Origin of the sequence: Embleya sp. NPDC050154 (genome assembly GCF_044460165.1) — a bacterium.
In the GTDB taxonomy this organism is placed as follows: domain Bacteria; phylum Actinomycetota; class Actinomycetes; order Streptomycetales; family Streptomycetaceae; genus Embleya.
Genome location: NZ_JBITJP010000010.1, coordinates 280424 through 336608 on the forward strand (window position 1 = coordinate 280424; position 56185 = coordinate 336608).

Annotated in this window: 53 protein-coding genes and 1 pseudogene (2 of these 54 cut by a window edge); 26 read left to right on the forward strand and 28 right to left on the reverse strand. The window is 71.8% G+C overall.

Translation table 11 applies throughout. The features are described 5' to 3' along the window. The 4 genes from ACIBSV_RS22800 to ACIBSV_RS22815 all read right to left on the reverse strand — a co-directional run. Positions 1–590, reverse strand: the 5' portion of a protein-coding gene (locus ACIBSV_RS22800; RefSeq protein WP_395865772.1) for a hypothetical protein. 160 nt of this gene lie to the left of the window's left edge; the window shows 590 of its 750 coding nt (coding positions 1–590); it begins with the start codon at positions 588–590; the stop codon falls past the left edge of the window. Positions 591–825: 235 nt separating this feature from the next. Further along, positions 826–1179 carry an ATP-binding protein gene (locus ACIBSV_RS22805; RefSeq protein WP_395865774.1) on the reverse strand — a complete coding sequence of 118 codons (354 nt, stop codon included), beginning with the start codon at positions 1177–1179 and terminating at the stop codon, positions 826–828. A gap of 505 nt (positions 1180–1684) precedes the next feature. Continuing rightward, entirely contained in the window at positions 1685–2326 is a 642-nt protein-coding gene (locus ACIBSV_RS22810) for a hypothetical protein (RefSeq protein WP_395865776.1), read from the reverse strand. Continuing rightward, positions 2323–3117 carry a hypothetical protein gene (locus ACIBSV_RS22815; RefSeq protein ID WP_395865778.1) on the reverse strand — a complete coding sequence of 265 codons (795 nt, stop codon included), beginning with the start codon at positions 3115–3117 and terminating at the stop codon, positions 2323–2325. The genes ACIBSV_RS22810 and ACIBSV_RS22815 overlap by 4 nt, the downstream gene beginning before the upstream one ends. Positions 3118–3351: 234 nt before the next feature. Between ACIBSV_RS22815 and ACIBSV_RS22820 the strand changes: the two genes are divergently transcribed. Beyond that, complete coding sequence (locus ACIBSV_RS22820) at positions 3352–4143, forward strand: GNAT family N-acetyltransferase (RefSeq protein ID WP_395865780.1); 792 nt, start codon at positions 3352–3354, stop codon at positions 4141–4143. A 119-nt stretch (positions 4144–4262) separates the two neighbouring features. Here ACIBSV_RS22820 and ACIBSV_RS22825 read toward each other — a convergent pair whose 3' ends face one another. Together ACIBSV_RS22825 and ACIBSV_RS22830 are read right to left on the reverse strand one after the other, a co-directional pair. Next, positions 4263–5063 (reverse strand): family 1 encapsulin nanocompartment shell protein, encoded by an 801-nt coding sequence (locus ACIBSV_RS22825; RefSeq protein ID WP_395865782.1) that lies wholly within the window; start codon positions 5061–5063, stop codon positions 4263–4265. A gap of 89 nt (positions 5064–5152) precedes the next feature. After that, positions 5153–6319, reverse strand: a complete 1167-nt coding sequence (locus tag ACIBSV_RS22830) for a Dyp-type peroxidase (protein WP_395865784.1) — start codon at positions 6317–6319, stop codon at positions 5153–5155. Between the two features lie 452 nt (positions 6320–6771). Between ACIBSV_RS22830 and ACIBSV_RS22835 the strand changes: the two are divergent. Further along, positions 6772–6903, forward strand: a pseudogene (locus tag ACIBSV_RS22835) (DivIVA domain-containing protein); the annotation flags it as partial. 529 nt (positions 6904–7432) lie between these two features. Here ACIBSV_RS22835 and ACIBSV_RS22840 read toward each other — a convergent pair. The 7 genes from ACIBSV_RS22840 to ACIBSV_RS22870 all read right to left on the reverse strand — a co-directional run bounded on the left by ACIBSV_RS22840 (position 7433) and on the right by ACIBSV_RS22870 (position 16192). Beyond that, positions 7433–8563 carry a zinc-binding dehydrogenase gene (locus ACIBSV_RS22840; RefSeq protein ID WP_395865786.1) on the reverse strand — a complete coding sequence of 377 codons (1131 nt, stop codon included), beginning with the start codon at positions 8561–8563 and terminating at the stop codon, positions 7433–7435. Further along, positions 8560–8880, reverse strand: a complete 321-nt coding sequence (locus ACIBSV_RS22845) for a putative quinol monooxygenase (protein WP_395865789.1) — start codon at positions 8878–8880, stop codon at positions 8560–8562. The genes ACIBSV_RS22840 and ACIBSV_RS22845 overlap by 4 nt, the downstream gene beginning before the upstream one ends. Beyond that, entirely contained in the window at positions 8877–9566 is a 690-nt protein-coding gene (locus ACIBSV_RS22850; protein WP_395865791.1) for a glycerol-3-phosphate responsive antiterminator, read from the reverse strand. Before ACIBSV_RS22850 ends, ACIBSV_RS22845 begins: the two co-directional genes overlap by 4 nt. 28 nt (positions 9567–9594) lie before the next feature. Beyond that, positions 9595–11136 (reverse strand): FAD-binding oxidoreductase, encoded by a 1542-nt coding sequence (locus tag ACIBSV_RS22855; protein ID WP_395865793.1) that lies wholly within the window; start codon positions 11134–11136, stop codon positions 9595–9597. After that, a complete protein-coding gene (locus ACIBSV_RS22860; protein WP_395865795.1) occupies positions 11133–12863 on the reverse strand; it encodes an FAD-dependent oxidoreductase in 1731 nt (576 codons plus the stop codon). Before ACIBSV_RS22860 ends, ACIBSV_RS22855 begins: the two co-directional genes overlap by 4 nt. A gap of 246 nt (positions 12864–13109) precedes the next feature. Continuing rightward, complete coding sequence (locus ACIBSV_RS22865) at positions 13110–14642, reverse strand: FGGY family carbohydrate kinase (protein ID WP_395865797.1); 1533 nt, start codon at positions 14640–14642, stop codon at positions 13110–13112. A gap of 68 nt (positions 14643–14710) precedes the next feature. Next, positions 14711–16192, reverse strand: a complete 1482-nt coding sequence (locus tag ACIBSV_RS22870; protein ID WP_395865800.1) for an MFS transporter — start codon at positions 16190–16192, stop codon at positions 14711–14713. Between the two features lie 319 nt (positions 16193–16511). Between ACIBSV_RS22870 and ACIBSV_RS22875 the strand changes: the two genes are divergently transcribed. The 3 genes from ACIBSV_RS22875 (at position 16512) to ACIBSV_RS22885 (ending at position 18108) form a co-directional block, all read left to right on the forward strand. Next, complete coding sequence (locus ACIBSV_RS22875) at positions 16512–16787, forward strand: hypothetical protein (protein WP_395865802.1); 276 nt, start codon at positions 16512–16514, stop codon at positions 16785–16787. Continuing rightward, positions 16784–17026, forward strand: a complete 243-nt coding sequence (locus ACIBSV_RS22880; RefSeq protein WP_395865804.1) for a hypothetical protein — start codon at positions 16784–16786, stop codon at positions 17024–17026. Before ACIBSV_RS22875 ends, ACIBSV_RS22880 begins: the two co-directional genes overlap by 4 nt. Positions 17027–17115: 89 nt before the next feature. Then, a complete protein-coding gene (locus ACIBSV_RS22885) occupies positions 17116–18108 on the forward strand; it encodes an aldo/keto reductase (protein WP_395865931.1) in 993 nt (330 codons plus the stop codon). Positions 18109–18184: 76 nt separating this feature from the next. Here the strand turns inward: ACIBSV_RS22885 and ACIBSV_RS22890 are convergent, their stop codons facing one another. From ACIBSV_RS22890 to ACIBSV_RS22910, 5 genes are all read right to left on the reverse strand, one after another. Beyond that, positions 18185–18850, reverse strand: coding sequence for an HAD family hydrolase (locus ACIBSV_RS22890; RefSeq protein ID WP_395865805.1), 666 nt, complete (start codon positions 18848–18850; stop codon positions 18185–18187). A gap of 194 nt (positions 18851–19044) precedes the next feature. Beyond that, a complete protein-coding gene (locus ACIBSV_RS22895; protein ID WP_395865808.1) occupies positions 19045–20130 on the reverse strand; it encodes a WD40/YVTN/BNR-like repeat-containing protein in 1086 nt (361 codons plus the stop codon). Positions 20131–20274: 144 nt separating this feature from the next. Next, positions 20275–20637, reverse strand: a complete 363-nt coding sequence (locus ACIBSV_RS22900; RefSeq protein WP_395865809.1) for a DUF2203 domain-containing protein — start codon at positions 20635–20637, stop codon at positions 20275–20277. Between the two features lie 135 nt (positions 20638–20772). Further along, positions 20773–20964 carry a hypothetical protein gene (locus tag ACIBSV_RS22905; protein ID WP_395865811.1) on the reverse strand — a complete coding sequence of 64 codons (192 nt, stop codon included), beginning with the start codon at positions 20962–20964 and terminating at the stop codon, positions 20773–20775. 80 nt (positions 20965–21044) lie between these two features. Continuing rightward, the gene (locus tag ACIBSV_RS22910) at positions 21045–22247 is read right to left on the reverse strand and encodes a helix-turn-helix transcriptional regulator (protein WP_395865813.1); all 1203 of its coding nucleotides are present in this window, start codon (positions 22245–22247) and stop codon (positions 21045–21047) included. Positions 22248–22456: 209 nt separating this feature from the next. Between ACIBSV_RS22910 and ACIBSV_RS22915 the strand changes: the two genes are divergently transcribed. From ACIBSV_RS22915 to ACIBSV_RS22930, 4 genes are read left to right on the forward strand one after another with little or no spacing between them, the layout of a single operon-like run. Beyond that, a complete protein-coding gene (locus tag ACIBSV_RS22915) occupies positions 22457–25033 on the forward strand; it encodes a nitrate- and nitrite sensing domain-containing protein (protein ID WP_395865815.1) in 2577 nt (858 codons plus the stop codon). After that, positions 25030–25485: a roadblock/LC7 domain-containing protein gene (locus ACIBSV_RS22920; protein WP_395865817.1), complete on the forward strand. Its 456-nt coding sequence runs from the start codon at positions 25030–25032 to the stop codon at positions 25483–25485. Before ACIBSV_RS22915 ends, ACIBSV_RS22920 begins: the two co-directional genes overlap by 4 nt. Next, positions 25482–25916, forward strand: a complete 435-nt coding sequence (locus ACIBSV_RS22925) for a DUF742 domain-containing protein (RefSeq protein WP_395865819.1) — start codon at positions 25482–25484, stop codon at positions 25914–25916. The genes ACIBSV_RS22920 and ACIBSV_RS22925 overlap by 4 nt, the downstream gene beginning before the upstream one ends. Further along, positions 25897–26493: a GTP-binding protein gene (locus ACIBSV_RS22930; protein WP_395865821.1), complete on the forward strand. Its 597-nt coding sequence runs from the start codon at positions 25897–25899 to the stop codon at positions 26491–26493. Before ACIBSV_RS22925 ends, ACIBSV_RS22930 begins: the two co-directional genes overlap by 20 nt. A 221-nt stretch (positions 26494–26714) precedes the next feature. Here the strand turns inward: ACIBSV_RS22930 and ACIBSV_RS22935 are convergent, their stop codons facing one another. Then, positions 26715–29033 (reverse strand): germacradienol/geosmin synthase, encoded by a 2319-nt coding sequence (locus ACIBSV_RS22935; protein WP_395865823.1) that lies wholly within the window; start codon positions 29031–29033, stop codon positions 26715–26717. Between the two features lie 104 nt (positions 29034–29137). Further along, positions 29138–30037 (reverse strand): LysR family transcriptional regulator, encoded by a 900-nt coding sequence (locus ACIBSV_RS22940; RefSeq protein ID WP_395865826.1) that lies wholly within the window; start codon positions 30035–30037, stop codon positions 29138–29140. A gap of 108 nt (positions 30038–30145) precedes the next feature. Here ACIBSV_RS22940 and ACIBSV_RS22945 point away from each other — a divergent pair, with 108 nt between their 5' ends. The 4 genes from ACIBSV_RS22945 (at position 30146) to ACIBSV_RS22960 (ending at position 34187) form a co-directional block, all read left to right on the forward strand. Beyond that, positions 30146–30571, forward strand: coding sequence for a RidA family protein (locus ACIBSV_RS22945; protein WP_395865829.1), 426 nt, complete (start codon positions 30146–30148; stop codon positions 30569–30571). Next, positions 30568–31470: an NAD(P)-dependent oxidoreductase gene (locus ACIBSV_RS22950; protein ID WP_395865831.1), complete on the forward strand. Its 903-nt coding sequence runs from the start codon at positions 30568–30570 to the stop codon at positions 31468–31470. The genes ACIBSV_RS22945 and ACIBSV_RS22950 overlap by 4 nt, the downstream gene beginning before the upstream one ends. 606 nt (positions 31471–32076) lie before the next feature. Beyond that, complete coding sequence (locus tag ACIBSV_RS22955; RefSeq protein WP_395865833.1) at positions 32077–32439, forward strand: hypothetical protein; 363 nt, start codon at positions 32077–32079, stop codon at positions 32437–32439. Then, a complete protein-coding gene (locus ACIBSV_RS22960) occupies positions 32436–34187 on the forward strand; it encodes a caspase family protein (protein ID WP_395865835.1) in 1752 nt (583 codons plus the stop codon). The genes ACIBSV_RS22955 and ACIBSV_RS22960 overlap by 4 nt, the downstream gene beginning before the upstream one ends. Positions 34188–34266: 79 nt before the next feature. Here ACIBSV_RS22960 and ACIBSV_RS22965 read toward each other — a convergent pair whose 3' ends face one another. After that, entirely contained in the window at positions 34267–35652 is a 1386-nt protein-coding gene (locus tag ACIBSV_RS22965) for a VWA domain-containing protein (protein WP_395865837.1), read from the reverse strand. Between the two features lie 376 nt (positions 35653–36028). Then, positions 36029–36451, reverse strand: a complete 423-nt coding sequence (locus ACIBSV_RS22970; RefSeq protein WP_395865839.1) for a YjbQ family protein — start codon at positions 36449–36451, stop codon at positions 36029–36031. 153 nt (positions 36452–36604) lie between these two features. On the opposite strand from ACIBSV_RS22970, the gene ACIBSV_RS22975 reads away from it, so the two are divergent. From ACIBSV_RS22975 to ACIBSV_RS22985, 3 genes are all read left to right on the forward strand, one after another. Continuing rightward, on the forward strand, positions 36605–36973 hold the full coding sequence (locus ACIBSV_RS22975) for a winged helix-turn-helix transcriptional regulator (protein WP_395865841.1): 369 nt from the start codon (positions 36605–36607) through the stop codon (positions 36971–36973). A gap of 187 nt (positions 36974–37160) precedes the next feature. After that, positions 37161–38351, forward strand: a complete 1191-nt coding sequence (gene aroB / locus ACIBSV_RS22980; RefSeq protein WP_395865843.1) for a 3-dehydroquinate synthase — start codon at positions 37161–37163, stop codon at positions 38349–38351. Further along, entirely contained in the window at positions 38344–39237 is an 894-nt protein-coding gene (locus ACIBSV_RS22985; RefSeq protein ID WP_395865845.1) for a carbohydrate kinase family protein, read from the forward strand. Before aroB ends, ACIBSV_RS22985 begins: the two co-directional genes overlap by 8 nt. Here the strand turns inward: ACIBSV_RS22985 and ACIBSV_RS22990 are convergent. Genes ACIBSV_RS22990 through ACIBSV_RS23000 form a run of 3 tightly spaced genes read right to left on the reverse strand, consistent with a single transcriptional unit; the run spans position 39203 to position 42509 of the window. Continuing rightward, complete coding sequence (locus ACIBSV_RS22990) at positions 39203–40378, reverse strand: sugar phosphate nucleotidyltransferase (RefSeq protein ID WP_395865847.1); 1176 nt, start codon at positions 40376–40378, stop codon at positions 39203–39205. The two genes, ACIBSV_RS22985 and ACIBSV_RS22990, sit on opposite strands and share 35 nt — an antisense overlap. After that, positions 40375–41550 (reverse strand): sugar phosphate isomerase/epimerase family protein, encoded by a 1176-nt coding sequence (locus tag ACIBSV_RS22995; RefSeq protein WP_395865849.1) that lies wholly within the window; start codon positions 41548–41550, stop codon positions 40375–40377. Before ACIBSV_RS22995 ends, ACIBSV_RS22990 begins: the two co-directional genes overlap by 4 nt. Before the next feature lie 35 nt (positions 41551–41585). After that, positions 41586–42509, reverse strand: a complete 924-nt coding sequence (locus ACIBSV_RS23000; RefSeq protein WP_395865851.1) for a BadF/BadG/BcrA/BcrD ATPase family protein — start codon at positions 42507–42509, stop codon at positions 41586–41588. Between the two features lie 133 nt (positions 42510–42642). On the opposite strand from ACIBSV_RS23000, the gene ACIBSV_RS23005 reads away from it, so the two are divergent. The 8 genes from ACIBSV_RS23005 (at position 42643) to ACIBSV_RS23040 (ending at position 50352) form a co-directional block, all read left to right on the forward strand. Next, positions 42643–44019: an MFS transporter gene (locus ACIBSV_RS23005; RefSeq protein WP_395865853.1), complete on the forward strand. Its 1377-nt coding sequence runs from the start codon at positions 42643–42645 to the stop codon at positions 44017–44019. Continuing rightward, on the forward strand, positions 44016–45005 hold the full coding sequence (locus tag ACIBSV_RS23010) for an SDR family oxidoreductase (RefSeq protein ID WP_395865855.1): 990 nt from the start codon (positions 44016–44018) through the stop codon (positions 45003–45005). Before ACIBSV_RS23005 ends, ACIBSV_RS23010 begins: the two co-directional genes overlap by 4 nt. Then, positions 45005–46441 (forward strand): trehalose-6-phosphate synthase, encoded by a 1437-nt coding sequence (locus ACIBSV_RS23015; protein WP_395865857.1) that lies wholly within the window; start codon positions 45005–45007, stop codon positions 46439–46441. Before ACIBSV_RS23010 ends, ACIBSV_RS23015 begins: the two co-directional genes overlap by 1 nt. Next, on the forward strand, positions 46434–47822 hold the full coding sequence (locus tag ACIBSV_RS23020) for an aspartate aminotransferase family protein (protein WP_395865858.1): 1389 nt from the start codon (positions 46434–46436) through the stop codon (positions 47820–47822). The genes ACIBSV_RS23015 and ACIBSV_RS23020 overlap by 8 nt, the downstream gene beginning before the upstream one ends. A 71-nt stretch (positions 47823–47893) precedes the next feature. After that, a complete protein-coding gene (locus ACIBSV_RS23025) occupies positions 47894–48799 on the forward strand; it encodes an alcohol dehydrogenase catalytic domain-containing protein (protein ID WP_395865860.1) in 906 nt (301 codons plus the stop codon). A 64-nt stretch (positions 48800–48863) separates the two neighbouring features. Then, positions 48864–49274, forward strand: coding sequence for a PPOX class F420-dependent oxidoreductase (locus ACIBSV_RS23030; RefSeq protein WP_395865862.1), 411 nt, complete (start codon positions 48864–48866; stop codon positions 49272–49274). Between the two features lie 179 nt (positions 49275–49453). Further along, on the forward strand, positions 49454–49669 hold the full coding sequence (locus ACIBSV_RS23035) for a hypothetical protein (RefSeq protein ID WP_395865864.1): 216 nt from the start codon (positions 49454–49456) through the stop codon (positions 49667–49669). 188 nt (positions 49670–49857) lie between these two features. Then, positions 49858–50352, forward strand: a complete 495-nt coding sequence (locus tag ACIBSV_RS23040) for a hypothetical protein (RefSeq protein WP_395865866.1) — start codon at positions 49858–49860, stop codon at positions 50350–50352. A 134-nt stretch (positions 50353–50486) separates the two neighbouring features. On the opposite strand, the gene ACIBSV_RS23045 is transcribed toward ACIBSV_RS23040, so the two are convergent. The 3 genes from ACIBSV_RS23045 to ACIBSV_RS23055 form a co-directional block, all read right to left on the reverse strand. Further along, positions 50487–51020 (reverse strand): Lrp/AsnC family transcriptional regulator, encoded by a 534-nt coding sequence (locus tag ACIBSV_RS23045; RefSeq protein ID WP_395865868.1) that lies wholly within the window; start codon positions 51018–51020, stop codon positions 50487–50489. Between the two features lie 122 nt (positions 51021–51142). After that, the gene (locus ACIBSV_RS23050) at positions 51143–52540 is read right to left on the reverse strand and encodes an NAD(P)/FAD-dependent oxidoreductase (protein ID WP_395865870.1); all 1398 of its coding nucleotides are present in this window, start codon (positions 52538–52540) and stop codon (positions 51143–51145) included. A gap of 194 nt (positions 52541–52734) precedes the next feature. Next, on the reverse strand, positions 52735–54183 hold the full coding sequence (locus ACIBSV_RS23055) for an aldehyde dehydrogenase family protein (protein ID WP_395865872.1): 1449 nt from the start codon (positions 54181–54183) through the stop codon (positions 52735–52737). Between the two features lie 281 nt (positions 54184–54464). Here ACIBSV_RS23055 and ACIBSV_RS23060 point away from each other — a divergent pair, with 281 nt between their 5' ends. Both ACIBSV_RS23060 and ACIBSV_RS23065 read left to right on the forward strand, forming a co-directional pair. Then, a complete protein-coding gene (locus tag ACIBSV_RS23060; protein ID WP_395865873.1) occupies positions 54465–55931 on the forward strand; it encodes an APC family permease in 1467 nt (488 codons plus the stop codon). A 136-nt stretch (positions 55932–56067) separates the two neighbouring features. Continuing rightward, positions 56068–56185, forward strand: the beginning of a protein-coding gene (locus tag ACIBSV_RS23065; RefSeq protein ID WP_395865875.1) for a GNAT family N-acetyltransferase. The gene runs 455 nt beyond the window's last position; the window shows 118 of its 573 coding nt (coding positions 1–118); its start codon is at positions 56068–56070; its stop codon lies beyond the right edge, outside the window.

Genomic DNA, 56185 nt, shown 5'->3' on the forward strand with positions numbered 1-56185 from the left:
GGGCCGGAGAGCAGGGTGTCGAAGGTGAGGCTGAGCGCGGTGTCCGCCGTGTGCGCCGCCAGCCTGCGCGGATCGGTCGTGGCGAAGAGGTTGCGGCCGACGATCTCGGGGCGGCCGGGTTGGTCGATCCGCCACGTGTGCTTGAGCAGGCGACGAGCGGGCGGGATCCGGCGGATGGTGCCGACGAGTTCCCCGTCGGGGGCCCGGACCCGGTCGTGGCGTACGTCGTCGATCGTCTCGGCGGCGTCCAGCGTGCAGAGCAGACTGCCGTCCGGCAGGTACAGCGAGCGGCGGTCGTCACCGGCGAACGCGCAGGGGGTGTAGAAGGCGTCCGAACCGCCGCCCCGGAGGATCCGGATGCCGACGGTCGAACCGGGTGTGGGCGTGGCGGAGCGGGACTTCGCGGAGGCGAGCGAGCCGTACCTGAACGCGGTGACGCGCTGCCAGTCGGTCGGATCCTCGGAGGTCGGGGCGGCGTCCGCCTCGTGCACCGGCGTGCCGGACGCGTTCGACCCGGAATCGGCGGAGTCCGGCCTCGACTCCGGCCCCGACTCCAACCCCTGCCCCGGCTCCGGTTCCGGTATTTCCACCGATTCCGTCGCCGGCGAAGCCTCCGGCGCAGTTTCCGTCGGTCCCGTCTCCGGTTCCGTCTCGGTGCGCGCCCTGCGCCTGCCGAACACCATCCGAGCCCGCTCCTCCTCCGTCACGACACGTCGGTCCACGGGCGTGTGTGCGAAGGGGCGTCGTGCGCACGCTGTCCCCCGACCGCCCGACCGCCCGTACGCCTGCGCGCGCCGATGACGGGACCGACCGTATCGGGCGGGCTCAGTCGCCCTCGAACCCGGCACACACCGCCTTGCGTCCACTGGTGCGCAGCTCCACCTTGAAGCGGTGGCTGAGCGCCGCGACCACGAGCAGGCCGCGGCCGGCCTCGGCGTCCTCCAGTACCTCGACGGGGGACGGCAGCGAACACGGCAGACAGTCGAGTACCTCCACCCACAGGACTCGGCCGTGCAACGACGCGGACACCTCGTAGTCGCCGTAGTCCCCGGCGTGCTCGACAGCGTTCGAGGCCAGCTCGGAGGTGACGCGGACCGGGTCGTCGGACTCGAACCCGACCCGCTCGCAGAAGCGCCGCACATGCGCGCGGGCGGCGGAGACGGTTTGCGGTTTCGACACGAGCCGTACAGTCGAGCGCGTTCTGGACACGGTGGTGGCCACGTCTCCCCCTCCAGTCGGTCGGGCTCCTGAGAGCACCGTGATCGAATACACCCTGGAAACGGGCCCGAACTGCGATTATCGGTCGCCGATCGCCCGCGATCTGGTAGAAACCGCGGCAAGATCGGTGGACCACTTGGAAGTTACCGAATCCGAGCGCCTTCCGGGCGGATCGCTTGGCAAAGAAACCCGCGAGTCGCGCCGGACAACCCGCGCGTATGACCCCAACCAGCCATCCGAGCCCGCAAGTTCACCGAATCCGCAGGTCACACCCACCCTATCGGCGGCGCGACGGGAGCGGGCGACGAGCGTACGGCGGCGAATTCCCGGGGCGTGTCGGGCGCGCCGAGGGGAGTGAACGGGCGCGGGACGGCGCGCGATGCGCGAGCCGAACGGCGCGCAGGGGCGCGCGTTTTCGCGTCCCGTCGCCCGTCGCCCGTCGCCCGCCCTCCGCCCCCGCCCTCCGTCAGAACCGCACCGAGCGCTCGATCGACTCGATCTCGCGGAAGCGTTCGCCGGCGCTGCTCGGTGCCGAGGACAGCATGTAGATCGGTACCGTGCCGGTGTCGATCACGGTGACCCGCAGCCGGAACGGTGGCACGTTCTTGTCCTCGGGAGTGCACTCGATGTCCATCAGCCACGCGTTGCGGCCGTCGAGTCGTGCCGCCTCGCTGGAGCGGACCGTGTCCTGGGCCTTGGCCGGGTAGATCAGTTCGAGCTGGGCCCGGCCCACGGTCTCGGCCATCTCCGGCATCGAGCGCGACTTGGCCACGAACACCTCGGTGTCCACGACACCGACCATGAACGTCCCCAGCGGGTTGTTCGGGTCGGCCGTCGGCTTGGCCGTGGGGTTCACGGTCTTGGGGTCGACCGTGGAGGCGACGGAGGAGTACAGGCCGACCACCGTGTCCGGCGGCTTGGCGTACCAGCCCTGTGGCAACACGTAGGAGACGTGTGCCTTCTGGTCGCGGATCTCGCCGGGTCGGGCCGGGTGTGTGGTCGATGGCGTCGCGGACGGCTCGGCCTTGGCATCCTTGTCGTCGCCGGGGCCGCACGCGCCGACCCCGATCAACGCGGCCACCGTCACCGCGAGCGCCGCGCGCCTCATTCCTCGACCTCCACGTCGCCCGCCTCCACCGCGGCGCGGTAGGCCGCCTCGACCTCGCCGGTGTCCGCGCCCTCGCGGTCGAGCAGGTGGGCGTACAGCAGGCGCGAACCCTCGATGCCCGCGTCGAGCGCGCGCCGGATGTGCTCTCGTGCGGCCTCGATCCGGCCCGCGTCCAGCTCGGCGTCGCCGAGGTCGACCAGCGCGTCCTCCTGGCCGGCCTCGACCGCGCGGGTCAGCCACGCGATGCCGTCGTCGACCGCGTCGCCGTTGAGCAGCAGCCGGCCGAGGTTGGCCATCGCGAACTCGTCGCCGCCCTCCGCCGCCGGGCGCAGCAACGCCTCCGCCTCGGCGGCGCGGTCGAAGTCCTGGAGGAAGGCGGCGAAGTCGTTGGGAGCGTCGGGGTCGCCGGCTTCGAGCGCGCTGACGTACCAGCGCTCGGCCGCCTCCGGCTCGTCCAGCGCGTCGGCCAGCAGGTTGGCGATCGGCAGTGCCCACCGCGACTCGCCCAGCCGGTGCCGCTCGGTCAGCAGGTCGACGGCGGCGTCCGGTCGGCCGGTGACCTCCAACAACTCGCTGAGCGCGTCCACCGCCTCGGCGTCGCCCTCCGCCAGCGCCTCGCGCAGAATCGCCTCGGCGGTTTCGTCGCCGCCCGCGAACATCAGCTCGCCGGCCTTGCGACGGGCTTCGGGTACACCGGCGTCGGCTGCTTCCAGGTACAGCTTGACGGCGGCGTCCATCCGCCCCTCGCGCACTGCTTGATCGGCCTGGGCGATGTGGTTGGTGCCGGACATGGTCCTGCTTTCGATTCGCGGAGCGTAGACCCACGAGCCTGCCACATCCGGCACCGAACCCCATCCTTGGCGCAAGGCACACGGACGGTCGGCGTCGGCTCGTGGCGCCCGCCCGCCCGCTCGGAACGGATGCGGTGCGATCTCCCCATGTACGGTCACCCACCGCGTCTCGGTGAACGTGTGGGGGAGGAAATTACCCGTCCCGCGGACGGCCCGGTGTGGTGGGGTGGCCCGATGAACGTGACCTCGCTCGCCTACCGCACCGACCTGATGCTGCTCACCCTCCAGGGCAGCCACGTCGAGGAACGGGACGACCACCTGGTCGTCCGAACCCCGGCCAATCCCACCTTCCACTGGGGCAATTACCTCCTCCTGGCCGCGCCACCGGCCCCGGGCACGGCGGCCGGGTGGATCGACACCTTCCGCCGCGAATTCCCCGACGCCGCCCACGTCGCACTCGGCGTCGACGGCACGGCGGGTGCCGCCGGCGACCCGACCGAGCTGGCCGCCGCGCACCTGTCCGTCGAATGCAGCACGGTCCTGACCGCGACCTCGCTGCGCCCTCCCGCGCGCCCCAACACCACCGCGACGTTCCGCATGGCCGACTCCGACGACGACTGGGCCCAGGCCCTGGCGCTCAGCGAGGCCGGCAATCCCGGTTACGCCGCCGGCGAATACCGCGAGTTCGCCGCCCGCCGCCTGGCCGGCTTCCGCGACCTCCAGGCCCGCGGCCACGGGGCCTGGTTCGGCGCCTTCGAGGACGGCCGGCTCCGCGCCGGCCTGGGCCTGTTCACCGACGGCGGGGGCCTGGCCCGCTACCAAACCGTCACCACCCACCCGGACCACCGCAACCAGGGCCTGGCCACCACCTTGATCCACACCGCGGCCCGGCACGCCCGAACCCACTGGTCCGCCGACCACCTGGTCATCGTCGCCGACCCCGCCTACCTGGCCATCGACCTCTACCGCGCGCTCGGCTTCTCCGACACGGAATCCCAGATCCAACTGGACCTCGTCCCGGCCTGACCCGAGAGGGGAACGGTCCGCGACACCGGTCCGGCCGGCCGAGTGGATGCCCGCCCTCGCGCACCGCTCCCCCGCCGGCGAAGCCGAATCGCCTGCCGACGGCGGCCGGAAGCCCCCGCCTACGGCCGAGCGAACGCGATCGCCGCCTCACCCGCGTACATCAGGAAGGTCAGCGTCTCCTGGAAGTACAGCCGGATGTCGTCATCGTCGTGCGAGAGGTAGCCGATCGACAGATCCTGGCCCAACCGCAGCTCGTAGTCGCCGCCTCGGGTGGACAGGACGAACGCCCCGTCGATCGCGGGCGCCCAGATCGGCTCGCCGCCCAGGATCCGGGTCAGGTGCTGGCGGATCGGGTAGCCGTGGTCGGCCGCCTCGTTGACCGCCGTGTACGCCTCAGGACCCAACACGAGCTGATACCGGCCGTTGACACCCGCCAGCCGCAGTTCGGTGAGCGCGCGGCTGACCGCGTCGGGGTATTCGCGCACATCCATCGGCAACGTCACCGGTTCGTTGGTGGCCGCCGCCCGGATGCCCTCGATCGACGCGGCCGGGTAGCCCTCGAAGATCAGCCGGTCCTCGGTGAACGCCATCTTGCGCGCGGCGTCCTTGACCGGCTGCCAGTCCGCGTCCTTGGCGCCGCGCTCGACCGCGTCCACCGCACCGCGCGTCACCGTGAACGGCACCCGCAGTTCGATCAGCGGGCGGAAGTCCCGACTGCGCGCCCGGACTCCGTCGGCCGGCGGTGCGAGGTCGCTCAGGTGCCCGGTACCCACACCGGCCGTCTCGCCGCCGTCCGGCCCCTGTACGTCCACGACCCGGCGACCCGCGACGTGCCGCTTGAACGTACGCCTGGCCTCGTCCTCGAGGTCCGCCCACGCGGCGTCGGAGATGGGGGCGAGCTCCCGGTGGAGATTGTTCATGAGGTGTGGCTCCTGCTTCCGGATCGGTGCGGCGAAACGGACGAAATAAACGACATGAACCGAATGGATGGAACGAACGCACGGAACGGCTAGCCGGGACCCATCCCGGCCCCGGCCTCCGCGTCCACGCCCAGGCCACCGATCCCGAGTGAACCGTCGGCGGCGCCGACCGGCGCGGCACCGTCCGACGCGGGAACGGCCCCGGACGGATCCGCCGTCGGCGCGGGCAGCACCACCGGATCGACCTGCTCCGCCCCGGCGGACGCCGCACGCGGTTCGGCCGGCGCCGGCGGCCCGGGCGGATCCGCCAGGAAATCCGCGGTGGGCACGAAGAACAGCCCGCCCGTGATCGCCGTCGAGAAGTCCAGGATCCGGTCGTACGTGCCCACCGGCTTGCCGATGAACATGTTCCGCAACATCTGCTCGGTGACGCTCGGCGTGCTGGAGTAGCCGATGAAGTAGGTGCCGAACTCGCCGCTGCCCACCGTCCCGAACGGCATGTTGTCGCGCAGGATGTCGCGCTCGGTGCCGTCCGGGTCGGTGATCGTGTTCAGCGCGACGTGCGAGTCGATCGGCTTGACCGCGTCGGGCAGCTCGATGTCGGACAGCTTGGTCCGGCCGATCACCTTCTCCTGCGCCTCCACGGGCAGCGCGTTCCACGCCCGCATGTCGTGCAGGTACTTCTGCACGATCACATAGCTGGCGCCGGCGAAGTCCGGGTCGTCCTCGGCGGTGACCGTGATCGCCGCGAACGCGTCCTGCCCCTCCGGGTTTTCCGTACCGTCCACGAAGCCCATCAGGTCCCGCTGGTCGAAGTACTTGAACCCGTGCACCTCGTCGACGACCGTCGCCGCGCCGGCCAACCGGTCCATGATCACGGTGGCCAGTTCGAAGCACAGGTCCATCGTCCGCGCTCGCAGGTGCAGGAGCAGGTCGCCCGGCGTGGACACGGCCCGGTGCTTGGCACCCACCAACTCCCGGAACGGGTGCAACTCCGCCGGGCGCGGCCCCTCGAACAGCCGGTCCCACGCGTGCGAGCCGATCCCGACCACACACTGGAGGTCGCCGTCCGGAATCCGGAAACCGACCGATCGGCGCAGCCCGGCCAGGTCGGCCAGGAAGTCGCGGACGGTGTCCTCCGCCTCGGCGCCCGCGTCGACGGTCAGGACCATGAACATCGCCGACCTGGCCGGCAGGCCCAGGATCGGTTGCGGCTGGGGCAGGGTCGACGGCGCGGTCTCCCGAGGCTGGGTCATGGTGCGTGGCTCCTCGCCCGATGGTGACGCCGGTAACAGTGGTGCGGGTGATGCAGCTGGTACAGATGGTGTCGGCGCTGACGACAACCGCGGCGCGACGACTGCCCGGCAGGCCCGGCACGCTCGACGAACACCGCCGGGATCGGCAGCCGCGGACCCGCGCCGAGCGCGCCGGATTCCGGCCTCGCCGTCACTCGCCGCCACCCACAGCACATCGACGGATCGCCCGGCCGGCAAACCTGACCCGGGTCGGCGATGCGCCCGATTCGATCTTGTCCTTCGTCGTCCGCGTGGCGGCGGCGGCACGGTTGTAGCCTTCGCGAACGAGGTCGAGCGGGTGCGGCGGCGAGTGCTTGGGGGCACGGATGGAGTGGAGCTTCACTCGGACGCGGCTGCGTGAGGGGTACGCGATCGCCGACGTGGACGCGTTCCTGGCACTGGTGCGCAGCAGCCTGGACGGCACCGCCGCGGTCCCGCTGACGCCGACTCAGGTGCGCGAGCAACAGTTCACCACGGTGCGGCTGCGCGAGGGCTACGACGAGGACGAGGTGGACGCGGCGCTCGACGAGATCGAGGCCAGGTTGGCGGCGCGGGCGGGGGCCTGGGGCTTCGACGGCGGGCGCGGACCGGACGGGCTGTGGCGTTCGAACGGCACGGCGAACCCGGACCGGCCGGCCGGGACGGCGGACGCGGTCGGCACGCCGGGTCCGGTCGACCGCTTCGCCGAGGCGCGGGCCGAGGCCGACGTGAAGGCGGTGACGCTGCGCCCGGCCGGGGAACGCTTCGACCTGGTCCGGCGCGGTTACGGCCGGGACGAGGTCGACGCGCTGGTGAACCGCGTCGGCGAGACGCTCCGGAACCGCGTTCGCCTGGCCGCCGAGGAGGTCCTCGCCGACCGCTTCGAGATCGCCCGGCGCGGCTACGACCGCGCCCAGGTGGACGCCTGGCGCGATCGAGCCGCCGACCTGCTGATCCGCCGCCGCCTCGACGACGCGACACCGGACTGAGCACACCGCACCGAAGATGACACCGGACCGGGTGGTGGGACCAAGCGAGGACACACCCGAAACCGGACACCGGGCCCGGCGGGGACACCGGCGCTCACCCCACCCCTTACGCCCCCGTCCGGATCACCTGCCGGATCGCCTCGCCGCTCGCCAGCGCCTCCATCGCCTCGTTGAGGTCGGTCAGCGCCACCGTCCCGGTGTGCAACTGCTCGACCGGCATCAGGCCGGCCCGCCACAGGGCCAGGTACCGCGGGATGTCGCGGCGCGGCACCGCGTCGCCCATGTAGGAGCCGATCAGCGATTTGCCCTCGCCCGCGAAGGCCAGGGCCGGCACCGCGTCCAGTCTGCGGCCGGGCCCGGGCAGGCCGACCGAGACCACCCGGCCGCCGCGGTCCACCGCGGCCAGGCAGTCCGCGACCACGGCCGCGCTGCCGACCGCCTCGATCGCGACGTCCGGGCCGCCGTCGGTGAGGTCGCGGATCGCGGTGACCGCGTCGGCCGGGTCGTACGCGTGCGAGGCGCCCAGGCGCAGCGCGAGTTCGCGCTTGGCCGGCACCGGGTCGACCGCGACGATCGGGTACGCGCCGGCCGCCCGCGCGCCGAGCACCGCGGACAGCCCGACCCCGCCGAGGCCGAACACCGCGACCGACTGGCCGGGACGTACCTGCGCCGTGTTGATCACCGCGCCCGCGCCGGTGAGCACCGCGCAGCCGAACATCGAGGCCACCTCGAAAGGCACGTCGCGCGGGATCGGTACCACCGACTCCTGGGCCACCACCGCGAATTCGGCGAACGCGGACACCCCGAGCTGGTGGTGCACCACCTCGCCCGCGGCATCCCGCAGCAGCGCGGGTCCGTGCAGCAGCCCGCCCGAGCCGTTCGCCGTCGCGGCGGCCGAGCACAGCGCCGGCCGGCCCTCGTCGCAGCGCCTGCAGTGGCCGCAGCTGGGCACGAACACGAGTGCGACGTGCTCGCCCGTCGCGCCCCGGTCCACGCCGGGCCCGATCGCCTCGACCACGCCGACCGCCTCGTGCCCGAGCGCCATCGGCAGCGGCCGGACCCGATCGCCGTTGACCACGGACAGGTCGGAGTGGCACAGGCTCGCCGCGGCGATCCGGACCAGCACCTCGCCCTCGCGCGGGTCGCCGAGTTCGAGTTCCTCGATCACGACGGGTCGGCTCGCCTGATACGGACGTTCCCGCGATATCCCGCGCAGGACGGCTGCCCTGGTCCTCACCGGGCGGCCTCGTCGACGCTCACCGCGGCGGCCCGGGGGTTGAGCCGGACGACGTCCCGGCTCTCCAACAGCGGCACCACCTGCCCGAGCACGATGTCGCGGAAGTGCTCGGAGGCGCAGTGCGCGGTGAAGTCGGCCTCGGCGTCGTACTCCTCGTACAACACGATCGTCCGCGGGTCCTCGACGCCCTGGTGCACGCGGTAGCCGCGGCAACCGGGCTCGGTCAGCGAGCACCGGGTCATCTCGTCGAGCAGCGTCAGGACCCGCTCGTACGTGTCGGGGTTCGTGCGGTAGCGGGCGACGACGACGTAACTCACGATGTGTTTCTCCTACTTGCCTGGATTGCACTTGCCTGGGATGCGCTTGGGCGGGTCGCGGACCCGAGCGCCGCGAGCGTGTCGCGGCGCAGGTCCCACAACCGGGGGTCGGACGTGGCCACCGCGACCGCGCCGAGCGCGAGCGCGGCGGCCGCGTCCTCGGCGGTCTCCACGAAGCCGGCGGCGACGAACGGCGACATCGCGCGCTTGGCCTCGGGGGTCATCCGGGCCACGATCACCGACGGCATGATCTCGACCAGATCGGGTCCGCCGCGGGCGATCGCGTCGGTGCTGCGGCGCATGTTGGAGCGGTCGGTCACGAACACTTTCTGCATGGTCAGCAGCCCGAGCGGGCGGCCCTTCTCCATCAGCGAGAGCCGGGTGCTGACCATGCCGTGCGCGCCCATCGCCTTGAGGAACTCCAGGGCGCCCTTGTCCTGGGCCAGGCCCGGGCAACTGTCCACGTTGACGAACACCGTCTTGCCCGCCTTGCCGAGCAGCTGCACGATGTTCGGCAACTGCCCGACCGGGATGGACGCGAGGATGCACACCTTCGCCGGCGCGCCGAGGAAGTTCTGCAATCGCTGGGGTCCGATGATCGACGCGATGACCGGGACCTCGGCGAAGGCGGAGGACAGCACGGAGGACATTCGGGGCCCGCTCGCGGGGCGTTGACTGGCGTTCATGACCTACCTGCGTCGGGTCTGGTCCGCCTCACGCGTCGAAGCGGTCGGGAAGGCCCAGTTTGCCAGGATTGAGTATTCCGACCGGGTCCAGGGTGTCCTTGACCTTGGCGAACGTGTCGAAGCCGGCGCCGAGCGCGGCCGGCAGGTACGGACCGCGCAGCAGGCCGCAGCCGTGGTGGTGGCTCAGCGCCGCGCCTTGGCGGATCAGCACCTCGTTGGCCGCGTCCCACACGGCGCGGTACCACTCGCGCCGCCTGGGCCGGTCCACGTCGCCGCGCAGCGAGAAGTACACACACGCGCCGTCGGTGTACGCGTGCGACTGATGCGCGGACGCGGCCAGCGTGCCCGGCACCGACTGGATCGCCGCGACCACCTCGTCGTACACCTCGGCCAGCGCGGTCCACGACCCGGCGATCTCCAGCGTGTCGGCGACGAAGCCGGGGCCGGGGGTGAAGCCGTCGGAGGACTTGCCGACCAGCATCCGGTCCTTGAGCCAGCGCTCGAACACCGCGTCGCTGTCCAGTTCCGGACCGTAGGCGAGGCAGACCTCCTCGCTGACCTTCAGCATCGCGTCGACCAGGATCGGGTCGCCCTCGTCCGCGATCAGCAGCAGGTTGGTCTCGGGGTGGTCGAAGTGCACCCCGCTCTCCAGCTTGTCGTACAGGCGCAGCACGGCAGGGGTGGCGCCGCGCTGCATGATCTTGCGGCACGCGTCCAGGCCCTCGGCGAAGGTCTCGAAGCCGAACGCGAGCGCCTTGGCGTAGGTGGGCAGCGGGTGCACCCGGATCCGGGCGGAGGTGATCACGCCGAGCGTGCCCTCCGAGCCGATGAAGATCTGCCGCAGGTCGGGGCCGGTGGCGGCGCGCGGGTAGTCGCCGTAGGTGGCCCGGGTGCCGTCGGCGTGCACGACGTCGATGCCGACGACCATGTCCTCGATCTTGCCGTAGCGCGTGGAGAGTTGGCCGGCGCCGCGGCAGGCGATCCAGCCCCCGACGGTGGAGACGGCGAACGCGGACGGCCAGTGGCCGGTGGTGGCGCCGTAGGTCTCCTGGAGTTCCTTTTCGAACAGGTCGCCGAACATGCCGGCTTCCACGTCGACGACGAGCGACTCGGCGTCGAACGACACGATCCGGTTCAGTGCGCACAGGTCGAGCACGACGCCGCCGTGCACGGGCAGGGCCGCGCCGGTGACGTTGCTGCGGCCGGCGGAGGCGGTGACCGGGATGCCGGCCGCGTTGCAGATCCGCAGGACGGCGGCGACCTGGTCGGCGTCGACCACCTCGACCACGACCGCGTCCGGGGTGGCCGGGCGGCCGTCGGTCTCGCCGATCATGGTGCCCGCCCACCAGTCGCGGGTGCGGGCGACCACGTCGGCGCGGTCGGTGTACACGGCCTTGGCGACGCCGCGCAGGTCCTCGATCACCGACTCGGGGACCTCGACGACGGCGCCCTGGAGCGAGGCGTCGCCGTCGCCGACCGGGGTGTTGCGGGCCCATTTGGGCGGTGTGGGCGCGCCGACGATGTAGTCGCCGCGGTTGAACGGGTTGGTGATGGTCTGCCTGCTGATCACTTCACTGCTCCTTGGGGTGCGTCGAGCGTTGCGGGTACTGCGGGTGCCGTCGGTCCCTCGGACTCGCCGAGCAGGACCGCCTTCTCGTGCCGGACGGCCGCGAGGTAGTCCGCGACCTGCCGCTCGATCTGCGCCGCGGACAGGCCCAGTTCGGCGCCGAGCAGGCGGCCGACCTCGGGCGCGGCGGCGGCCGAGGCGTCGCGCGCGAACAGGCGCGAGCGGGTACGGCGGGAGAGCACGTCGTCCACCGAACGGGCCATCTCCGAGCGGGCCGCGTAGACCACCTCGGCCCGGATGTACGGCATGCCCGCGACCACCGGCTCGGCCAGCGTGGCGTCCTCGGCGAGCAGGTCGGAGACGAAGCGCGCCTCGGTGCCGTAGCGCTCGCCCAGGTGCGCGGCCAGGCCGCCGGATGCGGCGACCGCCTCGGCGTCGTAGCCGGCGCCGCCGATCAGCGGCAGGTTGGCGGTGCGGCTGCGGCCCTTGCGGCCGAGTACCTCCATCACCTTGTCGATCACCAGTTCGCCCATGTGCCGGCTGGTGGTGAGCTTGCCGCCGGTGACGGTGACCATGCCGCCGCGTCCGACGTCGATGTGGTGGTCGCGGCTCATGTCGAGGGTGGCGCCCTCCTTCTTGCCCACCAGCGGACGCAGGCCGCCGATGCTGCCGACCACGTCGTCCGGGGTGAGCTTGCCCTCGAACGCGGTGTTCGCGCCCTCCAGCAGGAACTCCATCTCCGGGCGGGTGCAATGCACGTCGTCGACGGAACCCTGGTAGTCCTCGTCGGTGGTGCCCAGCACGACCGAGTCGCCCCACCGGGTGCAGGTGGCGCGCCGGGCCCGGCCCGGGATCGGCACGGTGACCGTGCAGTCGATCCGGACCTTGCTCCACGGCACCACGATGTGTACGCCCTTGGCGGGCCGTACCCGCGGGTCGTGTCCGGGGTCGGCCATCGCGTCGACCGCGTCGCTCCACACGCCGGTCGCGTTGACCACCGCGGCGGCGCGCACGTCGAACCGCTCGCCGTCCACCTCGATCCGGGCACCCGCCGCGCGACCGCGCTCGTCCAGCACCCGGTCCACCTTGGCGCCGTTGAGCACGGTGGCGCCGAGCGCGGCGGCGGTACGCACGATGGTGAGGACCAGTCGCGCGTCGTCGGCGCGCCCGTCGAAGTACATCAGGCCACCCCGGAGGTGGTCCGCGCGCAGCGTGGGGGCGTGTGCGAGCACCTCGTCGACGGTCAGCCGCTGGTGCAGCTTGCCGATCCGCCAGCCGCCGACCAGGTCGTAGGTCCACAGCAGACCCTCGAAGCCCTTGGCCAGTCGGGCGTCGAAGACGCCCTCCTTCTCCAGGATCGGGAACAGGAACGGCAGCCGGTGCACCAGGTGCGGCGCGTTCTTGCGAAAGCGGTGCCGCTCCAGGAGCGAGTGCCGGACCAGGTTGACGTTGCCCTGCTCGATGTAGCGCAGGCCGCCGTGCACCATCTTGGACGACTTGGAGGAGGTACCCGAGGCGAAGTCGTCCTTCTCCACCAGGGCCACGTCCAGACCGCGCGAGGCCGCGTCGAGGGCGGCGTAGGCGCCGGTGACGCCGCCGCCGATCACGAGCACGTCGAACACGTGGTCCGCCAGTCGGCGCTTGGCCCGGCTGCGGTCGAGAAGCAGCGGCTTCCCTCTCGTGGCCGCCGCCGGCGCACGCCGAGGCTTGCGGGCGGGCAAGGTGATCACAACATCAACTCCTGGAATCTGTCCGACGGTTCGATGACCGGACCGTCGGGTGGTACGTGGTGCGGGTGGCCTCGCGGCCGGCCGGGGGTGGATGGCTTGGGGTGGATGGCCGGGGGTGGCCGGCCTGGGCCGGGCCGCCCGGGTCTCGGGTGGCCTCGGGCGGGTGGTCTCGGGCGGGTGGTCTCGGGCCGAACCGCGCTGCGGGTGGTCGCACGGCCGGCCCGGTGGGTGGCGCGGGCCCGCGCCTCAGTCGAGGTGCGGCGCGAGCACGGTCCGCCACGCGGCCCGTTGCTCCGCGCGTTGTTCGGGGGTGGTGGTGGGTTCGAAGATTCGGCCGCGCGGCTGCGCCTCGACCACCTCTTCGAGCGAGGACCACAGGCCCTCGCGGACGCCGGCCAGATAGGCGGTGCCGCGCAGGCTCGCGGTCGCCGAGTCCGCGGCGCGCTCCAGCGGCAGGCCGACGAGGTCCGCCTGGAGCCGCATCAGCGTGTCGCTGCCGGCCACGCCGCCGCCCACGCGCAGTCGCCCGAACGGCGCGCGCATGGTCTCGGCGACGCCGTCGATCAGATCGCACACCGAGTGCGCGATCCCGTCCAGCACGGCGCGGGCCACGTCGGCCCGCGTGGTGGCCAGGGTCAGGCCGCTGAGCGCCGCCCGCGCCTCGGGCCGCCACGCGGGGGTGCGGATGCCGGCGAGCGCGGGCACAAACCACTCGCGCCGACTCGATCCACCCTGTTCCCGTGCCTGGGCGGCGAGTTCGCCGATCTCCGCGGGCGAGGCGAAGAAGCCGAGGTCGTCGCACAACCAGCGCAGCGCGGACCCGGTGGTCGAGCAGTACGCCTCCAGGCTGAAGTGCGTCTTCTCGCCCTGCCGCCAGCCGGGTTGAGCCAGCACGCCGGTCACGCCGGGGATCGGCAACGCGGGAGTGTCCCCGGTGGCCGCGTCCACGAACGTGCCGGTGCCGTACACGCACATGCCCTGCCCGGCCGCCAGTCCGCCGAGCGCGATCAGCGCGGCGTGCTGGTCACCCATGACGGCGGCCAACGGCAGTTCAACGCCCAGGAGTTCGGGGTCGGTGCGACCGTAGCCCTGGTCGTCGTCGGCGAACAGGTCGGGCAACAGGTCGAGCGGGTAGCCCAGTTGCTCGATCCACTCGCGGTCCCAGGCGTGTTCGCGAAGCAGGTAGGCGCCGGCCGAACCGGCGTTGCTCGCCGAGACGGCGTGCGCCGCGCCGGCGGTGAACTTCCAGGCCAGCCAGGTGTCCACGGTGCCGAACAACAGCGTCCCGGCCGCGTACGAGGCGGCCACGTCGGGCACTTCGGCGATCTGCCGGGCGGCCCACAGGAACGGCGCCCTGCTGCCCACCGGCCGGCCGAGCCGCGCGGTCAGCGGCTCGTCCCATGCGGCCTCGTAGGCGAGCAGGTCCCGGGCGTAGCGCCGGTCCTGCCACACACAGGCCGGCACCAGCGGCCGGCCGGTGCGCGAATCCCACAACATCGCGGTGGCCCGCTGGGTGGACAGCGCGAGTGCGACGATCTCGACATCGTTCGCCCGCCCCCAGGCCAGCGCCTCGCGGCAGGCGGTCAGGGTGGCGGTCCAGATCTCCACCGGGTCCTGTTCGACCGAGTGTTCGTCGGGATGCCGCACCGCGATCTGCCGGTACGCCACGTGGCCCACCGTCCCGGAGTCCAGCACGACTCCGGCCCGGGTCCCCGTGGTGCCCTCGTCCACGGACAGGATGCCGAGGCGCCGTCCGGGAGCGTGCAACGTCTTCGTCATCACAGCCCTTTCGGTCCGAAATATCCGATTGCGATCTCCGCGTGCGAGTCTTTCGCGGGAGGTCTCCGTCAGCGGGTGACCAACGCGGGATTCGCGGGATTCGCGGGGGCCGCCGGATGCCCGGGCTGCCCGGTCAGGGTCGGCACGTCCGGGTCCTCGTCGGGCGAGATCGCCCGGGTCGGGTCCCACTTGATCGCCAGGCACGTGAGCAGGCCCAGCAGCGGCACGATCGCCAGGACCAGGAACGTCTTGTCCAGCCCGATGCCGTCCTTGATCTGCGGGAACAGGTACAGCCCCGCCACGCTGCCGAAGCTGCCGATCATCCCGGTGACGCCGGTGCCCAGCGTGCGCACCTCACTGCGGTAGGACAGCGCGGCGATCGACTTGCCGTTGGCGCCGGGACCGGCCGAGTGACAGAAGATGAACATCGCCGGGAGGATGAACGCGATCCAGGTCGGCACCCGGTCGAAGGTCAGGCCCATCCCGACCAGCATCACGAACACGCCGCCGAAGCCGATCGCCGAGCTGACCCGCAGGCCGAGCTTGCGGGCGAACCACGCGGACAGGATGCCGCCGACGATGCCGAAGGCGTTGAACACCATCGAGCCGATCGTGGCCTTCTCGAAGCTGTTGCCGAAGATCGCCAGGCTGATCACCGGCAGGTACCAGCCGACCGCGAAGTACTGCATGGACTGGCCGAGCGAGATGGCCGAGGAGAGCAGCGTGCGCGGCAGGTACTTGCCGCGGAACAGGATCCCGGCCTGCTTCATGCTCACGTTCGGCGGCACCTCGTCCGCGTCCGCGTCGTCGTGCACGGCTCCCGCGGCGGCAGGCTTCGCGGCGACGGCCTCGATCCCGTAGATCCGGCGCAGGTTGCGCACCGCGTCCTCCAGGCGACCCTTGGTGGCCAGCCAGGTGGGGCTCTCCACGAGGAAGGCCCACTGGAGGAGGAACAGGGACAGCGCGATCACCCCGGCCGAGCCGACCGACCAGCGCCAGATGTCCGCACCGACGTCGAACTTGAAGCAGATCAGGGTGAGCAGCAGGTTGCCGGTGGTGGCGATGTACCAGATGCCCTGCCACAGGTTGAGCCGGCCGCGCAGCGACTTGGGCGTGTACTCCGCGAGCAGCGCCATCGCCACCGCGAAGTCGACCCCGTAGGCGACACCGACCAGGACCCGGCCGATCCACACCACGGTGAAGTCGTCGGCGGTGGCCGCGATCACCGCTCCGGCCAGCGCGAACAGCTTGGCCATCAGCAGTGGGGGCACCCGCCCGATCCGGGTGGCCAACCACCCGCCGATCGGATTGAACAAGATGGCGAGAGCCGGCGCGGTGGCGGTGAGGATGGAGACCTGAGTACTGCTCAGCTCCATCTGCTTCGTCATCGGGGCGAGCCCGGCGCCGAGCGCGGCGTTGGAGTACGCGTCGAGGAAGAGGCCCCCGAACACGAGGAACCAGATGACCTTGGCCCGACCGGAGATTCTTCCCAGTCGGTCGATGAGCGCGACGACGTCCTTGACGCCTCTGACGCTCTGCTGCTGTGCCATGAACCCGTCCTCGGAAAAAAGGACCAGTCGGCGACACGCGAGCGCTAACGCGTAGGAGGGCACAGCGAAGCCACCGACAGGTGGTCTTCGTCTGTTCCTGCCAAAGAATGATCTGGACCTTATGAGCGAGATTTGGGGGTGTCAAGGGTCCATAAGCGAACGAACGCGATCCCTGATCCGTCGAGCACTGCTGATGCCGTACGGCACATACCCGATCGCATGCGCCGCCCGATGTGCGCCGGGGCGCATTGCCAGGCGGGTACGCCGCCGGTGTGCGCCGGCTGTCGGTCACGGGCGGCCTCGTGCCACGCTGGTACGCATGAGTGACCGACCCGTCATCCGCACCCACCACAACGGCCGCGTGGTCGAGCTGCCCGGCACCCTCGCGGACATCCGCGCCGCCCTCCCCGAGAGCGATCGGGCCGCGTTCGACCACGACATCGACCACGCCGCCATCGACAACCTTCCGGCCGTCGCCTCCGCTTGGGCCAAGACCCCCGAGATGCGCGCCCACGACGACGCCATCACGACCCAGGTGGCGACCGGCGACCACAGCGGCCTCTACAACCCCGACGGCACACCGGTCGAAATGTGAGCAAATACCGAGTCCAGTACACAGACAACGCGCTCGCCGGGTATAACGCCCTGTCCTCCTCGAAGCGTCGGGAATTCGACCGCGCGGTGGACTCCATGTCGTACTCGCCGCGTACGTACGGTGACGCGATTCGCGGCAACCCGGACCGGCGCACTGCGGTACTGGCCGGGGTGATCACCGAGTACGAGGTCAGCTCCGGCGTCCTGGTCGTCACCATGCTTCACGTGCGTGGCCTCTGACCGGCACCCGCCCGACGCGCACCGTGCCCACGGATGTCGGCGTGAAAATCGCGCACCGAACGGGGCTCGCACAGGCGAAGATGGTCGGCATGATCCACTCTGCTGCTGATGACCGTTACGAATCGATGCGCTATCGCCGGGCCGGGCGTAGTGGGGTCGAGTTGCCCGCGGTGTCGCTCGGGTTGTGGCACAACTTCGGGGACACCCAGCCCATGGAGGTGCAACGCGCGGTACTGCGCCGGGCCTTCGACCTCGGCGTGACGCACTTCGACCTGGCGAACAACTACGGGCCGCCGTACGGGTCGGCGGAGGCGAACTTCGGGGTGCACTACCGGGCCGACTTCCGGCCCTATCGCGACGAGATGTTCATCGCCTCCAAGGCCGGCTGGGACATGTGGCCGGGGCCGTACGGCGACGGTGGGTCGCGCAAGTACCTGCTGGCGAGTCTGGATCAGTCGCTCGCCCGGATGAGCCTCGACTACGTCGACGTCTTCTACTCGCACCGCTACGACCCGAAGACGCCGCTCGAGGAGACGATGGGCGCGCTGGACACGGCCGTTCGGTCCGGGCGCGCGCTGTACGCCGGCATCTCCAACTACGGCCCGCAGGAGCACCGCCAAGCGGTGGCGATCCTGCGGGACCTCGGCACTCCCGTGCTGCTCAACCAGTCGGCGTACTCGATCCTGGACCGCGAGCCGGAGCGTGGCGTGCTGGACGCGGTCGGCGAGACCGGTACCGCGCTGATCGCCTATTCACCGCTGGCCCAGGGCCTGTTGACCGATCGCTACCTCGACGGTGTGCCCGAGAATTCGCGGATGGCGGTGGGCCACTTCCTCAAGCAGGACGCGCTCACCGAGGAGCGGCTGACCCTGCTGCGCGCGCTGAACAAGCTTGCCCAGGGTCGGGGCCAGACCCTCGCCCAGCTCGCGCTGACCTGGATCCTGCGCGACGAGCGGGTCGTGTCGGTGATCGTCGGGGCAAGCAGCGTACGGCAGTTGGAGCAGAACCTGTCCGCCGTCGGGCAACCGGACCTGACCGCGGCCGAGATCGACGAGATCGACCGGCTCTGCGCCGAACTCTGAACCGAGCCGGCGCCGGCGCGATCCGAAGGCCGCGCTCGGAAGGCCGCACCCCGAAGGCCGCGACCGGGAAGCGGCCCTACGCCCGCGCCGCCGAGGACGCGTGCAGGTCCCCGGCCTCGATCGAGGCCAGGGACGCGACCACTCGGCGGCCCGGTGCGGGCGTGATCGCAGTGGTCGAGGACACCGCGAGGACGGCGCACCCGGCGGCTTCCGCCGAGGTGACGCCGACCATGGTGTCCTCGACCGCGACGCACGCGCTCGGCTCGACCCCGAGCGCGGTCGCCGCGGCCAGATAAGGGGCGGGGTCGGGCTTGGTCCGCGCCACGTCCTCGGCCGCGACGGTCACCGCGAACCGGGCCGACCCCAACACGTCCCGTACCAGGTCCACGACCCGGCGCGGCGACGCCGACACGATCGCCAGCGGCACCTCGGCGGCGGCCAAGGCGTCGAGCAGCGCGACGACTCCCGGCAGCGGCTCGATGCGATCCGCGACCCTGGTCGTGAACGCCGCGTCCAGCGCGTCCGTCAGCTCGTGCACACACGGTGCCTCGGCCACCACCGTGTGCAGGTACACCGCGGTGTGCCCGATCGCGTGCCCGACCACGTCCGCCGCGTCCGTCTCCCCGAGCACGTAGCCGACCCGCCCGGCCACGTCCGCGACCGCTTCCCACCACAACTGCTCGGTGTCGACAAGGGTCCCGTCCATGTCGAACAACACGGCGGCAGGCAGATCGACGGACACGCTGACTCGTTTCGATGGCGTGAGGCGAGGACGTCACGACCCTCTCAGCCCGACGTGAGCACAGTGCCACCACCGGGTTGCGGTCGCGTGAACGTGTGTGAACCCCGCCGCCACGGGACCGTCCCCCCGTCGCATGCGGCCCGTCCGAGCCCGTGGCCGGCGGGCGAGCTCCGTGGTCCGCGCGCCCTCCCGCCTCAGATCACCGCCGCCCGCAGGGACAGGACGTCGGGGAGGTGTTGGGCGATGCGTTCCCAGCGGTCGCCGCCGTGTCGGCCCCGGTAGATCTCGCCGCTGCGGGAACCGAAATACAGGCTCGCGTCCTCGGCGTCGTCGGTGCACATCGCGTCGCGCATCACGGCCGTCCAGAAGTCGTCCGGGAGGCCGTCGCCCAGGGCCGTCCAGGACTTGCCCGCGTCGTCGCTGCGGTAGACGCGGCACAGGCCGTCGACCGGGAAGCGCATCGCGTCGGCGATGAGCGGGACCACATAGACGGTGTCCGGGCGGTGCGGGTGGACCACGATGGTGAAGCCGAAGTCGGCGGGCAGGCCGTCGGCGATCGACTCCCACCTGGCTCCCGCGTCGTCGCTGCGGTAGACGCCGTGGTGGTTTTGCAGGAACAGCCGGTCGGGACGGTCCGGGTGCCGGGCCACCTTGTGTACACACTGCCCGTACTCGGGGTACTCGTCGGGCAGGAACGTCACATGGATGCCGGTGTTGGACGGGTTCCAACTCGCGCCGCCGTCCTCGGTGACGTACACCCCGCCGGTGGACATCGCGACGGTGATCCGGCGCGGGTCGGTGGGGTGCGGCAACACCGTGTGGATCGCCTGGCCGCCGAAGCCGGCCTCCCAGTGCGGCCGGTGCGGGTGGTCCCACAGCGCGCGGACGAGTTCGAAGGAACGGCCGCCGTCCTGGGAGCGGAACAGCGCGGACGGCTCGACGCCGGCGTAGAGCACGTCGGGTTCGGCGCGGGAGCCCGGTACCAGTTGCCAGATCCGCTCGACCGAGGCGCCCGCGTCCGCCGGGAAGCCGACCCGGCCCAGGTCCGGTTCGCGCCAGGTCGCGCCGAGGTCGTCGCTGGTGACCACGACCGGGCCGAAGTGCTCGTGGACGACGCCCGCCATCACCCGGGGCGTGTCCCCCCGGGTGTCGATCGCGACCGAGTAGACGCCGGTCATCGGGTGGTGCGGCCCGGTGTACGCCCAGGACCCGTCGTCGCGCGAGCGACCGATCCACAGGCCCTTGCGGGTGCCGATGGCGAGCAGGACGGACTTCGTCATGGGTGACCTCCAGGCAGCGTTCCGTTCCACGGGGAACGCTACGCGGCCGAAGTGACATTCGCCCGATTCGACGCGATCCGATGGGATCCGGCGAGGTCCGGTGAGGTCTGGTGGGATCTGTCGTAATCCGAATGAACGTCGGCCCTACGGCAACGGACGTCGCCCCGCGAAGCCCAGGTCGGCACGGTGATACCAGCCCAGCCGACGATCGCCCTCCAGCCAGCACAGCAACACCGGTACGCCGTCCAGGTCGGCCGGGAAGTCCACGAGGAGCGGCGCGAAGCCCTTGAGCTCCGCGCCGGTCTGCTGGATCTGCGTCATCAGTTCGTCGAGCCGGGCCTGCATGCCCTTGAGTTCGGGCAGTCCGCCGAGTTCGGACCGGGCCCCGCCGCGCTCCAGCGCCGCGGTCAACTCCGCCGCGTCCGCTCGTACGGTGATCAGCTCGTCGAGCACCGGCATCAGCCGGGCCAACTCCGCGTGTGCCTCGTCGACCGTGAACAGACCCATGTGCACAGCCTCCCACGTCGGGCGAACGTGCCACCGCCCGGCTGTACGACGCACCATCGGACGCACCCCCGGCACACCGCGCGGAGACCGCGCGTCGAGCGGCCGAGGGGTCACCCGAACTACCCGGCCGTGCCCCTACACCCCGGGGAAGGTCCCGTGGTTGGTGTGCACCCCGAGGACGCCACCGGCGGATTCGGCCCGACCGGTCAGGTCCCGCTCGATGTCCAGACCGTCGTGACTCATGGTGGGCCCGCGCCTGCCGACCGCGACCGCGATCAGGGCCACGACCACGAGCAAGCCGACGGCGAAGAAGAGGATCGTGATCACGGCGGCTCCTTGGGAATGCGCGGTGTACGTGGCCCGACGGTGCTGTCGGGTCCTACCCGACCCGACGGCGGCGCCGGGTTCTACATGATCCATGCCCGTTCCGGGCCCCACGACCCATTTCCCGCGCATCGGGCGGCCAGCGCACGCAGCCGGGACTCGTCGCCGTCCGCCGGCGAGTCCAGACGCAGGATCTCCTGGACGAAGCGGCGATTCGGCGGCCGACAGCGGATCTCCTGGGCCGCGGCGGCCTCCGCCTCCAGGAGCGCGCCGACCGCCTCACCGCGCCGGCCGAGCGCGGCGAGCGCGCGGGCGAGGTCGATCAGGTGCCGGGCCTGACGACCGCGCGGCAGGACGGCCAGCGCGTCCGGGGAGAACCGACCGGCGACGGCCCGCGCGTACTCGCCCAGCAGTACGTGTGCGGTCACCCGGTACAGCGGCACCTGGATCGCGCCGGGGTCGGCCCGCTCGGCCCCCTCCAGCAGATCGCGGGTGGCGGGGCGATCGCCGAGTCGGGCCGTGGCCAGTGCCGCGCCCAACCGCAGGGTACGCAGCGCCGCTCGGCCCGCCCGGCCGCGCAGGTCCAGCGCCGAAGCCAGGTCCGCCTCCGCCCCGAGGGCGAACTCGACGGCGGCCCCCGCGCCTTCGTGCCAGGCCATGGCACCGGTCAGCCGATGGGCCGCACGCGCCAGGACCACCGCGTCGCCGCTGTGCCCGGCCGCGGTGATCGCCCGATCGGCCGCGCGCCAGGCCAGGTCGGCGTCGCCGAACACCTGGGCGGCGGCGGAGGCCAGGCCCAGCGCGGCGGACCGGACGGCGGCCCGCGCGCACGCGTCGGACCCGACCGCCCCCGCGATCGGCACCGTCGCCGCCAGGACCGGCGGCACCACCCGATCCAGGCACCCGTAGTCCGCGGCCGTGTACGCGGTCCACCCGTAGCTCAACTCTCGGCGCGGCATCGCGAGATCGATCCGCCGGACGGATCCCGGGCCGGCGGCCGGCGCGATGTCCACCCGGCGCAGCGCGGCCCGCACCGCGCCCAGCGGATCGTGCTCGTGCTGTTCCCGGTTCGGTTCCTCGGGCAGCAGTCGGTCGATCCCGATGTGCAGCACCCGCGCGGCCCTGGTGAGCAACGACAGGCGCGGATCCGCCTGCCGGTGGCCCGCCTCCACGTCCTCGACCCAGCGCACGGATCGGCCCATCAGGCGCGCGAATTCGGCCTGGGTCAAGCCTCGACGTACCCGCCAGTACGCGATCCGCCGGCCGATGCCGGTCGCGGTGTGCATGCCGGGCCGCTCCTTGGGGTATCGCCGAGTGTGCGCCCGATCACGTGTCGCCTCGGCGCGGCGCGTGATCGTCTTTGTGCACGGTATGTGCCGCACGGGCGGGAAGTTCCCCACGCGGACTGCGTGGATTCTGTCGGGTGCCCCGCCGGTACCTTCGGCCGGGTCGCGGCAACCGCATTTCGGGCCGGGTTGCCCTTGCGGGAGAGTCGATGAGAAAACTGATGCGCGTCCCCGGGACCGGCCGGACCCGAGCGGGCCGCTCGCGGTCGCGTCGTACGCCGTCGATCCGGACCCTGCTGGTCATGCTGACCGTGGTGCCCTCGGTCGCGATGGTCGCCCTGTGGGGCATCGCCACCTACCGACTGGCCGACCACGCGAGTGGCCTGGACCACCAGGTCTCGGTGGCCGAACGGGCCGGTACGCCCGCCTACAACACGATGGTCGGCCTGCAACTCGAACGGCGGCTGACCGCGGCGTGGATGGCCAAGCCGTCGCCGGCCGCGACCGAGGCGCTGCGCGCGCAGCGGGCCAAGACCGACGAGGCGGTACGGTCGTTCGTCGCGTTCGCGAACAGCGACGCCGCGGAAACGCCGGGCAATGTGATGTACCGGGCCGGTCGAGTGGCCCCGGAGTTGGCCGAACTCCCCGACGTCCGACGTCAGGTGGACGCGACCGGCGCGACCGGCCGGGATCGCTGGTTGGGCTACTACACGAAGCAGGTCGCCAACCAGATCTCCATCGTGCAGGCGTTGGCCGAGACGTCGGATGTCGATGTCACCTTCGAGGGCCAGTTCCTGGTGATCCAGTTCCGCGCCGGCGAGGCGATGGCGCAGGAGGACATGACGGTCTCGTTCGCGCAGCCCGGCGGGCGGTTGAGCCAGCCGGACTTCGCCGGTTTCGTGCAGAACGTGGGGGTGCGGCGGCATACGCTCGAGGACGAGATCGAGCCGTTCCTGCCCGACCGGCTGCGTCCGCTGTACATGGCGCTCACCCAGAGCCCGGCCTGGCGCGAGTTGGCCGCGATGGAGGACGCGATCATCGCCGCGGTGGACACCCCCAGGGACCAGCGCGGCGCCGCGTCCGGCATCGCACTGCCCGCCGAGCTGGCGAAGTGGCGCGAGACGTTCGATCAACTCGCGCTGCCGAACACGGCCTTCGACTTCGCCCGGGTGGACTTGGTGTTCGAGGCGGGCGACCAGGCCACCGAGGACACTTGGAACCAGGTGTACCTGCTCAGCGCGATCGGCCTCGGCTTCGTGCTGATCGGCGCCCTGTTGTGTTGGCGGGTGACCCGCGCGGTGCGCCGGCGGTTGTCCCGGCTGCGCGACGCGACGGTCGAACTTGGCTCTCATCGGCTGCCGGTGGTCATCGAGCGGTTGCAGCGCGGTGAGCGGGTCGACCTCGCGGTCGAGGCGCCGGACGTGCCGGCGAGCGGGGACGAGATCGGCCAGGTGGCCTCGGCGTTCAACGCCGCGCAGCGGGCCGCGCTGGACGGCGCGGTACAACTGGCTCGACAGCGCGAGGGTTTCGCCAAGGTGTTCGTCAACACCGCGCTGCGCACCCAGTCCCTGGTGAACCGTCAGATCGGTGAGCTGGACGCGATGGAGCGCCGCCACCAGGATCCGGAACTGCTGCGCGAGCTGTTCACGATCGACCATCTGGCCACCCGCCTGCGCCGGTACGAGGAGAACCTCGTGGTGCTCACCGGCAACCGGCCGGGCCGGCGCTGGAGTCGCCCGGTGCGGATCGTCGACGTGGTGCGCGGCGCGGTGGGCGAGGTGGAGGACTATCACCGGGTCGAGGTCTACTCCGACCGTGATCTGCAACTGTCCGGTCCGGCGGTGGGCGGGGTGATCCACCTGCTGGCCGAACTCGTCGAGAACGCGGCGATGTTCTCGCCGCCGGACACGCCCGTGCACGTGCGGGCGGTGTCGGTCGCCAAGGGTCTGGCGATCGAGATCGAGGACCGCGGGCTGGGCATGTCGGCGGACGAGTACGCGGCGGCCAACCGGCAGTTGGCGGTGCCGGTCAGCTTCGACGTGATCGCCCTCGCCGAGGACGTGCGGATGGGCCTGTTCGTGGTCGCGCAACTCGCCGACCGGCTCGGGGTCGACGTGACGCTGCGGCCCTCGCCGTACGGCGGCACGCTGGCGATCGTGTTCCTGCCCGAGGAGTTGATCTCCCGGGAGTCGGGTACGCCCGGCGATCAGCCGGTAAGTGTTGGACCGTTCGAGCACGCGCTCGCGGCGACGGCGGACGCCGAGCCCACGGGCGAACCGGCGGCCGAGGCGGGCGAGGCGTCCGAATCGGTGCACGAGTCCGAGGACGAGGACGTCTCCCGGACGCGCCCGCCCGCTCGGCAGCACCCCGATCCGGTGGTCCGCTCGCTGGAGCGCGTACCGGCGGTTCCCGCGTCCGAGGCCGGGGCCGAGCCGACTCCCGCATCCTCGGCGGCCGGCTCGGCCGCCGAGGAGACCACCGCCGACGGCCGCCGCGCGCTGCCGCGCCGGGTTCGGCAGCGCAATCTGCCGATGCCGTTGCGCGGCGAATCGGGCATCGCGAGCGAGCCGGACCCGCGAACCGGGTCGAAGCCCTCCTCACCTCGCGAAGCTGCGGCTACCTTGTCCTCGTTCCGATTCGCGAGCCAACGCGCGCGCGAGGCGTCCGAACCGAACGCGGCCGGCGACGAGTCCGCGATCGAGACCGAACCCGGAACCGGGACCGAGCCCGTACCGGGCCCGAACCCCGTCGCCGGAAGCACCACGCACCCTGGGGAACCGTCATGACGAACACGCACGATCTCGCCGGCGGCACGGCCACCACCGCAACCGACAGTCGCCTGGACTGGTTGTTGACCGATCTGGTCAAGCGCGTGCATCAGACCCGGCACGCGATCGTGTTGTCCGAGGACGGACTGCTGATGAGTCGGTCCGAGAGCATCCCGCGCGATGACGCCGAGCAGTTGGCCGCCGCGGCGGCCGGGCTGCAGAGCCTGGCCCGCAGCATCGGCCGGGGCTTCGCGGGCGGTTCGGTGCGCCAGACGCTGGTCGAGATGGACGACGCGTTCCTCTTCCTGACGGCCGCGGGGAAGGGCGCGCATCTGGCCGTACTGTCCGAACAGAGCGCGGATGTAGGGGTGGTGGCGTTCGAGATGAACATGTTGGTGAAGAAGGTCGGCGAGTACCTCGGCACCCGACCACGCGCCGAGGCCGACGATCCGGCGGGTGGCCGGGCGTGACGTCCCGCTGGGAGCAGCCCTGGGACGAGGACGCCGGTCCGCTGGTGCGCCCGTACACGCTCACGCGCGGCCGGACCAAGGCCGTGCGCGACGCGGACCTGACTCTGATCACGCTGGTCACCACGGTCGCGCCGGACGAGCCGGCAGGCCGGGCCGCGGCCGCCGAGGAGCAGTCCTCGGGTGGGCGTCGCAAGGTTCGCGACAGTCGCGGCCGGCAGCCCGAGCATCAGCACATCCTGGAACTGTGTCGGGAGCCGCAGGCGGTCGCCGAGGTGGCCGCGCTGATCGACCTCCCGGTGAGCATCACCAAGGTGCTCGTCGACGACCTGCTGCGCGACGGCCTGGTGACCGTACGCGCCCCGCTGGCCCTGGCCCGCACTCCCGATCCCGCTTTGTTGAAGAAGGTACGTGATGGTCTCCTTCGGCTCTGACCGGCTGCCCGAGGACGCGGCGGCGGTCAAGATCCTGATCGCGGGCGGGTTCGGGGTCGGCAAGACCACCCTGGTCGGCACGGTCAGCGAGGTGCCGCCGCTGCACACCGAGGAGGTGATGACCGAGGTCGGTGTGGGCGTGGACGATCTCGCGGGCGTCGAGGCCAAGTCGCGCACCACGGTCGCGCTCGACTTCGGTCGCATCACGCTGTCCGAGGATCTGGTCCTGTACCTGTTCGGCGCGCCCGGCCAGGAGCGGTTCTGGTCGCTCTGGGACGACCTGGCGATCGGCGCGCTGGGCGCGATCGTGCTGGTCGACACCCGGCGCCTGGACGCCGGCTTCGGCAGCATCGACTTCTTCGAGCGTCGCGGCATCCCGTTCGTGGTCGCGATCAACCGCTTCGACGCGGCCGTGGAGTACACGGTCGCGGAGGTCCGCGACGCGCTCGACCTCGGTCCGGACGTCCCGATCCTGCCGTGCGACGTGCGGGTGCGGTCCTCGGGCCGGGACGTGTTGTTGGCACTGGTCGACCATCTGCTGGGCTCGTCGCTCGCGCTGGTCGCGCCACACGCCTAGCCGTACACCCGGCCGCTCGCGGACCCGCCGCGACGCGCGGCAGGGCGCCCGCTCGCGCACCTCGCGTCCCGCCTGTCACGACACGTCTCTCGGTCGCGTCGCGTCGGGTCGCGCGCACGGCCCGGCCGCGACCGGAAGCCTTCGCCTGCCGGACGGGCCGCTTTTCGGCCCGTCCGGCATGAGTGCGGGCGGCCTGCGGACCGCCCGCACTCGCGTACACGTCACCGCACCGCGACGCCCGCTCGCATGCCGGCCACGCGGGCGGCCGAGGTGCCCAGCCCACGCGGCCCGTACCGCACCCGGGGAACCGCCGACGGCTCGACCGGCACGCGGGCCGCGGCCGAGCCTGCCAGGCCTGCGGGGCCCGCCGAGCTCCGGGCCACCTGCCACGGAAACGGCACCAGCGGCTCGGGATCCGCGTAGCGCCGGCAGTCCTGATGCCATTTCAGGATCGCCGCGTTCCAGTCGCCGAGCGCCACCGCGTACGCGTCCAGTGCCTCCCGGGCCGCCGGGGTCAGCTCCAGGTCCTCGTACATCGCCGGGAGTTCCACGGCCACGACCCGCTCGAACTCACGCATCCGGGAGGTCATCAGGTCGTTCACGATCACCAGCGCCTGGTCGAAGTCGCAGCCGAAGAAGTTGCGCACCACCAGGAGCAGGTTGTGCAACTCCCCCTCGACCTCGATCTCCTTGCGGTAGGAGAACACGTCGTTGATCATCCAGCCGAAATCGGCCGCCGAGTTCTCCATCGCCTGTACCGCGCGCGAGCGGTACGCCTGGTCCGGCACCACCTCGCCGTGCGAGAGCCGGGACAGGCTCTTGGTCAGATCGGAGCCGAACGTGCGGCGGCGCATCTCGATGTAGTCGACCGGATCCGGGATCCGGTTCAGCGCCATGTTGGCCAGCTCCCACAGCCAACTGTCCATCATTTCCTCGATGGTGCGCCGGAACCTGAGCCGCGAGGCGGGCGGCATCGGCCCGGCGGTGCGCGACCACAGGTCGGCCAGCGCGCGCTCGAGCGCGTCCGTCGGCACCGGCGCCGCCTCGCCGTCCACCGGCATCAGCGTCTTGAGCCGCTCGGTGTAGGCCTTCGCGCCGACCTGGTCGAGCGAGCGGCCGAACACGATCGGGTAGTAGTCGTCGCCGTAGGTGCCCCACGTCAACCACGCCGAGGCCACGTCGAGTTGCTCGAGCGACACGTCCGGCGCGATGCCCGCCGCGCACAGCGGCAGGTCGAATCCGCGCAGGGCCCGCTCGTCCCAGATGCCCTCCCCCGTGATGCCCATCCGCGCGGCCCACTCGACCACGTTCTCCCGGGAGGTGTCCAGGTGTCGGTTCAGTCGCGGCGCGAACGGCAGGTAGAAGTCCGGGATGTCGTAAGGCTCGACCGACTGGAAGGGCACATGTGTGAATCCGCGCAGCCCGCTGTTCAGTCCGGCGACCAGTCCCGGCAGGATCCGCGCGGCCGAGGTGCCCATCCCTTGAGGCCCGGCCAACACCCCGGCCACCGTGGGTGTCCCGAGGCCACCGGCCGAATCCCCGCTCGCTCCGGCGCCGTTCATGTACCGGCTGGAGCGCATGTGCCACTCGTGCCCGCCCGACTGCCAGTCCTGGAGGCCCTTGACGTAGGCCATCACATCCATGCAGGACTGCGGGTCCAGGCCGTGTTCCACGAACAGCGGCGGGAGTTCGGTGAAGGTGGTGTGCTCGAACTGGTGCAGCCGCGAGGTGAGCAACTCGTTGACGGCCTCGGCGGCCTCCTGCGTGGTGCAGCCGAGGAACTTCTCGAAGACCAGGACGGCGTTGGCGTTCTCGCCCTCGTTCTCCACCTCGCGCTGGTACGAGAACAGGTCGTTGCGCAGGTGCACGCCGTCGGCGAAGGTGTCCTTGAGCACCCGCATCGGGCGCGAGGCCGCGATCACCGCGGGCACCTCGGCGCCCGCCGCGTACTCCACCAGGTTGGCCGACCAGGGCGCGCCGCCGACCTTGCGCCGCATCTCGATGTACTCGACGGGGTTGGCGACCCGGCCCTCGTTGATGTTCGCCAGTTCCCACAGCGACTCCTCCAGGAGCGCCTGGGTGCTCTCGGCGAACCGCTCCCGCCAGTCCTGCGACATGCTCGGTACGGTGCGCGCCCACAGGTCGGCCAGTCCCTCCTCGACCTGATTGGTCGGGGCCGGGACCGGGGTGGTGGGATCGACCGGCATGAACGCGCGCAGGCGTTCGAGGTACGCCTTGGCGCCGGCCGTGTCGTGGGTGCGTTTGAAGATGTCCAGGAAGTGGTCGTCGAAGAAGAAGACCCACACGTACCAGTCGGTGACCAGGTCGAGTTGCGGGCCCGTGCAGTCGGGATGGGTGTACGCGCACAGCAGTGCGTAGTCGTGCGAGTCGAAGTCGTGCTCGTCCCAGATGTCCGAGCCCTCGATCATCCGCATCCGTCGGGCCCAGGCCTTGGAATGCTCGCGCGCGCCCGCCAGATGCGGGTTGAGCCGCGCCGGGTACGGCACGTAGAACTGCGGGAGTTCGAAGGGTTGTGGCATACGGTGCGCCCCTTTCGCCACGGCACACGCTAGGTCGCGCGAACGCCCGGGAGCGGGCGACGAATCGGTTCTCGCTCGATCTGGTGAAACCTGCCCGGACAGGCTTAACGATCTTGGTGGGCGGCCACGTGGACGAGCGCGGCGACGAAGCGGTCCACCGCGTCCGCGCTCGCCGGGTCGGGACGCTGCGGGCGGGCCGCGTACACGCTGCGTCGGGGTGGATCGGCGAGCCGGTGCAGGGTCAACTCGGGGTGGATCGCCCGGGTCAGCAGCCCGGGCGCGAGCATCACCCCGAACCCGGCCACCACGAACGCCTGTTTGCCCAACCACCCACCGCACTCGATGTCGATCCGCGGCGTGAACCCGGCCCGGGCGCATGCCCCGGTGAGCACCGCCGCGGCACCCTCGTAGTCCTCCACCCAGGTCTCGTCCGCGAGTTCGGCCAGGTCGATCACCTCACGCCCGGCCAGGCGGTGGCCTGCGGGCAGTACGGCGCGCAGTTCGTCGTCGAGCACGTGGGTGAGCCGAATCCCCGCGTGCGCGGGCAGGCCCGGCGGGTAGTCGGTGACCACGGCCACGTCGAACTCGCCGTCCAGTAGCCGCGGGATCAGTCCGGGTGAGAAGTCCTCGGCGAAGGTGACCCGTACGCCCGGCAGTTCGGCCGTGAACGCGGTGAGCGCGTCGGGCAGCAGGGATACCGCGGCGGTGGGCACCGCGCCCACCCGGACCCGGGTACCGACCCGGTCCCGGGCGGCCCGCACCTCCTCCTCGGCCCGCTCGACCCGGGCCAGGATCGCCGCCGCGTGTTCGCGCAGCACGTCGCCCGCGGGCGTACTGCGCACTCCGCGGGCGTGCCGCTCCAGCAGCACGGTGCCCAGGCGCGCCTCCAGGCCCGCCACCTGACGGGACAGCGCGGACTGGGTGTATCCGAGCGTGTGCGCGGCGGCGCTGATCGAGCCGTGGCGGCACACTTCCAGAAACGAACGCAGGGCGAGCAGGTCCATGCGCGGTGACTCTACTGGCGCGGCGACGCAGAGCCATGCGTGGCACGCATGGCAGTCCTGCGAAAGATGCGCTGGCGGGATGGATGGCGCACGGGTGAGGATGAGCGCATGACGACTGCGGATCGACTCACTCACATCGCGGCGCCCGAGGGCGTGCGGCCGGGCAACGGCTACACCAACGTGGTCACCGGCACCGGCCGGCTGATCGCGGTCTCCGGGCAGGTCGCCTTCGACGAGGACGGCAATCTGGTCGGCAAGGACGACCCGGGCGCGCAGGCCCGGCAGGTGTTCGAGAACCTGCGCCGCTGCCTGGCGGCGGCGGGCGCGACCTTCGACGACGTGATCAAGCTGACCTACTTCGTCACCGACATCGGGCAGCTGCCGGCGGTCCGCGCGGCCCGCGACGAGTTCGTCGACATGACCCGTCCGCCGGCCAGTTCGGCGGTCCAGGTCGGCGCGCTGTTCCTGCCGGAGCTGCTCCTGGAGGTCGAGGCGTTCGCGCTGGTCCCGGAGACGGACGAGGCCGCCGAATGAGAATCGCCGCGTGTGGTCTGGGACGGATGGGCGCGGCGGGCGCACAGGCGCTGGTGGCGGCCGGACACGAGGTGACGGTGTGGAACCGCACGCCGCGCACGATACCGGGCGCGGCGACCGCCGCGAGCGCGGCCGACGCGGTGCGGGGCGCGGACGCCGTCGTGCTGTTCGTCTTCGACGGGCCGGCCGCCGAGGCGGTGTTGCTCGGTCCGGCCGGCATCGTCACCGGTGCCGCGCCCGGCACGCTGGTGATCAACGCGACCACGCTGGCTCCGAACGAGTCGCGCCGGCTCGCGGTGGCCGCTCGCGGGGCCGGGTTGCGGTACGTGGAGGCGCCCGTCCTGGGCTCGGTGCCGGCGGTCCGCGCGGGCACGTTGACCGTGCTGACCGGGGGCGGGCCCGAGGACGTCGCGGCGGCCGAGCCGGTGTTGCGCGCGTGGTCGCACGCGGGCGAACGGCGGTACGCCGGACCGGTCGGCGCCGCGACCGCCCTCAAACTGGTCGCCAACCTGGGCCTGGGCATCGCGGCGGCCGGACTGCACGACGCGATCCGACTCGGCGCCGACCTGGGCCTGTCCCGCACGGACGTGCTGGACGTGCTCACGCGCAGCGCGATCGGCGGCCTGGTCGCCCGCAAACGCGACCGCCTCGACCAAGCGGCCTACACGGACGCCGACTTCACCATCGCCGCACTGGCCAAGGACCTCCTCCTGGCCACCGAGGCAACCACCACACCCCTCCCGGTGGCCCGCGCGGCAGCACACGTCACCACCACAGCAACCCTCACCACCGACCCAACCGCAGACATCGCAGCCCTGGGCCGCACTCAACCCGACCAACACCCGAGCCCACCCCCAACCCAACCAACGTCTGATCCCACCCGACCCGGCCGAGCTTGATCCCACCCATCCCACCCGGCGCTTGCGGCCCCTCAGCCCGGCCGGCGTTTGAGGCCCCTCAGCCTGGCCGGCGTTTGAGGCCACTCAGCCTGGCCGGCGCTTGAGGCCACCCAGCCTGGCCGGCGCTTGAGGCCACTCAGCCTGGCCGGCGCTTGAGGCCAACCGAGCCGAACCAACGCCCCAGGTCAGCCGAACTCCCCCAGCCCGGCCGGCGCTTGAGGCCAAACCAGCCCCGCCGGCGCATGAGGCGAACCAGCCCGGCCGGCGCTTGAGGCCACCCCAGCCGAACCAACCCCCAAGGCCAGCCCAACTCCCATCAGCCCGGCCGGCGTTTGAGGCCACTCAGCCCGGCCGGCGCTTGAGGCCAACCCAGCCCCGCCGGCGCATGAGGCGAACCAGCCCGGCCGGCGCTTGAGGCCACCCCAGCCCGGCCGGCGCATGAGGCCAACCGAGCCCCGCCGGCGCATGAGGCGAACCAGCCCGGCCGGCGCATGAGGCCAACCGTGCTCCACCCCCGTCGCCCGCAAGGCCACATGGCATCATGGCCCCGCATCAGGTCGGCCCGCCGCACGCGGGCCCCCGACGGTCCCCGAAGGGTGGCGGCACGTGCTCGTCCAGGTACGCGTAGTCGGCGACGAAGGTGCGGAAGTCGCCGCACTGCAACGGTGGTTGGCGATGGATCCGGACGTCCGCGGCGGCACCGTGACCAGTTACGCCGAGGACGACACGACGGGCGCCATGGGCACCACCCTCGACGTCGTCAACATCGTGCTGAGCAACGGCATCGCGCTCGGCGGCCTGATGACGGCCATCGCCGGCTGGCGCCGCTCGCGCGCGCCGATGTCGGGCCCGGGCGGCCCCGACATCGTGATCCGGCGCGGCGAGGTCGAAGTGGTGCTGACCGGCGCCACGGAGGCGGACATCGGCCGGGCCGTACGCGCGTTGGAGGAGCCCGGGGACCCTGCGTGACGGTGCCGGCGGCGGAACTGGCCGATCCGGCGGCCTCGCGCGCGGTGTTGATCGGTACGCACGCGTACGCGCATCTGGAGCACTTGCCCGCGGTGCTTCGCAATCTCCAGGAGCTGAGCCGACTGTTGTGCGACCCGCGACACTGGGGCCTGCCCGCAGGCCATTGCACGGTGGTCGGCCAACCGGCCTCGGCGAGCGAGGTCTTGGACGCGCTCTCCCACGCGGCGGCCGAGGCCCGGGACACGCTGCTCGTCTACTTCGCCGGGCACGGCCTGGTGGACCATCTCGACGACTCGTTCCACCTGGCGCTGCCGAACACCCGCCCGGATCGCATGTACACCGCGCTGCGCTTCGACGACGTGCGCCGGGTGTTGCGTGATCCGAGCACCCGCGCGCCGCGCAAGGTGCTGATCATGGACTGCTGTTGGAGCGGCCGGGCGATGGTCGGCGCGATGAGCGGGCGGGATCGGGCCGGGCAGGTGGCCGTGGCCGGCACCAGCGTGCTCACCGCGACCGCCGAGACCCGCCGGGCGGCGGCCCCGCCGGACGAGGAATTCACCGCGTTCACCGGCGAGTTGATCAACATCGTCAACGAGGGCGTCGAGGATGCGGCCGAGTTGATCGACATGGAGTCGCTGTATCTCGCGCTGCACCGCCGATTGGCCGCCCGAGGTCGCGAACTCCCACAGCAGAGCAACCGCAACACCGCGGCACGGATCTGCGTGTTGCGCAACGCGGCATGGCCGAGGCCGTCGGCGCAGGTCACCGGCCCGACGACCACCGAATCGCAGCCGGCGGAGGTCGACGACCTCGCGATCGGGTTCTCCCACATCGCCAGGGTCCTCGCACGTCGCTACGGCCCCTTGGGCAAGGACGAGGCGAACGACGACTGGCTGCGCGGGTCGGCGGGGCGAGCCGCCGAGTCGATCCTGGCCAGGCTGGACACTCGACTGCACCCGGGTGCCCGGATGGCCGTCCGGCTGCTGGAGCGCGTCGCCGAGGACGCCCACGACGGGACCGTCACCGCGATACTCCTGGCCGACGCCATGGCGACGCGCTGTCGCGAGCTGATCGCACAGGACACGGTCGACCCGCTCACCCTGATCCGGGACCTGGTGCGGCAGACGGACGTGGCGCGCGCGTGGTTGCGTTCCTCGGCGGTGCCGATCGAGGACCGGCAGATCCGGGGCCTGGTGGCCGCCGCCACCGGGCGCCGGACCGCGAGCGCCGTCGCCGAGGCCATCGATCGGGTCGGCCGCGAGGGCACGGTGACCGTGACGACCGGTCCGGGCCGGTCCTGGCAGGTGGTCTCGGAGGGAAGCACGGCACAGATCCGGGTCGGCGCGGCGAACGAGGAGGCCGCGTCGCAACAGATCGAACTGCTGCGCAAGAGCGTCGCGATCGTGCACTCCGCGTTCGAACACGGCATCGTGCCCGGGGCCGGGGCAGGCTATCTACGGATGGGCAACCACCTTGCGGAGGAGGGGAGCCCGGCCCATTCGGTGCTGTCCCGGACGTCGACCGCACCGGCCCTGCACCTGGCGAGGTTCGTGTCGGGCGCCCCGAGCCTGCCCGAACTCACCGAACACGCGCTGCTCGGCCTGTCGTACGACATCCTGCACGAGACCTACACGTCGAGCGATCCCGAAGGGCAACTGTTCGACCCCGTACACGTCCTGGACGCGGCCCTGGCACAGGCCACGCGCACGGTGATCAGCCTGCTGCTCCCACTCCCCTCCGGAACCTGACCCGGCCGCGGAAACGCCCGACGGTCGACCCCATGGCCGACCGTCGGGCGTGATCCCGCGAATGCGCCTGCACCGGCGCCTACACCAACGCGTCCACCGGGCCGGCCGCCAGGACGCCCGCCGCGACCGCCTCGTTCAGCCATTCCGGGAACTCCAGCAGGAGTTGGTCGTAGAGCTCGGCGTCCGCGAGCAGCCTCGGGTCCTGTCCGGCGTGGAAGAAGCCCGCGTTGTCCACCACGCGCTGCTCCGGCACCGAGAGTTCGTCCAGCTTGCGGAGGAAATCGAAGCCCTTGGCCTCGGGGTCGCCGAAGCCGATGAACTGCCAGAAGATCGGCAGTCCGGCCGCCTCGCACAGCGCCTTCGCCGCGGCGGGACGGCTGGTCGGCGCACCGTCGGTCTGGAAGATCACCAGCGCCGGGTCGGTGCTGCCGGACGCGCGGTAGTGCTCGACCACCTCGGCGATCGCCCGGTGGTAGTTGGTCCGGCCCATGTGCCCGTAGGAGCCGTGCAGTTCCTCGATCCGTCCCACGTGGTTGGTGGGATCGAGGTCGGCGACGCCGTCGATGTCGGTGGAGAAGAACACCAGCGGCACAACGGCCTCGCCGAGTTGCGCGGACAGCGCGAGCGTCTGGTCGGCGAGGTGCTGCACCGTGCCGTCCTTGTAGTAGGAACGCATCGAGCCCGAGCGGTCCAGGACGAGGTACACCGCGACGTTGCGGCCGGTGAGACCGCACTTGCCCACGGCCGCCGCGGCGGCCTCCGCACGACCGCCGAGGCCGGGAGTGGCCTCCTCGGCGCGGGCGGGCGGCACCACGGCGATGGTGGTCGGCACCGCCGCGGCCTCGGCGACCACGAACGGCTCGGCCGCGACCTCGACATCGGCCGGGTCCTCGGCCGGTGCCGGCACGGGCGCCTCGAACTCGACCTCGGCCTCGGCGGCCTGCGTAACGACGGCCTCCCGCTCGATCTCCTTCTCGATCTCGGCTTCCGACTTGGTCGGTTCGGTCTCGACGGGCGTCGCGATCGACTGCGCCGGCACGGCGATCGACGCCTGCGCGGACCCGGATGTGTCGAACTCCGCCCGGGACTCCGGAATAACCACCGGTTCCGAGACGACCACCGGCTCCGGGATGGCCTCCGGCTCCGGAACGACCACCGGCTCCGAGACCACCACCGGCTCCGGAACGACCGCCGGCTCCGAGACGGCCTCCGGCTCCGGCGACACCGCGGAGTCGCGGACGGCCATCGGCTCGGGGACGATCACCGGCTCCGGTCTCACGGCCGGCTCGGGGCGCGCCTTCGGCGCCGATTCGGCGACCGGATCCGGCACGTCGACCGGGGACTCGGTCGGCGTGTCCTGGAGGTCGGTCGGCGCCGCGGTCACGTCCGTCGTCTCGGGTGTCTCCGCCGCCTCGCGGGACGCCCGCGAACGAAAGACGTTGCGCAGCAGACTCCTCAAACCCATCGGCGAATCCTTACCTGTGTGAGGGACGCCGTCCCGATGCTCAGGACGGTTACGTAAGGCTAGTCATGGGCTCGGCCGACCTGTGGGCGACCCGCGCGTACGACACCCCGACGGCCCCCCGAACAGCCGAAGGAACGTCGGCCCGCGCGACCGCCGTCGCCCCTTCCCACCGCCGTGAGCAGCACGAACGCCGCGTCCATCGCAGCACACGCGGCCGACACGTCGTCGTCGGACAAGCGCGGCGGCCGGAACCGGCGCACCGAACCGACGACTTTGCGCCCCAACAGAGCGTGGCCGAACAGCGCGTGGCGCACGCGCGCGGCACGGGCCGCGTGGTTTCCGCCAGTTGCTTCTTCGGCAAGCTGCCCACACCGGCTCAGCCCATGAAGGTCAGCCGCACCGTCCGGTCCGGGTTGTCCCGGTTGGTGTCGACCATCGTGACCGACTGCCACGTCCCCAACGCGAGTTCACCGCCGATCACCGGCAGCGTCGCGTGCGGCGGAATCAGCGCGGGCAACACGTGATCGCGCCCGTGCCCGGGGCTGCCGTGCCGATGCCGCCACCGATCGTCGGCCGGCAACAGGTCCGCCAACAACGCGAGCAGGTCGTCGTCACTGCCCGCCCCGGTCTCCAACACCGCCACCCCGGCCGTCGCGTGCGGCACGAACACGTTCAACAACCCGTCCCGCCCACCGGCCACCTCCCGCAAAAATCCCGCGCACATCGCGCTCAGGTCGTACACCCGCTCCCGCCGCCCGGTACTGACCTCGAAAACCCGCGACACGGTCACCTCGCTCATCCCGCCATGCTCGCCCAAGCGCCGCCCGGTTCCGTGTTCTCGACACGGCCCGATCGAGGATTGCTTTGCTTTCGGCCGAATGCGTACCGACAATATGGAGGGGTACCTACCTGTTGGTAAGGATCGATGAGGCCCGGTCGGGAGGAGACGCGCATGGCTCGGCGCTATCAGTGCGGGCTCGATGCCGCGATGGATGTCATCGGCGGCAAGTGGAAGGCGTTGATCCTGTGGGAGCTGCATGTCGAAGAGCGGCGGTTCGGTGAGCTGCGCCGGGCCGTCCCCGGGATCAGCGAGAAGATGCTGATCCAGCAGCTGCGCGAGATGGAGGCCCGCGGAATCGTGCACCGCGAGGTGTTTCGCGAGGTCCCGCCGAAGGTGGTGTATTCCCTGACCCCGCTGGGCCGGTCGCTCAACGAGGCGCTGTTGCCGCTGGGGGTGTGGGGGGAGGTCAACGTCGAGCAGATCGCGGCGACCGCGCCCGAGAGGACCGGAACGCCGGACCCGGCCCGGCCCGCCGCGTAGGCCGTTTCCGGGCGAAGTTTCCCGTATTGGCGAATGCCCGGGAATAGCGCGGTGTGGTCTGCTATACCGCGCGGACGCACTCTGGGTGAGGCGTTGTTGACTTTTCGTAGCACTCGCCGTAATTATTTCGGCAGCGAATATCCGGATTGTCTGCGACGTCTTCGTTGAGCCACCGGGGTGTGAATATATGACCGAATACGTCCGAGTGTCCGAACAGCTCGCGCTGCCACGCGGCCCGGTCGACCCGATCATGGCCTCCGCCCGGCGGCTCGACACGTATCCGGTGCATGTCTGCCTCGACGAGGACACCGCGCTCGCCCGGCTGTGCGCCGAGATCGACGGCCGGCGGGTCGCGCTGATCACCGACGACACCGTGTTCGCGCTGCACGCGCGCCGACTGGCCGAACTCCTGGGCGCCGCCGGACTGGACGTGGTCGGCACGTCGTTCCCGGCCGGCGAGGGCAGCAAGAACCTGCGCACCGCGAGCACGCTGCTGGACTGGTTGGCCGGCACCTCGCTCGCGCGCCGCGACATCCTGCTCGCGGTCGGCGGCGGTGTGGTGATGGACACGGTCGGATGGGTGGCCAGCGCGTACATGCGCGGCCTGCCGTACATCAACGTGCCCACGACGCTGCTCGCGCACGTGGACGCCGCGCTCGGCGGCAAGGTCGCCATCGACCATCCCTCCGCGAAGAACCTGATCGGGGCCTTCTACCAGCCCAGGGCGGTGATCTCGAACGTCGGCTACCTGAGCACCCAGGACGGTCGCGGGCTGCGCGCCGGACTCGCCGAGGCGATCAAGACCGGGATCATCGCCTCCCCCGAGCTGTTCGAGCTGATCGAGCGCCGCCACGAGGCCATCCTGGCCACCGAGCCGGTGCCCACCGCCGCCCTCGTGCACGCCTCCAGCGTGCTCAAGTGCCGGTTGATCGCCCGCGATCCGTACGAGCGGGACCTGCGCCGGCCACTGAACTTCGGGCACACCATCGGACACGCGGTGGAGACCGTGACCGGCTACGGGCCGGTGCTGCACGGCGAGGCGGTCGCGTTCGGCATGGCCTGCGCGGCCCGGATCGCCGAACGGCGCGGGCTGCTCGACCCGGCCCTGTGCGCGCGGGTGACCGGCCTGCTCGATCGGGTCCGACTGCCCACCACACTGGCCGCGTTGCCCGCCCGGTTGGATCCCGCCGGCACCGTCGAGGCGCTCGGTCAGATCCGCAAGATCCGGGACGGCCGGCTGCGCTTCGTGTTGCCCACCGCGCTCGGTGAGACGGTGATCACCGACGACGTGAGCGACGAGGAGATCCACGCCGCGCTCCTGGTCTCCCCCGCCGCCGAGGTCAGCTACGCGCACACCCGCGGAGGCGGCGATGGCTGAACTGGATGTGTTCGTGGTCGGCGGCGTGGGCGTGGACATCATCGTCCGGGTGCCTGAACTTCCTTTGCCGATACACGACTTCAAGGTTCCGCCGATCCGGCAGTACGTCGCGCACACGGGCAACGGAGTGGCGCTCGGCTGTCGGGCGCTGGGCCTGCGCACACACTTCGCCGCCGTACTCGGCGCCGACCCGGAGGCGGACTTCGTCCTGGACCACTACGCGAAGCAGGGCCTTTCCTTCGCGCACGTCACCGACGCCCACGGCACCCCGCGCAGCGTCAACCTGGTCGGCCCGGACGGCGAACGGCTGTCCCTGCACGACGGCCGACTGCCGGCGGACCTGGTCGTCGACCCCGACCTGTATCGCCCGGCGATCGCCCGCACCCGGCACGCGCACGTGTCGATCGGCGGCTGGTCCCGCCCCGCGCTGGCCGAGGCGATCGAGGCGGGCGTATCCACCTCGACCGACCTGCACGGCTGGGACGGGAAGGACCCCTCCCGGGCCGACTTCGCGTATGGCGCCGACCTGGTGTTCACCTCCACACACCGGCTCGGCGACCGAGTCGAGGAGGCCGCGCGCGACGTGCTCTCCCGGGGGCGGGCCAAGGTCGTGGTCGCGATGGCGGGTGGTCGCGGCAGCTACCTGGCCCTGCCCGACCTGCCGCTGCGGCACGTACCGGCGCTCGCGATGCGGGCCGACGAGGTGGTGGACACCAACGGGGCCGGGGACAGTTACGTCTCCGGGTTCCTGTACGCCTACCTCGCCGGCCGCGACTGGGCCGGCTGCGCCGCCGCCGGCACCCACGCCGGTGCGCACGCGGTGCGGACGGCCGGGACCCACACGTCGTTCATCACGGCGGAGGCGTTGGATCGTGCGCTCTCCTGACGGGGTCGGGAGGCGAGTCGGTGTGGAGTGGGCCCACCCGGAACGGGCCGGCGTCGGTCGCACGGGCGGCACCGTTCGGCGTCACGATCCCGGTCGATGTGACGATCGTTTCCCGGACCGTACTCCCGGCGGTGACCACGGCGCCCGGCAACAGCACCGAGCGCAGTACGGTCGCGCCCGGCTCGATCCGGCAGCCGGCGTGCACGACGCTGCGCTCGACGCGCGCTCCCGCCGGCATCTCGGCTCCCAGCAGACTCCCGTCGACGTACCTGGGAAACCCGTCCGGCAGACCGGCCAACGTGCGCGGGAGCGCGTGGGAGGCGATCGGATGCGGGTGGTCGAGCAGTCGCAACTGCTCGGTGCGGTACCGGTCGACCGTGCCGATGTCGGCCCAGTAGTCCGGCACCGGGTACGCCGTCACCCGCCGGCCGCCGGCGATCATCGCGGGCAGTACGTCGCGGCTGATGTCGTGCTGCCAGCCGTCCTCGCCCAGCGCGGCCAGGTCCGCCAGCACCGCGCGCAGCGCGTCGATGCGAAACACGCAGAACGCGGTGAACACCAGGTCCGAGGTGGGCCGTTCGGGCTTCTCGATCAGCGCTCGCACCCGGAGTTCGGCATCCGCCTCGACCATGCCGAACAGGTGCACGTAGCGGCGTTCGATCCGCTGTACGCCGATCGTGCAGTCGGCGCCCGTGGCCCGGTGTGCGGCGACCATCGGCGTGTAGTCGAACACGTAGACGTGGTCCGCGTGTTGGATCAGGAGATCGGTCGCGCCCGGGGCGAAGAGGTACTCCGCGTTGGCGAGCAGCGCGTCGGCGGTGCCGCGTTCGGCCGGACGCTCGGGCAGTACGGCGCCCGGTCCGCTGCGCGCCAACGCGTCGTGTGGGCCGAAGTGCAGCCGGGTGCCCGGGTGTTCGTCCCAGTGTGCGACCAGATGCCGGACCAGGTCGGATTCCCGGTGCTGGGAGAGCAGGACCAGTTCGGGCAGGCCGGACCGGACCGCGTTGGCCACGCTGAAGTCGACCAGCCGGCCGGACGCGGCGTACGGCACCAGTGGTTTGCACACGTCGGCGGTGAGCGGTCCCATCCGCTCGCCCAGGCCGCCCGCGAGCAGCGCGCCGCGTACTCCCTCGAGCGTCACCAGGTCCGCCCCGTGGCGACACCCGTGGGTACCAGGGTGCGCAGTCGCGCGAGCGAGGTCGTGATGCCCTGTTCCGTGGGCAGTAGGGCGTCCTCGTGTTCCACGTAGATCACTCCCCGGTAGTCGTCGTCGAGCAGCGCGGCCACGATGGCCGGCCAGGGCAGGTCGCCGGCGCCGAGCGTGCGGAAGCGGATCGCCGGTCCCGGGCCGTAGCGCGACCAACCGGCGCCGCGCGGTTCTTCGGCGCCGGACCAGCGTTGCAGGTCCTTCGCGTGCACGGCCGCGAGCCGGTCGCCCCAGCCGCGTACGGCGGCCACCGGATCGTGTCCGGTCGCGGCCACGTTGGCCGGATCGAGGCACAGGTGAACACCGCTCACCGCCGAGAGCAGTGCTCTCGCACTCGCCGGGTCGTACGCGACCTGCTTGGGGTGCGGCTCCACCACGACCCGCACACCCAGATCGCCCGCCAAGCCCAGGATCGGCCGCGCGGCGAGCGCCCACGCGTCGACGTTGTCCTGCCAACTCACGTCGCTGCCCGACCAGGACAACCAGCGGGCCAGGTCGGGCACCCCCAGCATCAGCCGCACCTGCGACGCTCCCACACCGGCCGCGAGCCGCACCGTGTCGAGCGCGGCGCGCAGGCCGTAGTCCCGCTTGGCCTCGGCCGTCCCGACGAACACCGGGTCGGTGTGCGGCCCGTGCGGCCCCAGCAACAACTGGGTGTCCCGGCTGTTGCTCACACAACCCACCTCGACCCCGACCTCCGCACACCGCGCGCGCACCTCACGATGCAGCGCGGGATCGGCCCGCCGCCCGGGATCCACCAGCGCGAAGCCGCTGTCGGCGGGCAGATCCACCACGCCCACCCCCGCGTCCCGCGCCACCCGCAGCGCCCCGGCCAAACCCACCGGCGCCAACGCGGCCAGACACAACCCAAGCCGGATCGGCGCCCCGCCGGCCGAACCGGCCGCCGCGACCGGCGCCCGCCGTCCGGCGACCGACCCGCTCTCCGCCGCCGCGACACTCCCGCGCACGGTCGCCGGCCCGGCGGAGAGCTCCGTCGCGGGCTGCCCCCGGCGCTGTGGGGCGACGCCAGGGGCGGTTCCGGGGTCGATTCCCCGGGCGGTTCCCGTGACGGTTCGTGGTGTCCGCTCGTTCGGCGTCCCGGTCATCGGCGGTCCCCCTCGCTCGGCTGCGCTTCGGCAGATCAGAGATTGCGGGTGTGTGCCCAACTCTTCGGCGGCGAACCCTCGTTCGCGACCAGCGCGGCGTACACCGCGTCGACCGGATCGGCGATCACGGTCGGCGGTTCGGCCGCGCCCAGTTCGGTGACCATCCGTCGACCCAACTCGGCGGCGTACGGCGGGCATCCCCGGAAGACGCCGCCGTTGAGCACGGCCCGCCACGTCCCGCTCAGTCCGGCCGCGTCCCGGGCCGCGCGTACGCCGTCCAGCAGTTCGTCAAGCGCGGCCCCGACCACCTCGCCGGCCACCGCGTCGCCCGCCTGCCAGGCCGCGCACACCTCGGGCGCGAGCGCGGCCACCCCGGCCTTGGGAAACGGCTCGGCGGCCAGCCGACGGGCCAGTTCGCGCGGGCCGTGCGCCGCGAACAGCGTGGTCGGCCGCCCTCGACCGTCCGCTCCCCGTACGGCGGCCCGCAGACCGGCCACACCGAGCGCGTACGCACTGCCCTCGTCGCTGCCCAGGTACTCGCATCCGCCGATCACGACCGGCGGGCCCACGTCCGGCCCGGCGGCGGCCACGCAGGCCGAGCCGGTTCCCGCCACCACCACGACGCCCCGCCCGGACAGCGGCGGCGCGAGCAACAGCGGCGGCACGTCCCCCGACACCACCAGCCGTCCCACGAAACCCTGTTCGCGCGCGATCACGGCCAACCGGTCGATCTCCCGCGGCGGGGTGTCCATGGTGATCGTCGAACTCGCGAACCACCCGACCGAGGGTCCCAAGCCCAGGTCCGACGCCATCTCGGAGAGCAGTCGCACGAGCGTCGCCTCGGCCGCCGCGCCGGCCGAGGCGGGATTGACCGACTCCCGGGTGTACCGCGTGCCGAGCACCACGGCGGTGGTGTGCGTGCCACCGGCGTCGATCGCCCAGTACTCCACAGCCGCCACAGTCGAAAGCCTCCGCAGTCGGTCGAAATCCAACGCCGCAGGTCACGCTACCGGTAGGGGATGCCGGCCGAGGGTAGTGGTTGAGCAGTACGGTGGGCGACACTCTCGGTCACTCCCGACGAACGGAGCGTCGATGCGGCACGGCGGCGGCGGTGTGCTCGGCCTGGTGGCTCCCGCGACGAGTTGGGGGCTGTTCTGGGGCGGTTGGGCCGCGTTGATCCCGACGCTCAAGGACGAACTGGCACTGGACGACCGGCAGCTGGGTCTGGCGCTGTTCGCGGTCCCGGTCGCGGCGGTGCCCGCGATGCTGCTCACCGGGCCGCTCGCGCGCCGACTCGGGCCGCGCACGCTGCCGCTGGTGACCGCCGCGTTCGCGCTCGGCACGCTCGCCGTGGCCGGCGCCGGGTCCCGGTGGACGTTCTCGGCCGCACTGCTGGTGATCGGCGCGGCCAGCGGCGCGATCGAGGTGGCACTGAACGCCACCACGGCCGCGCGTGAGGCGCTCACCGGCGAACGGCTGTTCAACAAGGTTCAGGCGGCCACTCCGCTGGCCATGGTGCTCGCCGCGCCGGCGGTCGGCCTCGCGCTGCATCTGGGCGCGTCCGCGCGCGCGATCCTGGTGGCCATCGCCGTCCTGGTCGCGCTCAGCGCGGTCCTGGCCATCGACGGCCGCCGGTGGCAGGAACAGGAGCCCGACCCGGCCGGCACCACCCGTGCCGGGCGCGCGCACGGCCGCCTGTTGACCGCCCTGCTCGTGGTCGGCACGGTCGGCGCCATCGTGCTGCTGATGGAGAACACCGTCGAACAGTGGGGCGCGATCCACCTCGCGGACGACCTCGGCGCCGGTTCCTTCGTCGCCGCGTGCGGCCCGGCCGTGTACATGGCGGGCCTGTCCGCCGGCCGGATGCTCGCCCAGTGGCGCGGCGAGCGGGTCGACGAGCGCATACTGGTGCTCGTCGGCGGCGCACTCGGCGGCCTCGGCCTCGCCCTCGCGGCGGCGGCCTGGTCCACCGCGTCCACGCTGGCCGGATTCGCGCTCGCGGGTGTCGGCCTCGCCCCGGTCGTCCCCACGCTGCTCGCCGCGACCGGGCGCGCGGTCGGCCCGGAGCGGCGCCCGCAGGCGATCTCGCTGGTCACCACGGTGTCCTATGCCGGGTTCCTAAGCGCACCACCGCTGGTCGGCACGCTGGCCGGCCGGCTGGGTCTGGGTACCGTCCTTGGCATCGTCGCGCTGTGCGGGGTAATGGTGGTGGCGGGGAGTGGGTCGCTCCGACTGTTGCCGGTGGATCACACGGACGAGGCCGGCGCGGATCGGCCGAACCAGCCGGACCGGCCGAATCATGAAGCCGGCACACCGAGCGACAAGCGGGGAGACCGGGGCGAGCGGGGCGACCCGCGCCCGTCGGGCGGACCGGGTGAGCCGACTCGGCCGAATCATACGAACCATCGGAATCACCCGAACCACCCGAACCACCCGAACCACCCGAACGAGAAGGGGGTTTCCCGATGACCCGGGTCCTGGTGTTCGGATCGGGGTACATAGCCGGCCACGTCGGCACCCGGTTGACCCGACTCGGCCACGGTGTCGTGCTCGGCTCACGCCGCCGGCCGCACACCCCGGAGACCCGGGGGCTGCGCTGGCTCCCGGTGGACGTGGCCGATCCGCACCAGGTGCGCACCGTCGTCGACGCGGTCCGCCCCGACGCCGTGGTGGCCGCGCACGGGCCCTCGGACATCACGTGGTGCGAGGCGGACCCGGCGGGGGCGACCGCCGTGCACGCGGCCGGAGCCCGGCACGTGGTGGCCGCGCTGGCCGGCCGGACCGCGCGGACCGTGCTGATCTCCACCGACAACGTGTTTCCCGGGCACGCGGACAGCTGCACCGAATCCGACGCCACCGCACCCGCCAACGCCTACGGCCGGGCGAAGTCGGCCGCCGAGGACGCCTACCTGGCCGGCGGCGACGCGCTCGTATTGCGGGTCAGCCTGGTGTACGGGTGGGATCGGGCCGGTCTGCGACCCAACTTCTTCACCACGTGCGCCGAACGCCTCGGTGTGGGCGCGCCGGTCGCGGTCCCGGACGAGCACTGGAACACACCCGTACTGATCGACGACGTCGCGGCGTGGACCACCGCGCTGCTGGACTCGCCGCACACCGGGGTCGTGCACCTGGGCGGGCCACGCCGGCTCTCCCGCGTGCAGTGGGCCAGGCACATCGCGCTCGGCTACGGCGTCGACCCCGAGTTGGTGACCGCCGTACCGCAGGGGGACACCGCGTACGCGTGCCGTCCGCGCAACGCCTGTCTGCACAGCGAGCGCGCCGCGCACCTGCCCGAACTGCGCGGCCTGGAACCGGTCGACGTGTACACGGCCGACGCCGCGCTGATCGCGGCGCCGACGGCGCACCACCCGTCGATCCCACGCGCCGCCTCGCCCGCCCCCGACACCCCAGCCGCCTTCGACGCTTCAGCCGTCTTCGGAAGGGACCAGTCCTGATGGATCGTCATCTGTTCCTGGCCAGCAAGCGCGCCGCCGTCAGCTTCGCCCCGGATCCCGAGCACGGCCGGCTGCGGCCGTGGCTCGCGCCGGGTGGTACCGGAAACGTGGTCGCCGAGCAGGCGGGTGTGCTCGACGTGACCTGGATCGCCAGCGCGGACACCGACGACGATCATCAGGCGGCCCGGGAGAGCCCGAACGGCCTGGAGCTTCGGCTTCGTTCGGGGCGCGACATCCGGGTCCGGCTGCTCCGGCACGATCGCGAGACGTTCGAGGTGGTGCAGAACTTCCTCACCGCGCAGTTGATGTGGGCCGCGAACAACTACGGCTGGGACAAGTGGACGACGCCCACGTTCGGCCCCGAGACCTACACCGCGCTGGACCGGTTCGCCGAGTTCACCGAGGACTTCGCCGGTGCGCTGCTCGCCGACTCGGCCGACGTCGCGGACCCGGTGTACCTGGTGCACGACTATCAACTCGTCGGCGTACCGGCCCGGTTGCGCGCGGTGCGGGCGAGCGCGCCGATCCTGCTGTTCGTGCACATCCCCTGGCCCTCGCCCGACTACTGGCGGATCCTGCCCAAGGCGATGCGGGTCGGCATTCTGGAGGGCATGCTGCCCGCGACCACCATCGGCTTCTTCGCCGAGCGCTGGTGCCGCAACTTCCTGGACTGCGTGGCGGACCTGATCCCGGACGCCGAGGTGGACCGGAACGCGGGCGTGGTGCACTGGCGCGGCCGACGCACGGGGGTACGCACGATGCCGCTCGGCTACAGCCCGCTGGCCCTGGAGGCGGACCACCCACGCCTCCCTCCGGGCATCGCACAGTGGGCGGGCGACGCGCCGCTGGTCGTGCACAGCGGCCGGACCGACCCGATGAAGAACGCCGAACGCGCGGTGCGGGCGTTCGTGGCTGCCCATCGCACCGAGCCCTCGGTGCGCTCGTCCAGGTTGCTGGTCCGGATGAATCCCAATCGGCTCTACGTCGAGGCGAACGCCGAATATGTGCGCCGCGTGGAGTACGCGATCGCCGAGGCGAACGCCGAACTGGGTCCGGACACCGTGCGGTTGCACTGCGACAACGAGGTCGAGCACACCATCGGGTGTTTTCGCCGGGCCGACGTGCTGGTCTTCAACTCGACGGTGGACGGCCAGAACCTGAGCACCTTCGAGGCGCCGCTGGTCAACGAGCGGGACGCGGACGTGGTCCTGTCCGAGATGTGCGGCGCGGCCGAGATCCTGGCCCCGGTCTGCCGCACGGTCAATCCGTTCGACCTGGTCGAGCAGGCCGAGGCGTTGATCGCCGCGTTGACCGCGCCCGCCGCCGAACGCAAGGCGGCGGCCGAGCGGCGACGCCGGGTGGCCGAGCCGTGGACGCTGGAGGCGTGGGTGCGCACCCAGTTGGAGTGGCTCGACGCGGACCACCGCGATGACTGAGTCGGTCGACGTGCGGGCGGCCGGAGCCGCCCAGGTCGCGCAGTACCAGTTGGGCGACGCGGTGTTGGTGCGCGGCGAGGGCATACGTTCGTGGGACTCCACCGGCCGCGAGTACCTGGACTGCGTATCCGGGACGTTCAACCTGGTGCTCGGGCACAACCATCCCGAGGTGATGGCGGCCGTACGCGAACAGACCGAGGAACTGGTCTTCGCCGCCTCGTCGTTCCGCACCGAGCCGACCGACCGGGTGATGCGCGACCTGGTCGAGCTGGCGCCGGCCAACCTGACCCGGGTGAACCTGCGCAGCAGCGGTGGATCGACCGCGAACGAGGGTGCGATCAAGATCGCCCAACACCACACCGGCCGACGCGATGTGATCGTGCCGTTCCGGGGTCACGTCGGGCAGACCATCGCGGCCACCGCGTACAACGGCAGCAGCCGGATGCGCGCGCCGTTTCCGGTGCACGCCGCGGGAGCCGTGCACGTGCCGGACGCGTATTGCTTCCGGTGCTTCTACCGGCAGACCCCGGACACCTGCGGCATGTTGTGCGTGACGCGGATCGAGGACTTCATCACCTACGCGAGTTCCGGCAGCGTCGCGTGTGTACTGATCGAGCCGATCAGCGGGATGGGCGGCAACATCGTGCCGCCGCCCGGGTATTTCCAGGCGCTGCGGGCGCTGTGCGACGAGCACGGGATCATCCTGGTCTTCGACGAGATCCAGACCGCGTTCGGCCGTACCGGGGAGATGTTCGCGGCGGACCACTTCGGTGTCGCCCCGCACATGATGACCGTCTCCAAGGGCCTGACCGGCAGTGGCCTGCCGCTCGCGGCGATCCTGACCGAGGAGCGGATGGCCGACTGGGATCGCTCGCTGCACGGATTCACCTACGGCGGCCACACGCTGGCCGCCGCGGCCGCGGTCAAGACCTTGGAGATCGTCCGCCGACCCGGGTTCCTGGCCAACGTCCGCCGGGTGGGCGCGATCTTGAGCCGACGGCTACGCGGTCTCCAGCGCGAGCATCCGGTGCTCGGCGACGTGCGTGGGCCGGGGCTGATGCTCGGTGTCGAACTGGTCCGCCCGGACGGCGCGAAGGCGCCGGAGTTGGCCCAGGCGTTCCAGCGCCACCTGCACGCGCGGGGCATCCTCACCCGCGTGTCCGAGCACGGCCTGGGCAACGTGATCGAGTTGCGCCCGCCGCTGATCCTGACCCCGGCCGACGCCCATCTGATCGCGGACCGGTTCGGCGAGGCGCTGGAGATGTTGCGCGCCCGCACGGCGCGGGCCGGCTCGCCGGTCCCGGCCGCGCCCGGTTTGCCGCACCGGGTGGCCGAGGTCGCGCCGGCCACCTCCATCGGCGGTTCGGATTCGCCGCGATGAGGGTCGAGTTGGGTCCGGACGGCCCATCGTTGCGACTCGGCCGTCCGGACCCACCGCACGGGGAGCACGCGGTGCGAATTCGGGTGGAGCTGGCGGGCCTGTGCCGCTCGGACCTCAAGGAGGTGGCCCGCGAGCGCTACGGACCCAGCCAATTCGGCCACGAACTCGTCGGTTTCGTCGCCGAATCCACCCTGCCCGACGACCTTCCCACCGGCCTGCGGGTGACCCTGGACCCCAACGTGCGCCTCGCCCGCACCACCGGCTTCGCGACCGAGATGTACGCCGCCGGCCCGGCCGATCGGCTGTGCGCCGCCCTGCCCCGCGTTCCCGGCGAAATCACATCCCGTCAGGCCGTGTTCGCCGAGCCACTCGCGTGCGCCGAGCACTGCGTGAGCGCACTGACCCGGCACCTGGGCGGATCGCCGGCCGGCCGGGCCGTCGTCGTTTTCGGCGCCGGGGCGGCCGGTCTGCTCATCGCCCGGCTCGCCGAACTCGGCGGGGCCGAGGTCACGTTGGTCAACCGCAGCGCGGACCGCGCCGAGTTCCTGCGGAGCCGCGGCTTCGACGTCCGGCCGTTGGCCGCGCTGCCGGCCGCGGCGTTCGACGCCGCGGTGATCGCGACCAGCTTCGTCCGCCCGGACATCCTGACCGAGGCCCTGCGCGTACTCGTCCCCACCGGCCTGGCCCTGCTCTACGGCGGCACCGCCCCCGGCGACGAACTCCCGGGCCTGCCCGTCGACCTGGACCACGTCCGCCGCTCCGAACACGCCGTCCACACCACTTGGTCCGGCCGCCCGGTCACGATCGCCGGCAGCTACGGCACCACCTCCTGCGACTTCACCGCCGCCCTCGGCACCCTCCCGAAGCTCCCCCTGGAACACCTGATCACCAACGAGATCACCCTCCCCCGACTCCCCACCACCCTCCACGCCCAGCTCACCGGCCGTCCCCTCGGCAAGACCCTGATCCACCCGTGAGCTCCCCGCCCGGCAGCACGCTTCGCCGATCCGGTCGGTTTGTCGGCGGGTTAGGATCGCGATCATGACGATTACTCTGGGCGATGCCGCGCGTGCGCTTCTCGACGCGGCGTATCCGGCCGTGCTGGCGACGGTGAATGTCGACGGCGGGCCACAGACCTCGGTGGTGTGGGTCGGGCGCGATGGGGACGACGTGTTGATCTCGTCCGAGGCGGGGCGGCTCAAGGAGCGGAATCTGCGCCGTGAACCGCGGGCCAGTGTGACCGTCTACGATCCCGCCGACCCGGACGTCTACCTGGAGATTCGCGGCACCGCGACGATCACCGAGGACGTCGGGCGTCGGGTCGCGGTCGCGTTGGCCGAGAAGTACGAGGGGCCCGGCGCCGGCGACGAATACCTGGCGCTGCCGCCGGAGTCGGTCCGCGTCGTCATCCGGATCACCCCGACCCGGCTGACCGGCAGCGCCGCGCGCTGAACACGCTTCGCCCGCCCGGAGCCGGCCGGCCGGTGTCACGGGCCGAGCAGGCCGAATCCGCGCAGTGCCCGGCGGGTGCCGTTGTAGGTGAGGTCGATCCGGGCCGGCGTGCCGGCGTCCAGGTGCCGGAACACGCTCACGGGCGCGCGCAGCGCGACGGCGCGCGCGAGGATCGGTGGGTGACCGCGACCACCCGCCCGTGTCGGCCTGTTCGTTCCTGCTCCTCGAGCCAACCGCCCGCCCGGGCGAGCACCGAGGTCCGGGTGGCCTCGCTCGGCATCCACACCGTCGTCCGGACCACGTTCGGTCTGGTCTTCGGGCTGTTGGCGGAACGCGTACTCTGCCCCGTTGCCGATCCGCGACCCGACTCGCGGGTCCCGGCCGCCGCCGGTTGACCGGGTCGGCCCCTTGGTGTCGTGGCCGGCAACCCTCACCGGCCATGACACCCACGCCGGCCGGGGCCGTGCACGGCCCGGCCGGCGCTCGACCGACGACACGTTCGGATGGCATCGGGCGACCCGATAGGGTCGGCTCCCCGGATTCCCACCACGCGGCGTCGGCCGCCTCCGTAGGCTGCGAGACCATGCGCAAGATCGTCGTCGTCGGAATCGGCGGAGCCGGCCGGACCGGGTGGGCCGACGCGCTCGGCACCCGACTCGGGCTCCCCGTCACGCACTTGGACACCCTGTATCACCGCGAGGAGCGATCGACCACGCCCGCCGAGGAGTTCGCCGACGCACAGCGCACGCTGATCGCGGGCCCCGATTGGATCCTGGTCGGAAACCACGCCCCGACGCTGGCCCTTCGCCTGACCGCCGCGGACACCGTCGTGTTCCTGGACATCAGCGCGCCGGCCGCGATCACCGACCTGCTCGCCCGCCGCCGACGCCCCGAACCCGGCGACCTCGACGGCGCGAATCCGAGCGTATTGCGCTCGGTCCTGGCCTACCGCCACGCGGTCCGCCCCCGACTGCGCCGCCTGATCACCGAACACACCGGCTCCGGAACGTCGGTACACACCTTCACCACCCACGGCGCCGCAACCCGCTGGCTGGCGGCGCTCCCCGCGACGCCCTGACTCGGTCCACGACGAGGCGAACGCTCACGACCGGCCCGCCGACCGGAGGGAGAGCCCTCGATCGTCGGCCGCGAACACCTCGGCGAGCGGGTCGTCCCGGGCGACGCTCGCTGGGTGGTGGCCGGCGACGGGTCTCAGCGGTTGTCGCGCTGGTCCAAGCCCGAACCCGGGGATATCTCCGGCGAGTCGAGCAGTGAGGACTCCACGCCGCCGACGCCCCAGCCGTACGCCAACTTGTGTACCTCGAGGACGAAGAAGGAGTCGGTGGAGAGCACCCCGTCGATCAGCAGCAGTCGGCGGTTGAGCAAATCGGTGAAGTGGTCGGTGTCGCGGCAGATCACCTCGACCATCACGTCGTATTGCCCGGCGACCATCACCACGTAGGAGGTCTCCGGCAGTTCGCGCAGTTCGCGGCACACCTCCCGGGCGCTGCCGGGGCGCACCCGCATGCCGATCATCGCGAGTCGATCGAAGCCGATCGTGAGCGGGTTGGCGATGCCGACGATCTGGAGCGTGCCGCTCTCCTCCAGACGCTGCACCCGATAGCGCACCGAGGACGCCGGGATGCCCAGGTCCTCGGCGATCTGCTTGTAGGCACGCCGCCCATCGGCCTGGAGGATGGCGATGATGCGCCGGTCGATGTCGTCCAACGGGCCGGTGGGGTTCATGCGGCTGCTCCGAGTGTGCTGCGGCGCCGAGTTCGGCATGTCCTCTCGATCTTCGGCAGCCATCTTGCCCTGTTCCTCCCTCCCCCCGGGTACACCGGGCCCGCCGGCGCCGCTCGCGTCGGTCACGAGTCGAAGCCCAGGCCGAGCCGGTCGAGCGTGCGCAGCCACATATTGCGTCCGCCGTGCGCGTCCTCGCGGGCCATCGACCAGCGGGTGGCCTGGATGCCGATCCAACGCGCGGGCTCGGGCGGGAACGGGATCGGCTTGCGCTTGATCATGGCCAGCTCCGTACGCTCGGACCGGGTGCCCGCGAGCAGGTCGAGCACCACCTCCGCGCCGAAGCGGGTGGCGCCCACGCCCAGTCCGGTGAAGCCGAGCGCGTAGCCGACCCGGCCGGCGGCGGCGGTGCCGGCGAACATGCAGAACCGGGTGGTCGAGTCGATCACGCCGCCCCACGCGTGCGAGAAGCCGACGTCGGCCAGCGGTGGGAAGGTCGCGGCGAACTGCTCGGCGAGCACGTCGAACGTCTCGGGGCGCTGGGTCAGCGCCTCGTCCACCTTGCTGCCGAAGTGGTAGATGGCGTCGTAGCCGCCCCACAGGATGCGGTTGTCCTCGGTCTTGCGCACGTAGTGGAACTGGTTGCCCGCGTCGGTGACGCCGTGCTCGCCGGTCCAGCCGATCGCGGCAAGCTGCTCGTCCGTCAGCGGCTCGGTGGTGAGCGCGTAGTCGTACACCGGCACCATGCTCAGGCCGAGCCGGCGCAGCAGCGGCGGGAAGATGTTGGTGGCCAGCGCAACCCGGCGTGCGCCGACGATCCCGTACGGGGTGGTCAGTCGGATCAGGTCGGTGGGCTTGGTGTCGATCGCGGTGACCTCGGTGCGCTCGACGATCCGCACCCCGGCGTCCAGGCAGGCCCGGCGCAGTCCCCACACCAGGCGGGCGGGGTCCAGGAGCGCGTAGTCGGGTTGCCAGACGCCCGCCGACCACAGCGGTGAGTCGACGTACGCCCGCAGCGCGTCGTGTTCGAGGTATTCGGCCTTCTCGCCGTGGCGGTTGGCGATCGGTACGGACTCGCGCAGCGCCTTCGCCTGCCATGGGGTGGCGGCCACCGCGACCTTGCCGGTGCGGGCGAAGCCGCAGTCGACGCCGTGCGCGTCCAGGTCGCGTTCGAACGCGTCCAGGTTCTGCGCGCCCAGGCGTTGCAGCGTGTCGATCTCGTCCGGCCAGCGCTGGAGCCCGTTGGCCAGGCCGTGGGTGAGGCTGGGCGAGCAGAAACCACCGTTGCGCCCGCTGGCCGCGTGGCCGCACGTGCCCTGTTCGAGCACGAGTACGTCGCGGCCGGGGTCGCGCTGCTTGGCGATCAGCGCGGTCCACAGACCGGTGTACCCGCCGCCGACCACGGCCAGGTCGGTCCGGGTGTCGCCGACCTGGCGGGGCAGCGGCTCGGGCCGCTCGGGCCGATCCAGCCAGAACGGTTCCTGGGCGGTGCGGCTCAGCGCGGTGCGGTGGGTCGGGGTCATGCGGTTTCCCTTGCGGGTTGTGGCCGATATGCGTGTTCTTGCTTGGCCTCGAACGCCGGCCGGGCTGATGTGGCCTCGAACGCCGGCCCGGCTACTTGGCCTCAATCGCCGGCCGGGCTGGATTTCGCGAACCGAGCCATCAACAGCCCGGGCGGCGTTCGAGGCCGAACCAGCCCGGCCGGCGCGGTCGAGGGCTAGAGGTTGATGACGCCCGTGCGGAGGTCGGACATGTCCAGCAGCGTGTGCTTGCCGCCGATCCGGCCCCAACCCGTACCCCGGTTGCCGGCTCCGCCGAACGGCATGTTCACGTCCCAGAAGCACGTGCTGTCGTTGACCACGACCTGGCCGACCGCCATCTCCTCGACGAATCGGTACGCCGCGCGCATGCTGCTCGTGAACACCGCGCCCTGGAGGCCGAGCTTGTCGTCGTTGGCCAGCCGCAGCGCGTCGTCCTCGTCGGCGGCGGTGATGATCGGCACGACCGGGCCGAACGACTCCTCGCGCGAGAGCAGGCTGTCCACCGGCACCTGGTCCACCACGGTGAACTCGTAGTACAGGTCGGTCGGCATGCCCTCACGGCGCTTGCCGCCCAACAGCACCTTCGCGCCGCGCTCGTGCGCGTCGGCGATGTGCCGGTCCATCTTGGCGGCGACGCCCTCGTTGTTGAGCGAGCCCAGGTTGGTCGCGGCGTCGAACGGGTCACCGAGCACCACGTCCTCGGCGGCGCGCAGTACGGCGGCCACGAACGCGTCGTGCACCTCGTCCACCACGATCACCCGCTCGGTGGCGCAGCAGACCTGCCCGGCGCACAGGTACGCGCCGTACACCGCGGCCTTGGCGGCGGCGTCCAGGTCGGCGTCCGCCAGCACGACCAGCGGGCCGTTGCCGGAGCACTCCATGATCGAGCGCTTGAGGCCGGCGGTGGCCTGGATCTTGGCGCCGGTCGCGGAGGAGCCGATGAAGCCGATCGCGTCGATGCCGTCGTGCCGCACCAGCGCGTCGCCGGTGGCGCCCTCGCCCGGGAGGATGTTGATCAGGCCCTCGGGGACACCGGCGGCGACGAACGCCTCCATCGCCTTGAGCACGGTCAGTGGCGTGTTGGCCGGCGGCTTGACCACGTGCGCGTTGCCGGTGGCCAGGCCCGGCGCGACGAACTCGGCGAGCATGAGCAGCGGGAAGTTCCAGGGGGTGATAATGCCCCACGTGCCGACCGGCGCGTAGAAGGTCCACATGCGCTTGGTGCCGTCGGTGGAGGGCATCGTCTCGCCGTGCAGCCGGACCGCGTCCTCGGCGTGCAGGTGGAAGAGCTGCGCGGCCTCCTCGATGTCGGCGACCGACTCGGCGAGCGGCTTGCCCTGCTCCAGGGTCTGCAGGCGGGCCAGCTCGTCGACGCGCTTGGTGATCTCGTCGCCGATGCGGTGACACAGCTCGGCGCGCTGCCAGACGTTGACCTTGGCCCACGCGCGCTGCGCGGTGTTGGCGGCGGCGACGGCCTTGTCCAGGTCCGCGGCGGTGGGGACCGGGATGGTGGCGACGTACTCGCCGGTGACCGGGCTGATCACGTCGTAGCCCTCGGCGCCGGAGCCGTCCACGTAGGCGCCGTTGATGAAGAACTGATGGCGGGCGGAGCCGTTGCTGCTCATGCGGGGGGATCCCTCTCTGCTCTCGGGCGACGTGTACTCAGAGTTCATCAGCAACTTTGACCTGTCAATAGATCCCAATGAGCAACTTCCACAGGTCTCATTTGTCGAATGAACAAAGACGAACCCTTGACGTGGTCGAAAACTCGCATCTATAACAGGGCCATCAGCAGGGCCGACGACGACGCCGACAGCGGCGCCACCGGAGCCCGCGACCCCCTCCCCCAAGCGGCCGTCCCCCGGGCTCACCCACCGGCCGCCTCCACCCCGCGAAGGGGATACAGATGTCCGCATCAACTCAGCCGGCCGCCCCCGGCGCGACCGGCCCCGGTACGGCCGACTCCGCAGCGAACCCGCCCGTGCTCGCCAAGAAGATGCGCTGGTACGACGGCTTCGCGATGTCACTGACCATGCCCGCCGCCCTGATCGCCTCGCTCGGCGCGTCGATCGGCGGCCTCGGCGCGTGGGGCGCGATCGCGCTGTGGGCCGGGTCGATGGTCCTGGCCACGATCGCCAACTGGATCTACACCGAGCTCGCCGCGATGTTCCCCGAGTCGTCCGGCGGCATCGCGCACTACGCCACCGAGGGTTGGAAGAAGCGCGCGCCGTTCGTCGGCCCGCTCGCCAGCATCGGCTACTGGTTCCCCTGGACGACCGCGCTGTCCGTGTACGCGGGCATCATCGGCTCCCTCGTCCAGGCCCAGTGGTTCAAGGGTCAGGACTGGACGCTGGACCTGGGCTTCGCCGAGCTGACCTTCCCGATCGTGGTCGGTATCGCGGTGATCGTGCTGCTGTTCGGCGCGGCCATGTTCGGCCTGCACGTCGCGATGTGGGTCGTCTACGTCACCGGCGGCATGCTGCTGGTGCCGCTCGCGGTGTTCATCGTGCTGCCGTTCGCCAGTGGCGACTGGAGCGCGAGCAACCTGCACTGGAACCTGCACGGCGCGGCGGGCATCCGCGAGTCGCTGGTGTGGCTGTACGTGATGGCCTGGACCTCGTTCGGCGTCGAGGTCTGCGCGACCTTCGCGCCGGAGTACAAGGACACCGTCAAGGACACCTCCCGGGCGCTGCGCGCGGGCGTGCTGTTCTCCCTCGGCGTGTTCATCCTGCTGCCGCTGGCGCTGGCCGGGTACGTCGGCGAGGGCGCCATCGCACTCGACCCGACCACGTTCTACGTCGGCGCGTTCAACGACCTGGTGGGCGGCGCGGCCGACCTGATGGTGGTCTTCCTGATCGCGTCGCTGCTGCTGATCATGATCACCGGCCTGGCCGACGGGTCGCGCGTGCTCTACAACATGGGCAAGGAGGGCACCACGATCAAGCAGGTCGGCGTGCTCGACAAGCGCGGCGTGCCGGCTCGGGCGCTGATGATCGCGCTCGCGGTCAACGTGGTCATCCTGATCGCGCTCAAGACGCCGCTGGCGATCATCGTGACCGGCAACCTGGGCTACATCCTGACCCACATCCTGGCCATCTCCGGCTTCGCGATGTTGCGCAAGGACCGCCCGGACCTGGCCCGGCCGATCCGACTGCCGGGCTTCTTCGTCCCGCTGGCCTGGCTGCTCGCCGCGTTCCTGACCGTGGTGTTGGTGGTCGGCGCGACCGGCTTCTCCATCACCGGCTACGGCGGCTTCAAGGAACTGGGAATCGCCTGCGGTGTGTTGGTCACCGGCGTGGCGTTGTGGCTGTACCGCACCAAGGTCCAGGACCCACGCGACGCGGCGCTCACCGGATCGACGCACCGGCGCTGACCCGAGCCCACGACGAACGACCGGGGTCCCGCGCCGCGCGCGGGGCCCCGTTTCGTCGTCGATGCCCGGATCGAAGCCCGCCCCGCCGCCGGCCGGTTCCCGGCCCCCGTCGGAGCCCACGAGGCACACTCGACCCATGTCCACCGACCCGCGACCTCGATCCGCCCACCGACTACCCGCCGCCGTCGCGTTGACCGGCCCCGGCATCCGGCTGCGCGAATGGACCGACGCCGACCTCCCGTTGCTGGTCGACC

Excerpts from the sequence above, each read along its gene's own strand:
- ACIBSV_RS22810 (WP_395865776.1), bottom strand. The coding sequence starts at position 2,326 with ATGAGGCGCGCGGCGCTCGCGGTGACGGTGGCCGCGTTGATCGGGGTC.
- ACIBSV_RS22815 (WP_395865778.1), bottom strand. The coding sequence starts at position 3,117 with ATGTCCGGCACCAACCACATCGCCCAGGCCGATCAAGCAGTGCGCGAG.
- ACIBSV_RS22820 (WP_395865780.1), top strand. The coding sequence starts at position 3,352 with ATGAACGTGACCTCGCTCGCCTACCGCACCGACCTGATGCTGCTCACC.
- ACIBSV_RS22825 (WP_395865782.1), bottom strand. The coding sequence starts at position 5,063 with ATGAACAATCTCCACCGGGAGCTCGCCCCCATCTCCGACGCCGCGTGG.
- ACIBSV_RS22830 (WP_395865784.1), bottom strand. The coding sequence starts at position 6,319 with ATGACCCAGCCTCGGGAGACCGCGCCGTCGACCCTGCCCCAGCCGCAA.
- ACIBSV_RS22850 (WP_395865791.1), bottom strand. The coding sequence starts at position 9,566 with ATGAACGCCAGTCAACGCCCCGCGAGCGGGCCCCGAATGTCCTCCGTG.
- ACIBSV_RS22865 (WP_395865797.1), bottom strand. The coding sequence starts at position 14,642 with ATGACGAAGACGTTGCACGCTCCCGGACGGCGCCTCGGCATCCTGTCC.
- ACIBSV_RS22870 (WP_395865800.1), bottom strand. The coding sequence starts at position 16,192 with ATGGCACAGCAGCAGAGCGTCAGAGGCGTCAAGGACGTCGTCGCGCTC.
- ACIBSV_RS22875 (WP_395865802.1), top strand. The coding sequence starts at position 16,512 with ATGAGTGACCGACCCGTCATCCGCACCCACCACAACGGCCGCGTGGTC.
- ACIBSV_RS22885 (WP_395865931.1), top strand. The coding sequence starts at position 17,116 with ATGATCCACTCTGCTGCTGATGACCGTTACGAATCGATGCGCTATCGC.
- ACIBSV_RS22895 (WP_395865808.1), bottom strand. The coding sequence starts at position 20,130 with ATGACGAAGTCCGTCCTGCTCGCCATCGGCACCCGCAAGGGCCTGTGG.
- ACIBSV_RS22900 (WP_395865809.1), bottom strand. The coding sequence starts at position 20,637 with ATGGGTCTGTTCACGGTCGACGAGGCACACGCGGAGTTGGCCCGGCTG.
- ACIBSV_RS22910 (WP_395865813.1), bottom strand. The coding sequence starts at position 22,247 with ATGCACACCGCGACCGGCATCGGCCGGCGGATCGCGTACTGGCGGGTA.
- ACIBSV_RS22915 (WP_395865815.1), top strand. The coding sequence starts at position 22,457 with ATGAGAAAACTGATGCGCGTCCCCGGGACCGGCCGGACCCGAGCGGGC.
- ACIBSV_RS22920 (WP_395865817.1), top strand. The coding sequence starts at position 25,030 with ATGACGAACACGCACGATCTCGCCGGCGGCACGGCCACCACCGCAACC.
- ACIBSV_RS22930 (WP_395865821.1), top strand. The coding sequence starts at position 25,897 with ATGGTCTCCTTCGGCTCTGACCGGCTGCCCGAGGACGCGGCGGCGGTC.
- ACIBSV_RS22935 (WP_395865823.1), bottom strand. The coding sequence starts at position 29,033 with ATGCCACAACCCTTCGAACTCCCGCAGTTCTACGTGCCGTACCCGGCG.
- ACIBSV_RS22940 (WP_395865826.1), bottom strand. The coding sequence starts at position 30,037 with ATGGACCTGCTCGCCCTGCGTTCGTTTCTGGAAGTGTGCCGCCACGGC.
- ACIBSV_RS22945 (WP_395865829.1), top strand. The coding sequence starts at position 30,146 with ATGACGACTGCGGATCGACTCACTCACATCGCGGCGCCCGAGGGCGTG.
- ACIBSV_RS22950 (WP_395865831.1), top strand. The coding sequence starts at position 30,568 with ATGAGAATCGCCGCGTGTGGTCTGGGACGGATGGGCGCGGCGGGCGCA.
- ACIBSV_RS22965 (WP_395865837.1), bottom strand. The coding sequence starts at position 35,652 with ATGGGTTTGAGGAGTCTGCTGCGCAACGTCTTTCGTTCGCGGGCGTCC.
- ACIBSV_RS22970 (WP_395865839.1), bottom strand. The coding sequence starts at position 36,451 with ATGAGCGAGGTGACCGTGTCGCGGGTTTTCGAGGTCAGTACCGGGCGG.
- ACIBSV_RS22975 (WP_395865841.1), top strand. The coding sequence starts at position 36,605 with ATGGCTCGGCGCTATCAGTGCGGGCTCGATGCCGCGATGGATGTCATC.
- aroB (WP_395865843.1), top strand. The coding sequence starts at position 37,161 with ATGACCGAATACGTCCGAGTGTCCGAACAGCTCGCGCTGCCACGCGGC.
- ACIBSV_RS22985 (WP_395865845.1), top strand. The coding sequence starts at position 38,344 with ATGGCTGAACTGGATGTGTTCGTGGTCGGCGGCGTGGGCGTGGACATC.
- ACIBSV_RS22995 (WP_395865849.1), bottom strand. The coding sequence starts at position 41,550 with ATGACCGGGACGCCGAACGAGCGGACACCACGAACCGTCACGGGAACC.
- ACIBSV_RS23005 (WP_395865853.1), top strand. The coding sequence starts at position 42,643 with ATGCGGCACGGCGGCGGCGGTGTGCTCGGCCTGGTGGCTCCCGCGACG.
- ACIBSV_RS23010 (WP_395865855.1), top strand. The coding sequence starts at position 44,016 with ATGACCCGGGTCCTGGTGTTCGGATCGGGGTACATAGCCGGCCACGTC.
- ACIBSV_RS23015 (WP_395865857.1), top strand. The coding sequence starts at position 45,005 with ATGGATCGTCATCTGTTCCTGGCCAGCAAGCGCGCCGCCGTCAGCTTC.
- ACIBSV_RS23020 (WP_395865858.1), top strand. The coding sequence starts at position 46,434 with ATGACTGAGTCGGTCGACGTGCGGGCGGCCGGAGCCGCCCAGGTCGCG.
- ACIBSV_RS23030 (WP_395865862.1), top strand. The coding sequence starts at position 48,864 with ATGACGATTACTCTGGGCGATGCCGCGCGTGCGCTTCTCGACGCGGCG.
- ACIBSV_RS23040 (WP_395865866.1), top strand. The coding sequence starts at position 49,858 with ATGCGCAAGATCGTCGTCGTCGGAATCGGCGGAGCCGGCCGGACCGGG.
- ACIBSV_RS23045 (WP_395865868.1), bottom strand. The coding sequence starts at position 51,020 with ATGAACCCCACCGGCCCGTTGGACGACATCGACCGGCGCATCATCGCC.
- ACIBSV_RS23050 (WP_395865870.1), bottom strand. The coding sequence starts at position 52,540 with ATGACCCCGACCCACCGCACCGCGCTGAGCCGCACCGCCCAGGAACCG.
- ACIBSV_RS23055 (WP_395865872.1), bottom strand. The coding sequence starts at position 54,183 with ATGAGCAGCAACGGCTCCGCCCGCCATCAGTTCTTCATCAACGGCGCC.
- ACIBSV_RS23060 (WP_395865873.1), top strand. The coding sequence starts at position 54,465 with ATGTCCGCATCAACTCAGCCGGCCGCCCCCGGCGCGACCGGCCCCGGT.